The sequence below is a fragment of the Mycobacterium sp. IDUB_9 genome (assembly GCF_055419505.1).
In genome coordinates, this window is record NZ_JBVAXU010000003.1 from 711,592 (window position 1) to 754,371 (window position 42,780).

Below are 42,780 nucleotides of genomic sequence, written 5' to 3' on the forward strand. Positions count from 1 at the left end.
CGCCGCCCGCTGCTCGGGTGTGGGTTCGGGATTGAGCAGCAGTTGTGAGGCGGCCACGCTGTGGACCACCCGGAAGGCGGCCAGGTCCGCTTTCCTCGTCTCTGTCAGTGCGTCGTAGGCGGCATAGGTGTTGGCGAACTCGGTGTCGCCGCCGTCGTCGGCGACATCACGTGCGGTGAGCAACGTGGCCTTCTGGGGAACGTCGTCCATCAAACCGTCGGCGTGCCAGAAGATGGTGCTGCGCCGTAGGCCGGCCAAGTGGCTTTTGGCCGGATCCAGGCTCACCGGCGAGATCTCCGGATAGTCCGGGTGCGCACCGGCTTTGGCGATCACCACCTCGCCGAGCGCCCGGCTGAACGTCACCAGATCGGAGTCGGATATGTGCGCTTCGCGATAGACGACGACACCGTGGCGTTTCAGGAGTTCTCGGCACTGTTCGGTGATCTGTGGAGTGCGGAAGTCCTCGGTGGAGAGTCCGGATACCGCGACACCGATGGCGTCGGAGATCGGAGTGAAGCTGGTCATTGTCAGTCCTTGGTCGTGCCGGTGGCTGGGGTGAACTCGAGGTGGAGGTCGGTCAGGCCGCGGATGATGTAGGTCGGGTCGTAGTTGTAGCGGCGTTGCCCGGCGGCCCCGTGATGCTCCTCGGAAATCGTCAGGGTCGACGTGCGGTCCAGGAAGCGCTCCAGCGTCACTCGCCCTTCGGCTCGGGCCAGCGGACCACCGGGGCAGGAATGCGCGCCGCGCCCGAATGCGATGTGTTCGCGCACATTTGACCGATGGAGCTGGAGTTCGTCCGGTCGGGGAAACTTCCGCGGATCCCGGTTGGATGCCCCAGGGTGCAGCATGATCGTCGTGCCGGCGGGAACGGTGACGTCACCGAGTCGGGTGGTCTTCTGCGTCATGCGGAAGTCGCTCATCGTCGGACTCTCCAAACGAAGCACTTCCTCGATGAAGTCGCCGATTCTGCCGCGATCTGCGCGCAGTTCGGCTTGCAGATCCTGATCTTCGGCCAGGAATCGCAGAGCGGATGCCAGCAGTCGCGAGGAGGTGTCCTGGCCCGCGCCGAACAGGAACGTCGCCAAGCGGACGAGTGCCTGCACCTCGGGTAACGATCCGTCGGGATAGGTCGAGGTGGCAAGCGCGGTGAGCACGTCGTCGCGGGGCTGTTCGCGACGCTCCTCGATGTATCCACTGAAGGTGTCGTACATGTACTCCAACGGATTCTCGGGTAGCGGTGAATCACCGCCCACGGCGGCGACGTGTTGCCCCGTGAAGATCTTGCGGAAGTGGTCGCGGTCCTGCTGCGGGACTCCGAGCAGGTCGGCGATCACCATGGTGGTGAACGGCTTCCCGTATTCCGCAACGAGCTCGAAGCGTCCGTTGCCGATGAACGTATCAATGCACCGGTCTGCCATGCCAGCCATCTGGGACTCGTTGTCCTTCAATCGCTTCGGCGTCATCAACCTCCGCAGCAGACTGCGCTCGTCGTCGTGGGCCGCGCCGTCCTTCGTGACCATGAACTCGTTGAACACCCAGTGTTCACGGTTGTTCTGTACTGCGTCGGTGATGTCGTCGACACCCGGCTCGACAGGAAATGGCGGAAACGGGCCACCCATCGCGTTGCACGACGAGAAGGTTGCATCATCCCGATAGACCGTGACCGCTTCGTCGTAGCCGGTGACAGCCAGCACCCCGGGTTGTGCGATCAGGTGCACCGGGCACCGCTGCCTGAGGTCATCGAAGTACGCATAAGGATCGGTGATCACTTCCTGGTCGGTGAAGATATCCACCCCGGTGACGTGGTCGGTCATGGCAAATGCCCTCTCCTGGGTTGCGTCCCCGCCGGACTGACATGTTTTATTAGGCGATCGCCTAGTAAACTATTCAGGCATATGCCTAACACCTGGGCACGGCATGGGTCAAGGGATCATGGGAGATCGCCGCCATCTGGGCGGCGGGAACAGGACGACTGCGATGGCCGCATCACGCGGAACCGGCAAACGGGACACCGGCACCAGGGACAAGCTGGTTGATGCGACAGCCGAGATCATGCTCGAGGAGGGCTACGCTGCGGCGACATCGCGCCGCGTGGCCGAGAAAGTCGGCGTGCAACGGGCGGTGGTCTACTACTACTTCCCCACCATGGACGACCTGTACTTGGCTGTTCTGCACAGAGGCGCCCAGCGCAGTCTGGAGGCGCAGCGGGAAGCGCTGAACTCGGGCACACCGCTACATGCCTTGTGGGACATGACAATCGATCCGAGAGGGTCGCGCCTGACCATGGAATTCATGGCCTTGGGAAATCACCGCAAAGAGATTCGCGCGGAATTGGCCGCGGGAGCCGAGCGCTTCCGGGAGGCACAGGTCGCGGCTTTGACGGTCATCCTTCGCGATCACGCGTCGGCGGCACTGGACCCCGAGGTGGTGTCGGTTCTCCTCGCCAGCATCGGAAGCCTCATCACCATCGAGGCCAGACTGGGGATCACCACCGGGCATGAGCGGACCCTGCAACTCGTCAGCGACTACCTCGCCCGCGTCGAGGTTCCGGCTTCGGGGGCGACCGACTCGGTCGCGGAAAACCTATAGCGCCAATTTGACTAGGCGGTCGCCTAGTAAAATGGGGACCGGAATGCAGATCTAAAGCCGGTCGAGGTGATCGAGCCGCCGCCGAAATCGCACTCAGGGACAAGAATCGCGAGAAACTTGTCCCTGAGCGCAATTTCGACGAAAAGGAACGCTAAACCGCGTGCTGATCGGCGACCTCGAACGCCTTGTCGAGGATCGCCAGACCCTCGCGCACCTCTTCCGCCGTCACGTTGCACGGCGGCACGACGTGGATGCGGTTGTAGTTGGCGAACGGCAGCAGGCCGTTAGCCTTGCACGCGCCGACGACGGCGTTCATCGCCGGGCTGGAGCCGCCGTAGGGTGCCAACGGTTCCCGGGTCTGCTGGTCGGCGACGAGTTCGACGGCCCAGAACACACCGGCACCGCGAACCTCACCGATGCTGCGGTGCTTGGCGGCCAGCTCGGCCAGGCCGGGCCCGATGACCTCGGCGCCGATCTTGGCCGCGTTCTCGACCATGCCCTCGTCGGCCATCGCATTGATGGTCGCCACGGCGGCCGCGGTGGCCAGCGGGTGCCCGGAGTAGGTCAGCCCACCCGGGTAGGCGCGATGCGCGAACGTCTCGTAGATGGCCGGGCTGATGGCGACACCGCCGAGCGGCACGTATCCGGAGTTCACGCCCTTGGCGAAGGTGAGCAGATCGGGTACCACATCGAAATGCTCGATGGAGAACCACTTTCCGCTGCGCCCGAATCCCGCCATCACCTCGTCGGCGATGAACACGATGCCGTAGCGGTCGCAGATCTCCCGCACCCCGGCCATGTATCCGGGCGGGGGCACCATGATGCCCGCGGTGCCCGGGATGGACTCCAGGATGATCGCGGCGATGGTGGCCGGGCCCTCCATCTGGATCAGCTTGTCGAGGTACTCCAGCGCGCGCTGGGATTCCTGTTCCTCGGTCTCGGCGTAGAACGACGAGCGATAGAGAAACGGTCCATTGAAGTGCACGGTGCCGGCGTTGCCGTGGTCGTTGGACCAGCGGCGCGGGTCACCGGTGAGGTTGATCGCAGTGTCGGTGCCACCGTGATAGGAGCGGTAGCGCGAGAGCACCTTGTAGCGGCCGGTGTGCAGGCGGGCCATCCGGACCGCATGCTCGACCGCGTCGGCACCGCCGTTGGTGAAGAACACCTTGTTCAGCTCACCGGGGGTACGCTCGGCAACCAGCCGGGCCGCCTCCGAGCGTGCCGAGTTGGCGTACTGCGGGGCCACCGTGCACAGCTTGGCAGCCTGCTCGGCAATGGCGGCAACAACTTTCGGGTGCTGGTGACCGATATTGGTGTTGACCAACTGGCACGAGAAGTCCAGTAGGCGGTTGCCGTCGCCGTCCCACACATACGAGCCCTGGGCGGCGGTGATCGTCATCGGCGAGATCTCCTCCTGCGCCGACCAGGAATGGAACACGTGTGCGCGGTCGAGTTCATAGGCCCGCGCGGCCTCGGCCTTCGCCGCGTCGACGGTCAACCCGTTGGGCAGCGCGACGGAGGATTGAATCGCAGTCATGGGTGAAATTCTCTCACTTGTTCTCGGGGAACCCGAGGTTGATACCCCCGTGGCTGGGGTCCAGCCAGCGGGTGGTGATGGCCTTGGTACGGGTGAAGAAGTGCACGCCTTCTGCACCGTGCGCGTGGCTGTCACCGAACAGCGAAGCCTTCCAGCCGCCAAAGCTGAAGTAGGCCATCGGAACCGGGATCGGCACGTTGATGCCGACCATGCCGACCTCGACCTCGTTCTGGAAACGCCGAGCGGCACCACCGTCGTTGGTGAAGATCGCCGTCCCGTTGCCGTAGGGGTTGTTATTGATCAACGCAAGAGCCTCGTCGTAGGTCTCGACCCGCAACACCGACAGCACCGGGCCGAAGATCTCGTCGGTGTAGACGCTCATCTCGGGGGTGACGTTGTCGAGCAGGGTCGGGCCCAGCCAGAAGCCGCCCGAATCCCGTTGACCCGCCCCGTCCAGGACGGTACGACCGTCGACCACGACCTTTGCACCGTCGGCCTCGCCGGCATCGATGTAAGAGGCCACCTTGTCGCGGTGGACCTTGGTAACGAGCGGACCCATGTCCGAATCCTGGGTTCCGTCACCCGTCTTGATCGTGGCGGCGCGCTCGGCGATCTTGGCCACCAGATCGTCGGCGATCGGGCCGACGGCCACCGCGGCCGAGATTGCCATGCAGCGTTCACCAGCCGAACCGAAACCAGCGTTGACCATGGCGTCAGCGGCCAGATCCAGGTCAGCGTCGGGCAGGATCACGGCGTGGTTCTTGGCCCCGCCGAGAGCCTGCACGCGCTTGCCGGCCGCGGTGGCGGTGGCGTAGACGTACTGGGCGATCGGGGTGGAGCCGACGAAGGAGATCGCCTTGATCTTGGGGTTGGTCAGCAGCTCGTCGACCGCGGTCTTGTCACCCTGCAGCACGTTGAACACGCCTTCGGGCAGGCCGGCCTCGGCCCACAGGCGAGCCATCCACAGCGACGACGACGGATCCTTCTCCGACGGCTTGAGCACCACGGTGTTGCCCGCGGCGATGGCGATCGGGAAGAACCACATGGGCACCATGGCCGGGAAGTTGAACGGCGAGATGACGCCGACCGGCCCCAGCGGCTGCAGGACGGAGTGCACGTCCACGTTGGTCGAGGCGTTTTCGGTGAAACCGCCTTTGAGCAGGCTCGGGATGCCGCAGGCGAACTCGACGACCTCGAGCCCCCGGCTCACCTCACCGAGCGCATCGGAGAGCACCTTGCCGTGCTCGGCGGTGATGAGCGCGGCCAACTCCTCCTTGCGGGCGTTGAGCAGTTCCCGGAAGGCGAACAGGACCGAGGTGCGCTTGGCCAGCGACGTGTCACGCCAGGCCGGGAACGCCGCCGCCGCGGCCTCGATCACCGCACGCGCGTCATCCACACTGGCCAGCGCGACCTCACCGGTCACCGCGCCCGTCGCCGGATTGGTCACCGGGGCGGTGGCCGTCGACGTCCCGGCAAAGACCTTGCCGTCGCGCCAGTGCTGGATGACATTGCTCATGGGTCCGAACCTTCCTGTGGCATTAGGAGTACGGCTATAACTCTGAGCCAACAGCAGCAATCCGGGCGCTGTCATCTTGTAAGCTTGGTTGCCTAGTTCATTACACTTTGTAAATGATCCCGACCGTGCGTGACGTCGTCGAGCTCCCCGTGGTGCAGGCCGGTCAACCTGAGGTACTGAGCGCGCAACAACTGGACCGGGCGGTGCGCTGGGTCCACGTCAGCGACATGCCCGACCTCGCCGGACTGCTGCAGGGCGGCGAGCTGGTGCTCACCACCGGTTCTGCCCTGCGCGATGAACCGCGTGACTACTTGGACCGGATGCGGCGAGCCGGCGTCGTCGGCGTGGTGGTGGAACTGGGCACCCGCATCGAAACCCTTCCCGCCGGCGTCGGCGAGATCGCCCAAGCCCTCGGTCTGGCGCTCGTGGTGCTGCATCGGGAGACCAAGTTCGTCGAGGTCACCGAGGCGGTGCACCGGCTCATCGTGGCCGATCAGTACGAGGAACTCGAGTTCGCCCACCGCACCCACAAGACCTTCACCGAGTTGAGTATGAAGCGCCCGTCGATGGCGGACATCGTGCGCGCAGCGGCCGAGATGATCAACGAATCGGTGGTTCTCGAGGATCTGTCCCGCCAGGTGCTGGCGATCTCACCCCGCAACGAGCCGGCCACCGCGGTACTGGCCGACTGGCAACGCCGGTCCAGGGCGATGACCGAGGGGTGGGCCACCACCGCCGTCGGCCCGCGGGCCGAGGAATGGGGCCGGCTGATCGTCCCGCACGCCCCGGCTGCCCCGGCCAAAGCCAAGATGGTCCTGGAACGGGCGTCGCAAGCGCTAGCGCTGCACCGCATGGCCGAGCGCGGCCGGTCCGGCCTCGAACATCAGGCCCAGAGCGGGCTGATCGACGACGTCCTCGCCGAGCGGATCGCCGACGACCGCGACGCCGACGCCCGTGCCCTCGCCCTCGGCCTGCGGGCCACCGGGCCGTACCTGCCGGCTACGGTCCGCGTGGGTGCGCCACCGGACCGGCTCGACCCGGTCGGCACGCAACGCCGCAACATCCAGATCCTCGATGCGGTCGCCCACACCGTGAAAGCTCAAGGGCACAGCGCGATCTGCTCGATCAGACGCGATGGTGAGATCGGCCTGGTGCTGGCGTTGACCCCGCGGCGCGGCCTCAGCGCCGACGCCACGCTGAGCCGCCTGGCCGAAGGTTGGCGGGAGGCCATCGACCGTGGCGGCGACACGGACAAGGTCGTGGTCGCGCTCGGGGGCGACGCTGCGGCGTTCGCCGATGCCGTCCACGGGTTGAGGGAAGCGGCGCACGTGGCCGAAGTTGCCGCGTCGATGCCGGATCCGGCCCGTCCGTTCGTACGCGCCTCGGATGTCCGGCTGCGCGGATTGATCACGCTGCTGCTCGACGATCCGCGCGTCCAGACGTTCGCCGAAACCGAACTCAAGGCCGTGCTGATCCACGATGCCGCCCACGGCAGCGACGACATGGAAGTACTGCGCGGTTACCTGGAACTCGCGGGCAACAAGTCCGCACTGGCCAAACGGCTGCACATGAGCCGCCCGGCGCTCTACAGCCGGTTGGCCTCGATCGAACGACGGCTCGGCGTCAACCTCGACGACGGCGAATCGATGACCTCCTTGCACGTGGCGCTACTCGTGCTCGACGCGCAGCACACTGCGGCCCCGCTGCCACCACGCTGAGCCATCCGGGATCCATACTGAACCGATGGCTGACCGCAACGTGCTGGGCGGCGCGCTCGAAGAGTGCGGCACCGACCCGCTGACCGGCTTCTACCGCGACGGGTGCTGCTCGACCGGCGACGCCGACGAGGGCCGGCACACCATCTGCGCTGTCGTGACCACCGAATTCCTCGAACACCAGCGGTCGATCGGCAACGACCTCTCGACACCGGCACCTCAGTACCGGTTTCCGGGTCTGATGCCCGGGGACCGCTGGTGTGTCACCGCGCTCAACTGGCTGCGCGCTCATGATGACGGCAAGGCGGCCCCGGTGGTGCTGGCCGCTACCCACGAACGCACCCTGGACGTGGTGCCCCTCGACGTCCTTCAGCAGTACGCCGTCGACGTGCCCGACGACCTGGGCAGTCTGTGACGCTCCGTAGGCTCGAGATGTGAGCGTCGCATCCGACCCGACCGTCATCCTGGACAACCGCTTCGCCCGCGCGCTGCCCGAGATGGCCGTGGCCTGGCAGGCCGAACCCGCACCGGCACTGCGGTTGCTGGTGCTCAACGCGACGTTGGCGGCCGACCTCGGCCTCGACGCGTCCTGGCTGCGCAGCCCCGACGGCCTCGGCCTGTTGTCGGGCACCGTCGTTCCCGACGGCGCCACCCCGGTTGCGCAGGCCTATGCCGGGCATCAGTTCGGCGGGTACGTCCCGCGACTGGGCGATGGCCGCGCCCTGCTTCTGGGAGAGTTCGTCGACGCCGACGGCGTTCCCCGCGACCTGCATCTCAAAGGGTCGGGACGCACTCCGTTCGCCCGCGGGGGCGACGGACTGGCCGTCGTCGGACCCATGTTGCGGGAGTACATCGTGAGCGAGGCGATGCACGCCATGGGCATCCCCACGACCCGCGCCCTGGCCGTGGTGGCCACCGGACGGGACGTCCGGCGCGAAACCCTGCTGCCCGGGGCGGTGCTGGCCAGGATCGCCGGCAGCCACCTACGGGTCGGAAGCTTCCAGTACGCGAGCGCGCACGCGCAGGCCGTCGGCGACATCGCGTTGCTGCGCCGTCTGGCCGACCACGCCATCGCGCGGCACTATCCCGACGCGGCCGACGCCGAGAACCCCTACCTGGCGCTGTACGAGGCGGTCGTCTCGGCACAGGCCGCGCTGCTGGCCCAATGGATGCTCGTCGGCTTCGTCCACGGCGTCATGAACACCGACAACATGACCATCTCCGGCGAGACCATCGACTACGGTCCGTGCGCCTTCATGGAAACCTTCGATCCCGCAACGGTATTCAGCTCGATCGACCATGGCGGTCGGTACGCCTACGGCAATCAGCCGAACGCGGCCGCGTGGAACCTGGCCCGCTTCGCCGAGACCCTGCTGCCCCTGCTCGCCGACGAGGGCGACCAGGCCGTCGAGCTGGCCACCCGAGCACTGCACGAGTTCGGGCAGAAGTTCGACGCGGCATGGTCGGCCGGAATGCGCGCCAAGCTCGGACTGCCCGGCGATGTCTCCGACGAGGCGGCCCGCGCGCTGATCGATGACCTGCTTGTTCTGTTGCAGCAGAACCGAACTGACTACACGTCGTTCTTTCGCGATCTCAGCCGTGCTGCGCGCGCAGAGGCCCCCATCGACGGCGGATTCGACGAGTGGCTGGCACGGTGGACCGCCGTTCGCCCTGACACCGCCGCGATGGACCGCGTCAACCCCGTCTACATTCCCCGCAATCACCTGGTCGAGGAGGCGTTGACCGCGGCGACCGCCGATGATCTGCAACCCCTCCAGGACCTCATGGGTGCCCTCTCGGCGCCCTGCGATGAGCGCCCCGGGCTCGAGCGATATGCCGCACCAGCACCCGACGACTTCGGCGCCTACCGCACGTTCTGCGGAACTTGAGGATCAGCCGCTACCGTGGGTCGGGTGACGACGATCACCATGGACACCCCGGCCGGTCCGATCGACGCTCTGCTGAGTGTCCCCGGTGACGCAGGGCCGTGGCCCGGGGTGGTGATCATCCATGACGCGATCGGCTACGCCCCCGACAACGAGGCGATCTCCGAACGCATCGCCGCCGCCGGCTATCTTGCGCTCACACCGAATCTCTACGCACGCGGCGGTCGGGGCCGGTGCATCACCCGGGTGATGCGGGAACTGATGACCCAGCGCGGCCGGGCACTCGACGACATCCTGGCCGCCCGCGATCACCTGCGTGCGCAACCGGAGTGCACCGGAACTGTCGGTATCGCCGGCTTCTGCATGGGCGGGCAGTTCGCACTGATCCTGGGCCCCAAAGGATTTGGTGCCTCAGCACCGTTCTACGGCACCCCGCTGCCCCGGCGACTGGACCAGACGTTGGACGCCTCGTGCCCGGTGGTGGCCAGCTTCGGTCGCCGCGACCCCATGGGGATCGGCGCGCCCGCCCGTCTCCAGCGCATCGTCGACGACAAGAACATCCCGTCCGATATCAAGGTCTACCCCGATGCGGGTCACAGCTTCGCCAATCAGCTGCCCGGGCAGGCGATCCTGCGGATCACCGGCTTCGGCTACAACGAGGCCGCCACCGCCGACGCATGGTCGCGCGTGTTCGCGTTCTTCGGTGAGCACCTGAGCGCTAAAGCCAACTGAGCCCGGCCACCACCAGAGCCTGGGTCCCGGTGTCCAGGGTCGGCTGGAGTACCGGGGCAAACCGCGGCGAATGGTTCACCGGAATGTCCGCACTCACGCGATCGGCGGCTGCCGCCGTGCGGTAGGTCTGCGCGTCGATGCCGCCGACCGCCCAGTACGTGTACGGAGCACCCAACGCGGTGGGGATATCGCTGAAATCCTCACTGGCAGCCTGCGCACCCATCGTGGCGGCCCGGGAACCGAAGAACTCGGCGAACCCTGCATGCACCCGGTCGGTGACAGCGTCATCGTTGACCGTCAGCGGAAAGCTGGCGTACAGCTCGAATTCGGGTTCGCGCGGCGAGTCGGATGCCTGACATTCGGCAACGACGATGCGGCGGATCGCAGCGAGCACTGCAGCGCGCACCGACACGTCGTAGGTCCGCAGGTTGAGTTCCAGCACCGCGTGGTCGCCGATGACATTGCTCTTGGTCCCCGAGTGAATGCTGCCAACCGTTAGCACTACCGTCTCGGTAGGTGCCACCTCGCGCGAGACGATCGTCTGCAGCCGGATGACGATCATCGCCGCCAGGACCACCGGATCCACGGTCGCCTGTGGCATCGACCCGTGGCCGCCGCGTCCGTAGACGGTGATTCGCATGCTGTCCGCCGCCGCCAGTACCGGGCCGTTGCACACCGCGACGTGTCCGGCGGGCGCGGGCATGACGTGCTGAGCCAGCGCCACATCGACCGGACCGATCAGATCGGCCAGACCATCGTCGACCATCCCCGACGCGCCATCACCGACCTCCTCGGCCGGTTGGAAGAGGGCAATCACGGTGCCCTGCCAGTGATCTGTTGCCCGGGCGAATAATTCGGCCGCTCCCAGCAGGCAGGTCACGTGGACGTCGTGCCCGCAGGCATGCATGACTCCCTCGTGAGTGCTCGCGTACGGCAGCCCCGTCGCCTCAGTCACCGGCAGCGCGTCCATATCGGCGCGCATCAGCACCCGCGGGCCGTCGCCGTTACCCAGAACACCGACCACACCCGTCCCACCGACGCCTTCGTGGACGGTCAGGCCGGAATCCCGTAGCCGCGCAGCCACCACGCCGGCGGTACGCCGTTCCTGATGGGAGAGTTCGGGATTCTGGTGCAGGTCCCGGTAAAGGGGCTCCTGCCACGTGCGAACCTCGGGCAAGCGCGTCAGCACCGCGTCGGCGCGACGGCGAACATCGTCCCGGTTACTGATCGTCGCCACCGCCTGCTCCTCCGCCCGCTGCTACTCCGGCAACCGCAATTCGGGCTTTTCGACCTCTTCGATGTTCACGTCCTTGAACGTGATGACGCGCACCTGCTTGACGAATCGGGCCGGGCGATACATGTCCCATACCCAGGCATCGGCGAGCCTCAATTCGAAATAGACCTCGCCCTCGGAGTTACGCGGAATCAGCTCCACGCTGTTGGCGAGGTAGAACCGGCGCTCAGTCTCAACGACATAGCTGAACTGCCCGACGATGTCCTTGTATTCGCGGTAAAGCGAGAGCTCCATCTCGGTTTCATACTTCTCGAGATCCTCGGCGCTCATCTGGTGTGCTGTCCTTCTCGTTGTACTGATGCCCTGTCGACCATCTTTGCGTACGTCACTTCAGCATGCCGCATTGGTGCCACATCCCGTCGCGCGTCTGTCATCTCTGCGGCCCGCCGCACATCTGCCGTCTCTGCGGCCCGCCGCACATCTGCCGTCTCTGCGGCCCGCCGCACATCTGCCGTCTCTGCGGCCCGCCGCACGTTCACATACGAGTGGCGGTGCTCCGAACACGGCCCCAACTCCGTCAACGCCGCCGAGTGCGCCGGCGTGCTGTATCCCTTGTGCTCGGCGAACCCGTAGCCGGGATGATGCTGCTCCATCTCGACCATCAACCGATCCCGGCTGACTTTGGCGAGCACGCTGGCCGCCGCGATGCAGGCCGCCGCGGCATCTCCGCCGATCACCGGCAAGGACGGCACCGCCAGGCCCGGCACCCGAAACCCGTCGGACAGCACATACCCGGGCCGCAGGGACAACCCCGCCACCGCACGTCGCATGCCCTCGATATTGGCCACGTGAACACCGAGCCGGTCTACCTCATCGGACGGGATGAACACCACGTGATATGCCAGCGCATACCGGCGAATCAGAGGAAACAGCCGCTCCCGCTCCCGCTCAACCAACTTCTTGGAATCGTCGAGAGAGGCGAGGCTGTCCATCCGATTGGGTCCGAGCACACACGCCGCCACCACCAGAGGTCCCGCGCAGGCCCCGCGGCCCACCTCGTCCACTCCGGCGACCGGGCCGAGACCGTTGCGATACAACGCGGATTCCAGGGTGCGCAGACCAGATGATCTCCGGATCACCGTTCGCGGCGGCCACGACGCCTTCGCCACTGGAGGCACAGGGCAGCTCCTAGGAGTCGGTCTGTGGGTTCACGCCGTTGATACCGCCCCATCGGGACGGTGGCCAGGCGATGAACCGCGCCTTTCCGATCACATTCTCCACCGGAACGGTGCCGGCCATCGCATCGCCGGTACACAACAGGCCCTTTTGCCCGTCGGCGGGCAGATTGCTGCAGTGGAACCGTGAATCTGCCGAATGGGTCCGGTTGTCACCCATCACCCACAGTCGGTCCGGCGGGATGGTGACCGGACCGAACTCAGGGCCGAGGCACGGATAGATTCCCGGATCGGCCATCATGGTGGCCGGGTCCAGATAAGGCTCGTTCAGCTGTTTACCGTCGACGGTCAGACCGGAATCGGCACGGCACTGCACCGTTTGGCCACCCACCGCGATGACCCGCTTGACCAAGTCGTTCTCATCGGGCGGCACGAAGCCCACGAAAGAGAGGGCATTCTGCACCCACCGGATCGCAGTGTTGTCCGAACGGATCGACTTGTAGCCGATGTTCCACGACGGCGGGCCCTTGAACACCACCACATCGCCGGGCTCCGGCTTGGAGAACCGGAAGGTGACCTTGTCGACCATGATCCGGTCACCCACGCACCCGGCGCAGCCGTGCAGCGTGGGTTCCATGGATTCCGACGGGATCAGATACGGACGCGCGATGAACGTCAGCGTCACGTAATAGAGCACCAGGGCGATAGTCGCCAAAATGGCGATTTCGCGGGCCGTGGAGTGCTTGCCCTTGGTGGACTCGTCCTGCGACGCGTCCGAAGACTCCACTGAATCAGAATCGATGTCCGAATCGGACTCGATGCTGCCCTCCGGGCGCGCGTCGGCAGAGTCGGTGGGTCCGGTCACAGGCACCACAGTAGCGAGCGTTGTGACCGGTCCCGGGACGGGAGCATCGTCAGGCGGAGCAGCGCGCTCAGCGCTTTTCCTTGATCTTCGCCTTCTTGCCGCGCAGTTCGCGCAGGTAGTAGAGCTTGGCGCGACGCACGTCACCGCGGGTCACGACATCGAGGTGGTCGATGTTGGGCGAATGCACCGGGAAGGTGCGCTCGACGCCGACGCCGTAGCTCTCCTTACGCACGGTGAAGGTCTCGCGGATGCCGCCGCCCTGGCGACGGATCACGACACCCTTGAAGACCTGGATGCGCTCCTTCGAGCCCTCGATCACCTTCACGTGAACGTTCACGGTGTCGCCGGGGCTGAAGGTCGGGATGTCGTCGCGCAGCGACGCCTGATCGACGAAGTCCAGCGTGTTCATCGGTGACACTTCCTTGTTGTTCGCGGCTCCGGACGGGCGCGCACATGGCGCGCAGCCGAAGCTATTTTCGGGTGTATCGGGTTGCATCTCGCAGCGGAACGCGGACAAGCCGGCCCAGTCCTGCGCAGACAACTGCTCAATTGTGCCAGACGGGTCCCCATACCGTGAAATCCGGCGGGTCGGTCCACCCGTTCGGCCCAACTCCTGCACCATACTGCGAGCACTACTAACCACGCGGGCCGAGGGGCGAACCGTTAGGCTTCACCCACCGATGCGCCGGTCCTGCAGAGCCCATCGGGTTTCGTTGACGGTTCAAGGAGGACCATGCGACGGCGGCCGTCGAAGCCGATGCTGGCGAGCGCAGTCAGCATGACTGCAGTGGTCGCGATGGCGGTCGTGACGGTCGGCTGCGAAGCCCGGGTCTACGGAACGCCCCCGGCGCCGGCCGGGGCGCCGCAACTGACCGTCGTCGTCCCGCAGGGCAGCCTGGCTCCGCTCCCCGAGGCGCCGCCCGGAGAACCTGCCGCCGCCTTCATGGGCATCGAGGACCGCGCGCAACAGGCCACCCAGGACGCCGCCGACGCCGGCGCCGAGATCACACTGCTGGTGCTCGACCGCAACACCGGCCAACTGGTGTCCAACGGAAACGGGACCACCATCGCCATTGCGTCGGTGGTGAAGTTGTTCATCGCCGATGACCTGCTCCTGCAGGAGGCCAAGGGCCAGACCGTCCTGAGCCCGGAGGACCGCGAAAACCTCGACGTGATGCTGCGGTCGTCCGACGACAGCGCCGCCGAGGTCTTCTGGAACCGCAGCGGCGGCAGCGCGATCGTCAACCGGGTGGCTGCCCGCTACGGCTTGGGCTCGACGCGCCCACCGAGCGACGGGCGGTGGTGGAACACCATCAGCACCGCGGCCGACCTGGTGCGCTACTACGACATGATGATGAACGGCAGCGGCGGTCTGCCCGCCGAACAGGCCAACGTCATCCTTTCCAACCTGGCCCAGTCCACCCCGAACGCCATCGACGGCACGCAACCGGGTGGCATCTACCCTCAGCGATTCGGCATCCCCGAAGGCCTCTACGCCGAACCGGTCGCGGTCAAGCAGGGCTGGATGTGCTGCATCGGTTCGGACTGGATGCACCTGTCCACCGGAGTGATCGGCGCCGACCGACGCTTCATCATGGTGATCGGCTCGCTGCAGCCCACCAACGCCGCCACCGCGCGCGACACCATCACCGACGCCGTCAAGACGATGTTCCCCGGCGGTCGGATCTAGGATTCGTCGAGCAGATCGGGCCTGCGCTCCCGCGTGCGTTGCAACGACTGCTCCTGGCGCCACGCCGCGACCTTGGCGTGATCCCCCGACAGCAGCACCTCGGGCACATCCAGCCCACGCCAGCTCTGCGGACGGGTGTAGCTGGGCCCCTCAAGCAGGCCGTCGGAATGCGAATCCTGTTGGTGCGATGCGGGGTTACCCAAAACATCGGGCATCAACCGGACCACCGCCTCGATCATGACCAGCGCCGCCGACTCGCCCCCGTTGAGGACGTAGTCACCGATGGAAATCTCTTCGACCCGCATCCGGCGGGCGGCGTCGTCGACCACCCGCTGGTCGATCCCCTCGTACCGTCCGCACGCGAACACCAGGTGCGACTCCGCACTCCAGCGCTCGGCAACGGACTGGGTGAAGGGACGGCCCGCCGGCGTCGGCACAACCAAAAGTGTTTTCTCAGAACATATTTCGTCGAGCGCCTCGCCCCATACGGGGGCTTTCATGACCATCCCCGGGCCGCCGCCGTACGGCGAGTCATCCACCGACCGGTGCACGTCCCGCGTCCAGTTCCGCAGGTCATGCACGGCAATCGAGAGTATTCCGGCGTCAATCGCCTTGCCCGGCAACGACTGCCGGATCGGATCGAGATAGGCCGGGAAGATCGTGAGGACGTCGATGTGCACAGTGCGGCCCGTCAGACCAGGTCCAGATTCAGCAGACCGTCCGGAGGTTCGATGACGACAGTTCCGGTATCCCGGGACACCGACGTGACGATGGCGCTGACGAACGGCACGAGTATTTCGCGGCCATCGGCATCTGCCTTGACCGACAACAGCTCTCCGGCCGCGGTGTGCAGTACCTCACGGACCGCCCCCACCGCGGTGCCGTCGGCCGTGACGACCCGCAGTCCTTCGAGCTCGTGGTCGTAGAACTCGTCGGGGTCATCGATCGCGGGCAGGTCGGCGGTATCGACGATGAACACCGTGCCGCGCAACGCATCGGCCGCATTGCGGTCGGCGATACCGGCCAGACGAATCAGTAGCCGACCAGCATGATCCCGCACGGAATCGACCGAGAAAGTGCGCTCGGTGCCCCCCTTGGCGCGGCCCCGAAGGACCACGCCAGGGAAGAACCGGGCGTCCGGGTCGTCGGTGCGGACCTCGACGACGAGCTCGCCGGTAATGCCGTGAGCTTTGACAACCCGCCCGACAACCAGGTCCATGAATCCGACGCTACTGGTCGGTGTCCACCACGTCGACGCGAATACCGCGCCCACCGATGCCTGCGACCAGGGTCCGCAGCGCAGTGGCCGTGCGGCCGCCGCGCCCGATGACCTTGCCCAGGTCATCGGGGTGCACGTGCACCTCGACGGTCCGCCCACGGCGGCTGGTGACCATGTCGACACGTACGTCGTCGGGATTGTCCACGATGCCGCGGACCAGGTGCTCGACGGCGTCGACCACGACAGAACTCACTGCGATGCTCAGCTCTCGCTTGCGGCGTCGTCGGCAGCGGCCTCAGCAGCCGGCGCCGCAGCCTCGGCGGTTTCGGCTGCAGCCTCGTCCTGCTGATCCTTCTTGGCGGGAGCCTTCTTCTTCTTGGGCGTGACAGCAGCCGCACCGCCGCCGCTCTCGACCTCGGCCAGCGCCGCGTTGAACAGGTCCAGCTTGGACGGCTTGGGCTCCTTGACCTTCAGCGTGCCCTCGGCGCCCGGCAGGCCCTTGAACTTCTGCCAGTCACCGGTGATCTTCAGCAGGGCCAGAACCGGCTCGGTGGGCTGAGCACCGACGCCCAACCAGTACTGCGCGCGCTCCGAATCGATCTCGATCAGGCTCGGCTCTTCCTTCGGGTGGTAACGGCCGATGACCTCGATGGAGCGGCCTTCGCGGCGGGTGCGCGCGTCGGCGACAGCGATGCGGTACTGGGGGTTACGGATCTTGCCAAGCCGGGTGAGCTTGATCTTGACAGCCATGTGTAAGCACTTCTCCTTGAGTGTCACGCTGCAATTCGGCGATGCGGGCGGAATTGCCCGATCCGGTTTTGCCTTACGTGTGTGACCGCCGCGCAGCGCATTGAACGAGTCGCGCGGCAGACAGCGCCCAATTGTGCCAGAGCAGGCAGTACTGACCAAAATTGTGCGCGGTCAGACGACCTTGTCGAAACACTTGGTCTCGACGCGGCGGCTCATCCGCCAACCGTCGGCGGTCCGCACGAACTCGTCCTCGTACCAGAGCCCGCAGAACAACACCTGTTGCTCCAGCCCCGGCAGCACCATGGGGTTGAAGCAGATGGTGCGCGAAGATGCGGTGTCGCCGGCCGCGTCGTACTTGATGCGCACATCGAAGTTCCCGAGCATGTGGGCGTAGGCCGGAAAGTTCGGCAACACTTCGGCCAGCCAGGCCTTGACCTCCGGGTATCGGCCATCGATGCCGCCCATTGCCCGGTAGTCGATATAGGCATCGGAGGTGAACACCACATCGAGGTCATCGAACAGTCGGCGGTCTATCGCCGTGGAGTAGTCGATCAACAACTGCTGGATCTCAAGACGGTCCGAAATCTCTTCCAGGCTCAGCACCATTCGATTCAACACCACGTCACGTATGCGGTCCCTCCGAAGGCGGCCAATGCTCCCCTGGCGAGGCGTCACCCGGTTCGGTGAAATCGCCGCGGGACAGCGGCACCCACTGCTCGCTGGGCGCCGGCTGTTTCGAGGACGGGAAATCACGCAGCGCACCGGTCGGGCTGGAATCCCACGCCTCGAACGTCAACGGTGTCTGCAGCCAGGCATTCAGCAGAAGATAGGTGGCCTCCAACGAGTCCAGGTGAGTCCGTTCCCAGCCGTGGCTGCCGTCCAGACCGAAACCCACCAGCGCCGCCCGGGTACCTGCGCCCGCTTCGATGGCAGCCGCCGCGTCGGACCGGTAGTACCGGAACACGTCACGCGCGAACGGAATGCCCTGCCCCTTGGCCAGGCGGCAGAGCTTGCGGGTCAGGTGATAGTCGAACGGGCCGTGCAGATCGGCCATCGGGATCGTCACACCGTGCTCGATCGAGTGCTGTCCGGGGGCGCAGACCGCGTTGTCGACCGAGACCAGTTCGGCCACATCGGGCGGAAGCCCGTGACTTGCGCCGTGCCCCACCTCCTCGGTGATGGTCACCATCAGCGTCGCCCGGTGCGGCAGCACGATCTTCTGCTCGGCGATGGTCTTGGCCAGAGCCAACGCGACCGCCACCCCGGCTTTCCCGTCGAGGTGCCGGGACACCACGAAGCCATCCTCGGTGAGTTCGGGGCTGGCGATCAGCGCGACGAAGTCACCCACGTTCAGCCCCAGACGTTCCAGATCCGCACGGGTCGCCACGTTGCGGTCCACCCGGACCTCGACGTGCTCCCAGTCGGTGGGCTGGGTGTCGATCTCGTCTCCGTATGCGTGCCCGCTGGCCTTGAGCGGCATGATCGTGCCCGTGAAGAACTCGTCTGGGTCGTCGGAGAAGATCCGCACCCGGGCCCCCGCGGCGAACCGCGCGGAGAACGTACCGACCGGGACCAACTCGAGACGGCCGTTGTCCTTCAGATCCCGGACCATGCACCCGATGGTGTCGGAGTGCACCACCAGCGCCCGGTCGATGGTTGGCGACTCACCCGGCAGTTCGGCGGTCAACGCGCCGCGCCGGGTCAGGGTGAACGGCACGCCGAGGTCGTTGAGAATGTCGCCGATCAACTGCATCACGGCGTCGGTTCGTCCCGACGGGCTCGGGGTCTGCAGCAACGCCAGCAGAGTGTCGACCATCCACTTGCGTTCCGCCTCCGGCATGGTGGCAGGTTCGGCCACGGTGTCTCCCCTCGAATTCGTCGAATCTTCCTCGGGCACCTATGCGCGAGGTATGTACACGCTTTAGGGTCAGTGCACATGGTCAGGCTCGTCGGCGCAATCTCGCTCTGTCTCGCAGCACTCCTTCCCACAGTTGTAGTCGGCGCCGTGATCGGCTCCCCCGCCGCCTATGCAGATGCCGGCGTGCAGCAGGTCGGCGCGGCGCCCATCCCGGACGGACCCGCACCCGCCTGGATCGTCGCCGACATGGACACCGGCCAGATCCTGGCAGGTCGGGACCAGTACGTTCCGCACGCACCTGCCAGCACCATCAAGACACTGCTGGCGCTGGTAGCCCTCGACGAACTTCCGCTGGACGCCACCGTCGTCGCGGATGAGGCCGACCGTAAAGTCGAGTGCACCTGCGTCGGGATCAAAGCCGGACGCACCTACACCATGCAACAGCTGCTCGACGCCTTGCTGCTGGTCTCCGGCAACGACGCCGCCGACACCTTGGCGCACATGCTCGGCGGCAAGGATGCCGCCGTCGCCAAGATGAATGCCAAGGCCGTCGCGCTCGGCGCGAACGCGACCCATGCCGGGTCACCGTCCGGTCTGAACGGCCCCGGCATCGACGGGACCACCACGCCGCGGGACCTGGCGGTGATCTTCCGCGCCGCACTGGCCAATCCGGTGTTCGCCGCGATCACGTCGTCGCCGTCGGCCTCGTTCCCCGGTGCCACCGGCCCGGTCACGTTGGTCAACCAGGACGAGATGCTCGGCCGCTATCCGGGCATGCTCGGCGGTAAGACCGGTTTCACCGATGTGGCGCGCAAGACGTTCGTCGGCGCTGCGCAACGCGACGGCCGCCGGTTGGTGATCGCGATGATGTACGGGCTGGTCAAGGAAGGCGGGCCGACCTACTGGGACCAGGCCACCAGCCTGTTGGACTGGGGTTTCGCGCAAGACCGCTCGGCCGGCATCAGCACGTTGTAGCGGTGTCGGCAACGCACCACCTCGGCCATCGCAACCAATCGGAAACCTGATCGCGCGCTGAGCGAGTCCTGTGCTCCGTAGCGTCACCTTCCGTGCGAAGACTGTTCGCGGCGACCGCGCTCGCCCTCGGCGCGGTGCTCTCGGTCACGCCCGCCGCGAACGCGCAGCCAAGCGTTCAGCCCGCCGGCGCCCAGATTCCCGACGGGCCCGCCAAGGCCTGGCTGGTCGCCGACTTGGACACCGGCCAGGTGCTCGCGTCCAAGGATCCCAATGGCTCGTACGCCCCGGCCAGCACCATCAAGCCGCTCTTGGCGATGGTGGTGCTGGATCACCTTCGCCCCGACAACTTCGCGCGGGCCAACGAGTCCCACACCAAGGTCGAATGTTCGTGCGTCGGCCTCAAACCGGGACAGCCGTACACCACGCGCCAACTGCTGGAAGCGCTGCTCATGGTGTCGGGCAACGATGCGGCGAACATGCTCGCCGACATGCTGGGCGGCCGCCCCGCCACAGTCGCGGCGATGACCCGCAAGGCCGCCAGTGTCGGCGCCCGCAATACGCGGGCTTCGTCCCCGTCGGGCCTCGACGGTCCCGGATGGGAGACCGTCACCACTCCGCACGATCTGGCGGTGATCCTGCGGGCGGCGCTGAGATATCCGTTGATCGCGCAGATCATGCGCCAGCCCTCGGCCCAGTTCCCCGGCAAGACCCTGACCAACCAGAACGAACTGCTTGCACGCTATCCCGGTGACATCGCCGGAAAAACCGGATACACGGACCTGGCCCGCAAGACGTATGTCGGTGCCGCCCAACGGGGTAACCGGCGGCTGGTCGTGGTCCAGATGTACGGCACCGGGGATCTCTACGGGCAGGCGATCAACCTGTTCGACTACGGTTTCTCGCACTGACCATCGACGGTAAAAGGTAGGGTCCCACCGGGACTCGCGCCCAACTAAGGTAACCCTAAATTCGCGTGGAGTGCCCGCGCGCGATGAGGGGAGCCGATGTGTCCGACCGTGAATTCTCGTTGGTGGTCGCCTATGGCACCGACATGGGCAACGCCGAAGACGCTGCCATGTCCTTCGCCGAGGCCGCCACCGCCGCCGGAATTCCTGCCGAGGCCGTCGAACTCAACCAGGTGGAGCTCGGCCAACTCGGTACCGCAACGCATTTCATCGCTGTCACCTCAACCTTCGGCGACGGCGAATTCCCCGACACCGCCACGTTGTTCTGGGAGGCGATCAGCGGCTCGACCGAACGGCTGGAGCATCTGAGTTTCGCGGTGCTGGCGCTCGGGGACACGTCCTACGAATTGTTCTGCAACGCAGGCATACTCCTCGACGCACGGCTGGAGGAGCTGGGTGCCACCCGGCTGGTCGACCGGGTCGACGTCGACGGGTACTACCAGGAACCTGCCGCGGCCTGGACCAACGACCTCGTCAAACAGCTCACCACCGTCCAGGCTGGATCCCTCGCGCCCACCACCGTCGTGGAATCCGCACCGGCTGATCCCCCGCTCCGCAACCAGGACCGCAACCGCACCTTCGATGCCGCCCTGACAGTCAACCGACTGCTGACCGCGGCGGAATCCGACAAGGAAGTCCGCCACTACGAGCTCGACCTCTCCGGTTGCGGAATCACTTATCAGGCCGGCGATTCACTGGCTGTCCACGCGACCAACGATCCCGATCTGGTCGCGGCAATCCTTGCCGAATTCAAGGTGGGCCCCGACCACCGGGTCGCCGACTCGGAGGAGACCTTGGGGGTCTTGCTCACCGAGCGCCTGGAAATCCGGACGCCTTCGCGAGCGCTGCAGGACCTGACCGGTGCCGCCGCCTACGGAGAAGATGTCCTCGATCTCATCCGGCGCGCCGGCCTGACGGTCGATGAGGTCGTAGATACGTTGCGCCCGTTGCAGTTCCGCGATTACTCGATCGCCTCCAGCCCGCTGGTACATCCCGATCACGTCCATCTGACCGTGGCCACGGTGCGCTACCCCGCCGCCGACCGCCAACACGGCGGCGTGGCCTCGACCTATCTGGCCGAGCGCACGCAGACGGTAAGGGTGCACCTGCGCCCCAACCATCACTTCCGGCTGCCCGCCGGCGATGTGCCGATCATCATGATCGGACCGGGTACCGGGATCGCGCCGTTCCGGGCATTCCTGCAGGAGCGGCAGGCCGCCGCCGCGACGGGCCGGTCCTGGCTGTTCTTCGGCGACCGGCGCCGGGCCACGGATTTCCTCTACGGCGACGAACTGACAGCATTCGTCGAGTCGGGCACGCTCACCCGGCTGGACATGGCCTTCTCCCGCGATCAGGACGCGAAAGTGTATGTGCAACAACGCATGCGGGAGAACTCAGCCGAGTTGTTCGCCTGGCTGCAGGACGGTGCATACCTCTACGTGTGCGGTGACGCCGACCGCATGGCCAAGGATGTCGATGCCGCCCTGCATGAGATCGTCGCCGACAGCGGCGGCATGGATGCCGACGCCGCGCACGCCTACGTCAACAACCTGATCAAGACCCACCGCTACCTACGCGACGTGTACTGAGGTTCTGCTCGCGGTGGGCCGCTGACACTGCGGTGACGGCGCTCCCTACTCGCACTTGTGCGCCATCGGCGCAGGCTCAACGCCACACGCGACCGCGCAGGATCACCAGATCCGGGTGGCTGACCCCACCATCACGCGGATCGTCGGTGTAACACACCAGGTCCGCGGACGCTCCGTGCTCCAGTGTGGGTCGGCCGAGCCAGGCCCGGGCATCCCAACTGGCCGCCCCCAGGGCGGCGGTGGGGCTCATCCCGATGCCCTTGAGCGCCTCGATCTCGTCGGCGATGCGGCCGTGCGCGATCATGCCGCCGGCGTCGGTACCCGCAAAAATCGGCACCCCGGCCTCGTAGGCGGCGCCGACCCGGGTGCGACAGGAGGCATACAGGTCACGCATGTGCTTCGCGTACGCGGGGTACTTGCCCGCCGCATCGGCGATGCCGGGGAAATTGTCGATGTTGATCAGGGTCGGCACCAGTGCTGTGCCGTGTTGGAGCATCAATTCGATGGTGTCATCGGTGATTCCGGTGCCATGCTCGATGCAGTCGATTCCGGCCTTGATGAGGCCGGGCAGCGCATCCTCACCGAATACGTGCGCGGTGACCCGCGCCCCTTCGGTGTGGGCGGCGTCGATCGCAGCTTTGAGGATCTCGTCGGACCACAGCGGTGCCAGGTCCCCGACTCCCCGGTCGATCCAATCGCCGACCAGCTTGACCCAGCCGTCGCCCCACCGGGCCTGCTCGGCCACGGCGGCAGGCAGTTGCGCCTCGTCCTCGATGTCGATCGGCAACCCCGGCGAATACCGCTTAGGCCGGGCCAGATGCCTTCCGGCCCGGATGATCCGCGGCAGGTCCTCGCGGTCGTCGAAGCTCCGGGTGTCCACCGGCGATCCGGCGTCACGCAGCAGCAGCGCACCGGCATCGCGTTCGGTTTCGGCCTGGGTGACGGCCTCGTCGAGCGACACCGCGCCGCCGGGCCCCAGGCCGACATGACAGTGCGCGTCGACCAGGCCGGGAATGATCCAGCCTCCGTCAAAGACGGTGTCGGCGTTGGCAATCGGCTCCGCTGACAGCGTGCCCCCGGCCACCCACCACTCGACGGGCTCGCCGTCGGGTAGGCCGCGGCCGCGGACGTGGAGCACTGCGCTACTTCTGGCCGGGGAACTTCAGTTTCGACAGGTCGAAATCGGCCAAGCCGGGCGGCAATTCGTCGAGGCCCTTGGGCATGTTCGACAAGTCCGGGAAACCGGCCGGCATCGCTCCGGGTGCGCCAAACGGGTTCTTCGGCTGTGTCGGGCCGCGCCCCTTGCCCTTGCCTTTACCCTTGCCGGCCTGCTTGTTCTTGCCCTTGGCGGCCTTGCGCGGCGAGTTCTTGCGGCCGAAGGGCATGCCCATCTGGCCGGCCATCGACGACATCATCTTGCGGGCATCGAAGAACCGGTCGACGAGCTGATTGACCTCCGACACCGCGACACCGGAGCCGTTGGCGATCCGCATCCGGCGCGAGGCGTTGATGATCTTGGGATCGGCCCGCTCGGCCGGCGTCATACCGCGGATGATCGCCTGAACCCGGTCCAACTGCTTGTCGTCGACCGCGGCCAACGCATCCTTCATCTGACCGGCCCCGGGCAGCATGCCCAGCAGGTTGCCGATCGGGCCCATCTTGCGGATCGCCAGCATCTGCTCGAGAAAATCCTCCAGCGTCAGCTCACCGGAGCCGATCTTGGCCGCGGCCTCCTCGGCCTTCTGCTGATCGAAGACCTGCTCTGCCTGCTCGATGAGGGTGAGCACATCGCCCATGCCCAGGATGCGGCTGGCCATCCGGTCGGGGTGGAAGACGTCGAAGTCTTCGAGCTTCTCCCCCGCTGAGGCAAACAGGATCGGCACACCGGTGATCTCGCGGACCGACAAGGCCGCACCACCACGGGCGTCGCCGTCGAGCTTGGTCAGCACGACACCGGTGAAGCCGACACCCTCGCGGAACGCCTCGGCGGTGGCGACGGCGTCCTGACCGATCATGGCGTCGAGGACGAACAGGGTCTCGTCGGGGCGCACGGCGTCGCGGATCGCGGCGGCCTGACTCATCAGTTCGTCGTCGATGCCCAGCCGCCCCGCGGTATCGACGAGGACGACGTCGAAGTGCTTGGCCCGGGCTTCGGCCAGGCCGGCCGCGGCCACCGCCACCGGGTCCCCTGCGCCGTCGGATTCGTGCGCGCCGGGCGCGGTGCCCGGGTGGGGGGCGAAGGAAGCCACGCCCGCGCGCTCGGCCACGATCTGCAGCTGGTTGACGGCACCGGGCCGCTGCAGGTCACACGCCACGAGCAACGGGGTGTGGCCGAGTCCCTTCAGCCATTTCGCCAGCTTGCCGGCCAGCGTGGTCTTACCGGCACCTTGCAGACCGGCGAGCATGATCACCGTCGGTGGGTTTTTCGCGAAAGCCAGCTGACGGGTCTCGCCGCCGAGGATGCCGATCAGCTCCTCGTTGACGATCTTGACCACCTGCTGCGCAGGATTCAGCGCGGCCGAGACCTCTGCACCCTTGGCGCGATCCTTGATCCGCGCGACGAAGGCACGCACCACAGGCAGCGAGACGTCGGCCTCCAGCAGGGCCAACCGGATCTCGCGCGCCGTGGCATCGATATCGGCGTCGGTCAACCGCCCCTTGCCACGTAGGCCTTGCAGGGCTCCGGTCAACCGGTCAGACAGGCTCTCAAACACGTGGTAAGCCTAGCGGCCCGGGATTTGAGGCGTGGTCGGCCGCCGCGAGCCGGAACCTATCGCGTCCAGCGCCCAGCAGATCAGTGTGGATCAACTGGCGTGCTCGGCCGGTTTCGCCTGCTTTGCCGGTGGCGGCGCGGGCAGGATCGCGAACATGTCGCGCTCCAGTTCCTCGCGGACCGCCGCCCGTCGTGCTTCGTCACCGGCCAGTGCCGGTGCGGTGATGCAGAAGACGTCGATCACCGACGATCCCAGCGTGGTCACCTTCGCCCAGGCGACATCCACCCCGTCGCGCTCGAACACCGCCGTCAGCCGGGACAACAGGCCCGACCGGTCGATCGTGCGGATCTGGACGATCAGGTCTTCGGGAGCCGTACCCGGCGACCACAGGATGCGGGGCGCGGCGGGCACGTGGTTGGCCGGCACCGAGGCCAGGATCTCACCGGCCCGGGTCGTCGGATGCTGGGCGGCCTCATGGTCGCGGCGTTCCAGCGCACCGATCACGTCCAGTTCACCGTCGAGCGCGAGGATGAACTGCTGGCGTAGCAGTTCCACGGCTGGTGGCGCACCGAAGTGCGGAGACACCGCGAAGGTGTTGATCGCCGAACCCTCGTGGCTGTTGACCGATGCCGAGTGCACCCGCAGGGAATTCAACGCCAGCACGCCGGCGGCCTTGGACAGCAGACCGCGCCGGTCCGCGGCGATCATCGTGACGTTGTAGATGTGCGGACCATCCCCCGGCGTGAGTTCCACGTGGACGCCGGCCTCACCGGCCAACGCCATGAAGCGCGGCTCGATCGGGTCGGGCTGCGGCAGCGATTCACCGGCCATCACCAGGCGGCACCGTCGCACCAGGTCACCGATCAGCGACGCCTTCCAATCGCCCCATACTCCCGGTCCGGTGGCCAGCGAATCGGCCTCGGCCAGGACATGGAGCAGCTCCAGCAGCACCGTGTCCCCACCGAGAGCGTCGGCCACCGCGTCAATGGTCTTGGGGTCCTGCAGATCTCGTCGCGTCGCGGTGTCGGGCAGCAGTAGGTGGTACCGGACGACCTTCGAGAGCACTTCGATGTCCGACGGCCACAGACCCAGCCGGGTGCCGATCTGGGTGGCCAACTCCGCGCCGATCACGCTGTGGTCCCCGCCGCGACCCTTGCCGATGTCGTGGCACAGCGCACCCAGCAGCAGCAGATCCGGACGCGACACCCGGGTGGTGAAAGCACTTGCCCGCGAGACAGTTTCGACCAAGTGCCGGTCGACTGTCCAGGTGTGCACGACATCCCGCGGCGGCAGGTCCCGCACCGCACCCCACTCCGGGAACAGCCGGCCCCAGAGGCCGGTGCGGTCGAGTGCCTCGATGGTGGCGACCGCTGCGGGGCCCGACGCGAGCAAAACCAGCAGATCTTTGAGGGCTGGACGCGGCCACGGTGTACGCAGTTCGGGTGCGGTCTCGGCCAGCCTGCTCAGCGTGGACACCGCCATCGGCAGCCCGGTACCCGCCGACGCCGCCGCGACCCGCAGGATCAGACCCGGATCACGTTCCGGCCGCGCGTCGCGGGCCAGGATCACCTCTCCGGCGTATTCGATCACTCCCTCGTCGAGCGGGCGGCGCACCGGGCGGCGAAGCGCGGCGAAACCGCGGCGAGGTAAGGCATTCGCGGCTGTCCGGATACCGGAGTCGACGTAGTAGCTCACGGTCCGGGCCGCGTCGGACAGGGTGCGGGCGAGGTCGAATCGATCCCCGATCCGCAAAGCAGCACCGATCTCATCGGCATGCTGGGCCAACAGCAGTTCCCGACCACGGCCGGAGGCACGGTGTAGTTCAGTACGCACATTCAGCAACGACAGGTGGGCACCGCCGAGCGTTCCGGTCGGCGAAGCCAGCGCCCGGCTCGGATACACGTCGGCCAGTTGCGCTATCGCGAGCGCGTTGAGCAGCTGTACGTCCCGCAGACCGCCTCGGCCCGATTTGAGGTCAGGCTCGGCGCGGTGCGCGATCTGGCCGCTGCGCTGCCAGCGCGCCTGCGCGTGTTCGACGAGTTCGTCGAACCGCGAGGCGATTCCGATGCGCCACTGCCGGCGCGCCCCGCCGACGAGTAACGCCGACAGATCGGCGTCACCGGCCATATGGCGGGCATCGAGCATCGCCAGACCCACCGCGATGTCCTCACCGGCGACCTTGAGGGCTTCGGGCACGGTGCGCACACTGTGATCGATACGAATATTGGCGTCCCACAAGGGATACCAGAGCTTTTCGGCCACCTCAGAGACCAGCTCGACGGGCATGTTGTCATGCAGCAACATGAGATCGAGGTCGGAGTACGGCAACATCTCGCCGCGGCCCAGACCACCGGTGGCCACGATGGCGAATCCGCTGGTGGCCGTGATGCCGATCTCGGCAGCCTTTGTGGTGAGCCAGAATTCGTGCAGATCGAGTAACGCGTCCCGCAGACCGGACGCATCCAGTTGACGGGATCCGCCGGTGAGCAACTGCTGGGTGGCCGCTACCAGATCATTGGCCGGCCGAGACAAACCCGCCGAAGCCTCCTGGGGAGAGGCTCCGGCGCCCGACTGCTCCTCGCGCAAGCGCTCGTCGGTGGATTCTGGTTTGTCTTCTGTCATTTCGACTCCTCCCCCGGCCGATTCCGGGTTGTGCTCACGCGATTCCTGGCCGGGAGAAGACGTCTCGACGGACGCTCGGCTACAGGGCGTCAGCTCCTCGCTCACCGGTGCGGACGCGGACAACGGTGTCGACCGGGCTGACCCAGACCTTCCCGTCGCCGATCTTCCCGGTGCGGGCGGCCTGCACGATGACGTCCACGACCTTGTCGACCGCGGAATCGTCGACGACCACCTCCACCCGGACCTTCGGCACGAAGTCCACCGAATACTCGGCACCGCGGTAGACCTCGGTGTGGCCCTTCTGCCGGCCGTAGCCCTGTACCTCGCTGACCGTCATCCCCAGGATGCCCGTCTGCTCCAGGCCGGTCTTGACATCCTCCAGCGTGAACGGCTTGACGATCGCAGTGATCAGCTTCATATTCCCTTATTCCTCCCCGCCGTGACGACCAAGAACAGAACCGGTTCCGACAGCGACGAAGTCGTAAGCGCTCTCAGCGTGCTCGGACTCGTCGATACCGGATGCCTCCTCTTCTTTGTCCAGGCGCAGGCCCACGGTGTATTTGACAATCAACGCCAAGATAGCGGTACCCACCGCCGAATAGAGCAGAACAGCACCGGCCCCGACCGCCTGTCGCCACAGCTGATCGAACCCGCCACCGTAGAACAGACCGGCAACCGCGGCAGGTGCTTCCTTGGTCGCCACCAGGCCGACCAGCAACGTGCCGACGATGCCACCCACCAGGTGGACACCCACGACGTCGAGCGAATCGTCGAAACCGAACTTGAACTTCAAGCCCACCGCCAGAGCGCACAGCACACCTGCGGTAACACCGATCACCAGTGCGCCCACCACATTCACCGACGAGCAGGACGGCGTGATCGCCACCAGCCCGGCAACGATGCCCGATGCCGCACCCAGGGAGGTGGCATGCCCGTCACGGATGCGCTCGGTGAGCAGCCAGGCCAGCATGGCTGCTGCGGTCGCCACCGTGGTTGTGACGAAGGTCGAACCTGCAACTCCGTTGGCCGACACCGCAGAACCGGCGTTGAATCCGTACCAGCCGAACCACAGCAGGCCGGCGCCGAGCATCACGAACGGGAGGTTGTGCGGGCGCATCGGCGTACCGGGCCAACCGAGCCGCTTACCGAGGATGATTGCCAGGACCAGGCCCGCGGTACCGGCGTTGATGTGCACCGCGGTGCCACCGGCGAAGTCAATTGCCTTGAGCTGGTTGGCGATCCATCCGCCGTGGTGGATTACGGTCTCACCGTCGGATCCCTTGACGTCGAAGTCGAATACCCAGTGCGCGACCGGGAAGTAGACAAAGGTCGCCCACAGCGCAGCGAACAGCAGCCAGCCCCCGAACTTGATGCGATCGGCGACAGCACCGGAGATCAGGGCGACCGTGATGATCGCGAACATCAGCTGGAATCCCACGAACACGGTGGCCGGGATCGTGCCGACCAACGCGATGGGCGCATCGGCTGAGCCGTTCGCTCCGATCAGACCCTTGAGGCCGAAGAACTGCCCGGGGTCACCGATCACGCCTGCGGTGTCGTTACCGAATGCCACCGAGTAGCCGTACAACGCCCACAGGACCGTGACGACACCCATCGCGCTGACGCTCATCATGATCATGTTGAGCACGCCCTTGGCACGCACCATGCCGCCGTAGAAGAAGGCCAGACCCGGCGTCATCAACAGCACAAGTGCGGCGGCGGCCAGCATCCATGCCGTGTCACCGGTATCCGGTGCACCCAATATCGGGAATTGCTCCACTCGCAGTTTCCTCCTTCACCACACCACGGCCGCAAGGGTTTGCAGCCATTGACCTGGTCAAGACAATGCTGAGTGGATGTTTCAACTACGACGCCGCCGCGTTTCGCTCGTGTGAACGGATGGGCAGGCTGCGTTTCGCCGGTGTTACACCGTGCGATTCCCTGGGTTTTCTAGCCCAGCAGGGCGTCGACGAACGCCGCAGGCTCGAACGGTGCGAGGTCGTCGGGCCCTTCACCGAGTCCGACGAGCTTGACCGGTACACCGAGTTCCTGTTGAACCCGGAACACGATGCCGCCCTTGGCGGTGCCGTCGAGCTTGGTCAGAACCACGCCGGTGATGTCCACGACCTCGGCGAACACCTTGGCCTGCGGCAGGCTGTTCTGGCCGATGGTGGCGTCGAGCACCAACAGCACCTCGTCGACAGTGGCGCGCTTCTCCACCACCCGCTTGACCTTGCCGAGTTCGTCCATCAGGCCGGTCTTGGTGTGCAGGCGACCAGCGGTGTCGACGACGACAACGTCAGCACCGACCTTGACTCCCTCGTCGACCGCGTCGAACGCCACCGATGCCGGATCCGCACCTTCGGGTCCCCGCACCACGTCGGCCCCGACGCGCGCGGCCCAGGTCTGCAATTGGTCGGCGGCCGCAGCGCGGAAGGTGTCGGCCGCGCCGAGCACGACGCGGCGGCCATCGGCGACCAGCACCCGGGCCAGCTTGCCCACGGTGGTGGTCTTCCCGGTGCCGTTCACTCCGACCACCAACAGCACCGACGGCTTGTCGGCGTGCGGCAGCGCCTTGATGGAACGGTCCAACTCCGGCCGCAACTCCGATATCAGCACCTCGCGCAACACCGCGCGCGCGTCGGCCTCGCTGCGCACGCCCTTGCTGGCCATCCGCTCACGCAACGCCGCCACAACGGACTCGGTGACCACCGGACCGAGGTCGGCGATCAGCAGGGTGTCCTCGACGGCCTCCCATGAGTCCTCGTCGAGATCACCGCCGCCGAGCAGCCCGAGCATGCTGCGGCCCAACGCGTTCTGGGACTTGGCGAGGCGGCCCCGCAACCGGTCCATGCGGCCTTCGGCCGGGGCGATGTCCTCCACGGCAGCGGCCACGGCGTCGGGAGCCTCGGCGGCCACTTCCGGCGCGCCCGGCTCATCGGGGATTACCGGGGCGGGGGCCGAGTCTGCGGGTCCCTCGGGCGCCGGCGGCGCTTCTGGTGCGACTGTCTCGACCGGCGGCTCCGGCAGTTGAACATCGGCGATGGTGCGCTTGGGAGCATCCCGCGGAATGGTGGCGTCATCACCGACCGCAGGCAGTCCGCTGGTGTCGATGCGCTCTAGCGTCGGCGTATCCGACTTGCTGAACGTGATGCCCGAGGACGCCGTATAGCCGCCGGAGCGGTCGATCGGTTTCGACTCGTCTCGTTCCGACAGGCTGATCCGCCGCCGCCGGTAACGCACCACCCCCACCGTGAGGGCGACGACGATCAGTACAGCGACGACCGCAATGGCGATCCACAGACCCAACAACGCACCTTCTGTCACACCGCCATTGTCTCAGGGCGGCCGCCCGCGAACGACCGGCCCCGTTCAGCGTCTCGGCTCGGGCACGTGGCCCGCCTACGAGTGCGCCGGAAAATCGGCGCATGCGATTGCCGAAAATCGTGGTACATGAACGTACCGAGAAGGTATATTCCGTTCACCACACAACCTCAGGAACATGCCCACGCAAGCCGTAGAATTCACCTACGGCTTAGCTGCTGTGATGGTCGAAACTATTTTCTATCCCCAGTCACCTCTGAATTCATATTTTTTCTGCCTTTTATTTGAATTAGCTGACAGCGAGGCTAGGAATAGTTCACGATCCAGATGGGTCGGGAATGGCTTCAGCGTCTGGTCAGCATGTCGTCTTCCCATGGGATGTTTCGAAAGGGAGGACGAGAATGCGCATTCGTGTGCTTCGGGGGGTAGCACTGACGCTGGTCGCTCTGATCGGCACCGTCGGGCTGGTCGTGACGGCGACCATGTCCACGCTGGTTCAGCTGGCGGCGACCGCACTCATCATGGGTGGAACCGGGATGAAGGTGCTGGGAGATCCGCACCAGTGGGGTGCCGGTACGTACCTGGACCAGGTCAACAACACTTATCTGTCTGACCGGAACCTCGATGAAGACGACTTGAAATGGGTGTCGACGCCAGAGCAGTTCTGGCCCGCGACCAGCCTGACCGACATCACCTTCGACACCTCCGTCGCCCGCGGGGTCCTGAACCTCAACAACGCCGTGCTGACCACCTCAGGGGAAAAGGTCGTCGTCGGCTATTCACAGAGCGCCAACATCGCCACCCGGGAGAAGCGCAACCTCGCCGAGCTTCGCGCGCAGGGCGCCGCCGTCCCTTCGGCTGACGAGCTGTCCTTCGTGTTCGTGGCCAACCCCAACCGGCCCAACGGTGGAATCCTCGCCCGTTTCGAAGGCCTCTATATCCCGATCCTCGGGGTCAGCTTCGACGGCGCCACCCCGGACGACGAATACCAGACGATCGACGTAGCCCGTCAGTACGACCTGATCGCCGACTTCCCCAAATATCCACTCAACGTGCTGGCCGATCTCAATGCCCTGATGGGCTACGTCTACCTACATCCGAACTACGGGTCATCCGTGGTCAACCTGAACGACCCGAGCACATACGACTCCTACACCTCCGGCAACACCACCTACTACCTGGTGCACACCGAGCACCTTCCGCTGCTGCAGCCGTTCCGAGACATAGGGATCCCGGCGCCGGTAATCGACCTGGTCGAGCCCACCCTGCGCGTGTTGATCGAGCTCGCCTATGACCGCACGCCGGCCAACATGGGTGTCCCCACCCGCGCCGGGCTGATACCCCACATCGATCTCGACAAGTTGGCATCGGATCTGAGAGCCGCGGCCGAGGAGGGCGTGCGCAATGCCCTCACCGGCCTGGGGATCAACACCGCCGACACCGCCGATCGCCACACAGAAACCGTTGCCGGACTGGATAATTCGGCGCTCCAGAAGGTGGCACCCCGCGTTTCGACGCCGGAGGGGCCTCAGCCCGGACTGACCCGTCCGCACGTGCCCCGCACATATCCCACAACGGACAACGACATCCTCGCCGTAGCCGACACCGACATCCCGAAATCCGATCCGGAGACGAAGGATCCTGAGGCCGACACCGCCGTCGACACGGCCGTGGGCACGGCTGTCAAAGCCGAGGGCGACATCAAGACCGAGGTCAAGGCCGAGACGCCACCGAAGCCGAGATCGGCGGCCGAGCGAATCAGGCAGTCAGTGCGGCAGGCACTCTCGCCCAAGGCGTCCGACGGCGTCAAGGTCGACGAATCGGGCGCCGACCCACGTCCGACCCGCAAGAGCCGTCGCACCGAGGAAAGCGGTTCGGCCCAACCCAAATCCGGAATTGCGGAGGCGAAAGACAAGGGTGCACAAGATAAGCCACGCCGTAGCCACCGCGCCGCACACTCCGACGCGGCATAGGGGCGCTCGGCACCTGATCAGCCCGGGCTGGCGGCCAGTTCCTGGCCCCGCATCCGCTGCGAGATCACGGTGGTGATGCCGTCACCGCGCATGCTCACACCGTAGAGCGCGTCGGCGACCTCCATGGTGGCCTTCTGGTGGGTGATCACGATCAGCTGGGACTTCTCCCGCAGCTGCTCGAACAGGCTGATCAGCCTGCGCAGGTTCACATCGTCGAGCGCGGCCTCGACCTCGTCCATCACGTAGAACGGGGAGGGGCGGGCCCGGAAGATCGCCACCAGCATGGCCACCGCGGTCAACGACTTCTCGCCACCCGACAACAGCGAGAGTCTCTTGATCTTCTTGCCCGGCGGCCTGGCCTCGACTTCGATTCCCGTGGTGAGCATGTCGGCCGGATTGGTGAGAAGGAGGCGTCCCTCGCCGCCGGGGAACAGAGTGGAGAACACCTGCTCGAATTCGCGCTCCACGTCGACATAGGCCTCGGTGAACACCTGCAGAATCCGGGTATCGACGTCGGCGATCACGTCCAGCAGATCGGTCCGCGCCGCCTTGACGTCCTCAAGTTGTGTCGACAGGAAGTTGTACCGTTCTTCCAGCGCCGCAAACTCTTCCAATGCAAGCGGATTCACCCGGCCCAACTCTGAAAGCTCGCGTTCGGCCTTCTTGGCCCGGCGCTCCTGGGTCGGCCGGTCGAACGGCATCGGCGCCGGCGCCGTGACCTGCTCACCCCGCTCACGCGCCTGCTCGTATTCCGCCATCTCCAAGTCGCTGGGCGGCAACGCAATCTGCGGGCCGTACTCGGCGATCAGGTCGGCCGCGGGCATACCGAACTGCTCCAGCACCTGCGCCTCGAGCTGCTCGATACGAAGCGACGCTTGCGCTTTGGCCATCTCGTCACGGTGCAGAGAATCGGTGAGCGCGGTGATCCTCGCGTTGAGTTCGGTGACCACCTCGCGCACCTGGGACAGAGCCGTGCCGCGCAGTTGACGCTCGGTGGCCAGCTCGTCGCGCATCCGCGACGCCACCGCCACCACCGCGCTCAACCGTTGGGCCACAATGCGTCCCGACTCAGACACCGCGGCTGCCACCTGGGCCGCATGTGCGCGGGCCTCCCGGGCCCGTTGCGCACGCACCCGGGCCTCGCGCTCGGCGGCCGCGGCCCGGCGCAGTGAATCGGCACGTCCGCGAACCGCATTCGCACGCTCCTCGGCAGTGCGCACCGACAGACGGGCCTCCACCTCGACCGAGCGCGCCGCCTCGGCGGCAGCCATCGACGTCTGCCGATCCACCGGTTCGGCCTCGAACATCGGAAGCTGTTCGGCGTTGTGCAGCCGGGTCTCGAGTTCGGTGAGTTCCTCGACCGTCTTGGTGCGCCCGGCCTCGAGCTCGTCGCGTTGCCGGATCAACCGCTGCCACTCGTCACCGGCGCTGCGGGCATCCTGTCCCAGACGGCCCAACTGCTCATAGATCGCCGCGATCGCCGCGTCGGATTCGTTGAGCGCAGCCATCGCCTCTTCGGCCGCCTCCCGGCGGGCCGCCTGCTCGGCCAGCGCACCCGACAATGCGGCCGCCAATTCACCGGTCTGCCGCTCTGTGGTCTCCAGTCCCTGGCGGGCCTTGTCGATCTCGGAGCTGATCTCGAGCGTGGAGGGCTTGCGGTCGGAGCCACCGCTGATCCAGCCGGCACCGATCAGATCACCATCCGCGGTCACCGCACGCAGGTCCGGGCGCGCCGAGACCAGTTGCACCCCGGCAGGCAGATCGGTCACGACCGCCACCCCGGCCAGCATCGCGGTGATCGCCCCCCGCAGGCGGTCCGGGACCGTGACCAGGTCGTTGGCCCAGATCGCACCGTCGGGAAGCACGCCCGACGGTGCCGAGCCGTTGACCTTCCAGTCCCCCAGCAGCAGGGCGGCCCGGCCGCCGTCGGATTCCTTGAGCGCGGCGACGGCGGCAGCGGCGACACCGAAATCCTCGGCGGCCAACGCGTCGGCGGCCGCACCCAGGACCGTGGCGACCGCCACCTCATGCCCCGGCTGCACCTTCAGATATTCCCCGATGGTGCCGAAAAGCCCTGTGCCACTGTGATTCTTCTGCAGCCAGGCGGCACCGTCGCGCCGGTCCAGGCTGACCGAGAGGGCCTCGATCCGGGCTCGCAGCGAGGCGACCTGCCGTTCGGCGGCACGCTCGGCGGACTGCAGTTCGGCCACACGCTCGTCGGCCAGCCTCAGCGCCGCCACCGACCGGTCATGCTGCTCGTCCAAGCCCGTCTCACCGGCATCCAGTTCGCTGACGCGGCTCTGAACGGTCTCGAATTCCGCCTGCGTCTGTTGAGCTTTGGTGGCGGCTTCCTCGATATTGACCGACAGCCGCATGACGCCGTCATCGATCGACTCGACGCGGATACGCATCGTGTCGACCTGACCGGCCAACCGGGCCAGCCCTTCACGACGGTCGGCCTCCGCGCGTGCCGCGTCGCGTGCCGCCCGTTCGGTCTCAGCGGCGATTCGCTCACGTTCGGCCAGCTCAGCGCGAGCGGTTTCCAAGACGATGCGCGACTCCTCGAGCTCGCCGAGCAACTCCATCTCGAGCTCGGCAACCTCATCGGCTTCGGCTTCCAGCGCCTCGGGGTCCTGACCGGTGGACGACTCGGACTCAGCCTCGAATAACTGGGCCCGATCTGTCGCGATCCGTACGGTGGCGCTCACCCGTTCGGCCAACGCCGAGGCCCGGAACCAGGTCTGCTGGGCGGCCTCGGCGCGGCGGGTCAGCTCCGCCACCGCGGCCTCGTGTGCCTGCAGCTCGACAGTCGAGGCTTCCAGCCGGACGGTCGCCTCGTCATGCTCGCGGCGCAGCATGGTCTCGGCCTGGTTGGTGTTGTGGAACTCGACCTGCCTTCTGACCAGGTCATCGGCCGCCAAGCGCAGCCGCGCGTCACGCAGATCGGCCTGAATCGTCGCCGCACGGCGCGCCATCTCCGCCTGGCGGCCCAGCGGCTTGAGCTGGCGACGCAACTCGGTGGTCAGATCGTTCAGGCGGGCCAGGTTCGCGGCCATCGAGTCGAGCTTGCGGACCGCTTTTTCCTTGCGTTTGCGGTGCTTGAGAACCCCGGCGGCCTCCTCGATGAAGGCGCGGCGATCCTCGGGACGCGATTCCAGGATCTCCGCGAGCTTGCCCTGCCCGACGATGACGTGCATCTCACGGCCGATGCCGGAGTCACTGAGCAGCTCCTGCACGTCCATCAACCGGCAGCTGCTGCCATTGATCTCGTATTCGCCGGCGCCGTCACGGAACACCCGCCGGGTGATCGACACCTCGGAGTACTCGATCGGCAACGCGTTGTCGGAGTTGTCGATGGTCAGCGTCACCTCGGCGCGGCCCAGCGGCGCCCGCGAGGACGTGCCGGCGAAGATGACGTCCTCCATCTTGCCGCCGCGCAGAGTCTTGGCGCCCTGCTCGCCCATCACCCAGGTCAGGGCATCGACCACGTTCGACTTGCCCGATCCATTCGGGCCGACGACACAGGTGATCCCGGGTTCGAAACGCAGAGTCGTCGGCGAGGCGAAGGACTTGAAGCCCTTCAGCGTCAGACTCTTGAGGTGCACGGCGATTTACCCTACCGCCGACTCGGCTACCGTTCGGTGAACCCCGCCATCGGGGCGTCGGCATCCGCCCAATCTGCGACGACGTGATCCACGGACCCCGGGGTTTTCCCGCTCTGGAGCAGCTCAAGCAATCGCTGACATTTCCCGCGCGGCCCCTGGGCCACCACATGGACCCGCCCATCGGGCCGATTCGAAGCAAACCCGGTCAAACCGAGCTCCAGCGCGCGAGATCGGGTCCACCACCGGAACCCCACGCCTTGCACATGACCGTGCACCCAGGCGCTCAACCGCACCTCGGTATCGGGCCCGGCGGGAAGTTCCGGTCCGGTCATCGAGGGGCGACCTCGAACTTCACCTCGGTGCCGGATTTGAGGGTGCGGCCCACCGTGCAGACCTGGTCGATCGCGCGCTCGACGACGGTCAGCACCCGGGCCACCTCGGCCTCCGAAAGGCCCGAGACGTCGATTTCGAGTTTCTCCTCCAGCAGCGGATAGCGCTCCTGCTCCCGGTCCGCCGGCCCGGACACCCGGATGGTCGCCGGATAGTCGTCGCCCAATCGCCGCCGCAACGGCTGATCGCTGGACATTCCGCTGCACGCCGCGAGTGCGATCTTCATCAGCTCACCGGGGGTGAACACGCCCTCGACGTCCTCACTGCCCACCAGCACCTCTGCACCGCGCGAACTCCGTCCGACATACCTGCGGACTCCGGTGCGGTCAACCCAAAGTTCGGTCATGCGGTATTTCTACACGCCGCGACACGCGGTTATTCCAGGGGTAATCGCCGGCCGGATCGGTCAACGGCCCCCGTCGGACACGGCGGTGACCCAGGCAGCGACGATAGACTCGGCAGACCGACTTCGCCGAGGAGCACTGTGACGTACCCGCCGAGCAATCCGCCCACCCCGCCATCGGGGTCTCCCGAGCCGTGGCAGCAGCCATATCAGCCGGGCGGACCTCAGGGATATCCGAACACCGGCGCCAACCCTGAGCAGCCCTATGGCTCCCCCTATGGAGCACCTCAGCAGCCGCAACAGCCCTACGGCTCGCCGTATGGAGCGCCCCAGCAGCCCCAGCCTCCGTACGGAGCGCCCTACGGTGCACCACCTCAGGACCCCCAGGCTCCGTACGGCTCGCCCTACGGAGCGCCCCAGCAGCCGTACGGCTCCCCATATGGGGCCCAGCCCTACGGTGCGCCGCAGCAGCCGTACGGCTATCCCGCTCCCCAGCCGCCCAAGAGCGGCAACGGTAAGTGGCTGGCGATTGGCCTCGCCGTACTGGCTGTGGTGATCCTGGTCGGCGGCGTCGCGATCTTCGCGCTGAACAGCGGTTCGGATTCGGGGAGCCGCAACAGCGCGGGCTCGTCACAGTCCTCCGGCTCCAGCGACGCCGAGAAGGAGGTGCGCGATTTCCTCGACGAGGTGATGTCGAGTTCCAGTGACCTCAACGAGGCGCTGCCCTACTTCTGCCAGGCGGATCGCGATCTGTTCGACAAGATCGGCGGCCTGGATGCCATCGACATTCCGAAGACCACCGATTCCAGCGGTACGGCGGAGATCACCAAGATCACGGTGAACGGCAGCAAAGCGGTCGTCGACATCTCGAGCAGCGCGGGCCCCGGCAAGTTGTACCTGCGCAAGGAAAGCGGATCGTGGAAGATCTGCATGTCCGACATGCCGGGCATGCCCAGCATGCCTTGATCCGGTTCGGGTGAGGCGCGCGTCAGCTCCGGGGGCGGGGCTGACACCTCGGGCAGTAGAACGATGACCGGTTCATGAACTTGTCGCGGCGCATCACCGCGCCGCACCGCCGGCACGGTTCACCTTCGCGGCCGTAGGCATCCAAAGACCGTTCGAAGTAACCGGATTCGCCGTTGACGTTCACATACAGCGAATCGAATGACGTCCCGCCCTGACTCAGTGCGTCGGCCATCACCTCGGCGGCGGCGTCGAGCACATCGGCCAGCCGGCGACGCGGCAGCAGCGCAGCGGTTCTGGCGCCGTTGATCTTGGTCCGCCACAGCGCCTCGTCGGCGTAGATGTTGCCGATACCGGACACCACGGTCTGATCGAGCAGCTGACGCTTGATCTCGGAATGCTTGCGCCGCAACACCGTAACCACGTGGTCGCGGTCGAACAGCGGGTCGAGCGGATCGCGGGCGACGTGTGCCACCGGTTGCGGCACGGCGGTGCCGTCCACCGTCACCAACTCGGCCAATTGCCAGCCACCAAACGTACGTTGGTCGACGAAACTCAGGGCCGTGCCGTCGTCGAGCACCGCGGCGATCCGCAGATGCCGGTCGTCGCGGATGGGGCCCAGCAGCATCTGACCACTCATCCCCAGATGCACCACCAACGCTTCGGTCTCGTCGTCGCCGCCATCCTCGCCCAACGTGAGCCAGAGGTACTTGCCGCGGCGGCCGGTTCCGGTGATGCGGGCCCCCAACAGGCGGGCGGTCAGGTCCCCGGGGCCGGCCTCGTGACGGCGTACCGCACGCGGATGATGCACGCGTACCGCCGAAATCGACTTGCCCGCAACATGTTCCTGCAGCCCGCGACGGACTACCTCTACCTCGGGTAGTTCGGGCATGGGTGCTCACGCATTGTCGAGTGCGGTCCAGGCCGCGGCCGCAGCTTTCAGCTCGGCCTCTTTCTTGTTGCGCCCCACACCGCTGCCGTATTCGACGTCGGCCACCACCACGGTCGCGGAGAATTCCTTGTCGTGATCCGGGCCGGTGGAGGTCACCACATAGCTGGGAGCACCGAGCCCACGTGAGGCGGTCAGCTCCTGCAGGCTGCTCTTCCAGTCCAACCCGGCTCCCAGCGTCGGCGCGGTGTCCAGCAGTTCACCGAACAACCGCAGGATGACCTCACGGGCCGTGGTCAGTCCGTGCTCCAGATAGATTGCACCGAGCAGGGATTCGACGCCGTCGGCCAGAATGCTGGACTTGTCGGCGCCACCGGAGTTCTCTTCGCCCTTGCCGAGAAACAGATGGCTGCCGAGTCCGCCCTCGGTGAGCCCACGTCCGACGTCGGCCAGCGCCTGGGTGTTGACGATGCTGGCGCGAAGCTTGGCCAGATCGCCCTCAGAGCGTTCGGGGTGGCGGTGGTAGAGCTCCTCGGTGATCGTCAACCCCAGCACGGCATCACCGAGGAACTCCAACCGCTCGTTGGTGGGCAGGCCGCCGTTCTCGTAGGAGTAGCTGCGATGCGTCAACGCCATGGTGAGAAGTTCGGCGGGAAGGTCGACGCCGAGCGCCTCCAGCAGCGCCGCGTGCGAATCGGTCACTCGTCGCCCCCGGGCCGCTCGTCGTCGGGCAGCATCGCGGCCAGCTTGGCCCAGCGGGGGTCGATCTTGTCGTGGTGATGTCCCGGTTCTGCGGTGCCAAGTGCGACACCGCATTCAGGGCAGAGGCCCGGACAGTCCGGACGGCACAACGGGGAGAACGGCAACGCCAACCCGACGGCATCGATGATCGGCTGTTCGAGGTCGACGGTGTCGGCCTGACCAGAGGCACCCACCCGGCCCATCTCGTCGGCCTCGGTGGTCTCGTCGGTGGTGCTGTCCGGGTACGCATACAACTCGGTGAGCTCGATCTCGACGTCGCCGGTGAGTGCAGTCAGGCAGCGCGCACATTCACCGGCGGTGGGAGCCGATACGGTCCCGCTGACCAGCACACCCTCCGACACCGACTGCAACTGCAGGTCGAGTTCGAGTGGTGCGCCCTTCTCGATGGCGACCAGCTCGGCGCCGATACGCACCGGGCTGGGCACCGTCTCCTGATGGGCCAGAAACGAACCCGGCCGTCTGCCCAGCCGGGAGACATCGATCACCAGCGGTGATCGGGAACCCCTGCGCCTTTCAGGCCCGCCTCGCCCAGCTGATCTCGCATGCGTCGCCATGCATCGATCCTACGGCGGCGTCACACCAGACCACGACGCAGTGCGCCCACCGTCAACACGGCGGTCAACGGGTGGCGTAGTCGTGCGTTCCCGCCGTCGTGCGTAGCTGGTGACGTCCGCGTCCGACGGAGCGCAGCGTGCCGTTGAGGAAGTCCTCGAACTCGGCCAGTTTGCTGTCGACATAGATGTCGCACTCACCGCGCAACCGGTCGGCTTCGGCATGTGCCGCATCGATGAGCCGGGTGGCCTCGGCGGTCGCCGTCGAGACGATCTCGGTCTGCGACACCAGACGCTGCTGCTCCTTGATGCCCTCCTGCACGGCCTTCTCGTAGGACAGGTTGCCGTTCTCGGTCAGGCGATCGGCCTCGGCCTTGGCCCGGCCGGTGCTCGCCTCGTACTCCCGCTTGGCCGCCGCCGCGAGCCGCGCCGCCTCTTCGCGCGCCTCCCCGACCATGCGCTCGCTGTGCTGCCGGGCTTCGACGACCATCCGGTCCGCCTGCGCCTTCGCGTCGGCCAGCAGCCGGTCGGCCTCGGCCCTGGCGTGATTGAGCATGCCGTCGGCATCGGCGTTCGACTTGCCCATCACCGACTCGCAGTGCTCCTTGGCTTCGCGCAACAGCGAATCACGCGCATCCAGCACGTCCTGTGCGTCGTCGAGCTCACCGGGGATCGCGTCCTTGATGTCATCGATCAGCTCGAGGACATCACCGCGGGGTACCACGCAGCCGGCCGTCATCGGCACACCGCGCGCTTCTTCGACGATCGCGCCGAGCTCGTCGAGCGCTTCAAAAACTCGGTACACGGCAAAACCCTCCAGGTCGTCGTTGTCAGTGACTAGTGTGCCTGGTGTTACGCCTGTGACTGGGGAGCACAATCGGTGTGTCGCCGACGGGCTTGTTCGCCGGTTTTGCTGCAGCTGACCGCCCGACGTCGCTCATGTGCTGGATCCCGCCGGGCAAACTCCCGCTCAACCCGACATCCGACGCAGGCTAGCTCTTCAGCTTCTCCTGCAACCGACGGTTGACCGGCTCGGGAAGCAACGCCGAGACATCGCCACCGAGGGAGGCGACCTCCTTGGCCAAAGACGACGAGACGAACGAGTACTGCGGTGTCGTGGCCACGAAGAAGGTGTCGACACCGGCCACATGCTTGTTCATCTGAGCCATCTGCAGCTCGTATTCGAAGTCGGTGCCGGTACGCAGGCCCTTGACGATCGCGGTCAGACCGCGCGTCTTCACGAAGTCGACGACAAGACCCTGGCCGGACTCGACACGGAGATTGGGCAGATGCGTGGTCGATTCGGCGATCATCGCCATCCGCTCATCGAGATCGAACATGCCCTTTTTGTTGGGATTCACCAGGATCGCCACCACGACCTCATCGAACTGCGCCGCCGCCCGCTCGAAGATGTCGATATGGCCAAGGGTCACCGGGTCGAAGGAGCCGGGACATACCGCGCCACTCATGGGTGACGACGCTACAGGCCACCCCGGACGGCTATCCGCTAACCCACTTCGGCGAGTTCGACCCGGGTGTCACCGTAGCGCCGGGCGCTCAGCGCATCCCAGCCTTCCGGCCAGCTCACCGGTCGACTCGACGACCGCCGCTCCACCAGGACGAGGGAGCCCGCGGTCACCCAGCCGGCAGCCGCCAACACCGTCAGCATCGCATCGACCGCGGCGTCGCCGAGATCGTACGGCGGGTCGGCGAACACCAGGTCGACCGGCCGCGTGGCACCTCCAGACAACACCGAGTCCACACTGCCGCGACGGACTGCGGCGTTGCGGACGCCCAGCGCGGTGATGTTCTCGGCGATGACCGCGGCCGCACGCGCATCCGACTCGACGAAGGTGGCCGAGGCGGCACCGCGCGAAAGCGCTTCCAGGCCAAGCGCTCCCGAACCAGCGAAGAGATCCAGCACCGACAATCCGGTGAAATCCAGCCGCGCCGCCAAGGCGTTGAACACTGCCTCCCTGACCCGGTCGGAGGTGGGGCGAGTACCCAGGCCGGACCGGTGCTGGGGCACTCGTAGCCGGCGCCCACCGAGTTCCCCCGCGATGATGCGGGTCAGGTCGATCCCCCGGTCGTTTCGCTCCGTCCCGCCGAACCGGTCACCACGACCAGCAGATCGCCACCTTCGACCTGTGCCGTGGCAGCCACGGCGACACGTTCGACAGTGCCGGACTTGGGCGCGGTGATGGCTGCTTCCATCTTCATCGCCTCGATGGTGGCGATCGTCGCGCCGGCTTCCACGGTGTCCCCGGCTGCCACACCGACGGTGACCACACCGGCGAACGGTGCCGCGACATGATCCGGGTTGTTGCGGTCGGCCTTCTCCGCGGCCGG

At 66.5% G+C, this 42,780-nt stretch carries 42 protein-coding genes (1 of these 42 only partly in view); 11 read left to right on the forward strand and 31 right to left on the reverse strand.

Annotation, left to right across the window (positions count from 1 at the left end; translation table 11 throughout):
• Window positions 1-525, reverse strand: the 5' portion of a protein-coding gene (locus ACZY08_RS17840; RefSeq protein ID WP_463745352.1) for a TauD/TfdA dioxygenase family protein. It extends 306 nt beyond the left edge of the window; only the first 525 of its 831 coding nucleotides appear in the window; the start codon lies at window positions 523-525; the stop codon falls past the left edge of the window.
• 2 nt (window positions 526-527) lie between these two features.
• The gene (locus ACZY08_RS17845; RefSeq protein WP_463745351.1) at window positions 528-1,814 is read right to left on the reverse strand and encodes a cytochrome P450; all 1,287 of its coding nucleotides are present in this window, start codon (window positions 1,812-1,814) and stop codon (window positions 528-530) included.
• Between the two features lie 163 nt (window positions 1,815-1,977).
• On the opposite strand from ACZY08_RS17845, the gene ACZY08_RS17850 reads away from it, so the two are divergent.
• On the forward strand, window positions 1,978-2,589 hold the full coding sequence (locus ACZY08_RS17850) for a TetR/AcrR family transcriptional regulator (protein ID WP_463745350.1): 612 nt from the start codon (window positions 1,978-1,980) through the stop codon (window positions 2,587-2,589).
• A gap of 151 nt (window positions 2,590-2,740) precedes the next feature.
• Here ACZY08_RS17850 and ACZY08_RS17855 read toward each other — a convergent pair whose 3' ends face one another.
• Both ACZY08_RS17855 and ACZY08_RS17860 read right to left on the reverse strand, forming a co-directional pair.
• Window positions 2,741-4,126 (reverse strand): aminotransferase class III-fold pyridoxal phosphate-dependent enzyme, encoded by a 1,386-nt coding sequence (locus ACZY08_RS17855; RefSeq protein ID WP_463745349.1) that lies wholly within the window; start codon window positions 4,124-4,126, stop codon window positions 2,741-2,743.
• A gap of 13 nt (window positions 4,127-4,139) precedes the next feature.
• Window positions 4,140-5,642, reverse strand: a complete 1,503-nt coding sequence (locus ACZY08_RS17860) for a CoA-acylating methylmalonate-semialdehyde dehydrogenase (RefSeq protein WP_463745348.1) — start codon at window positions 5,640-5,642, stop codon at window positions 4,140-4,142.
• Between the two features lie 113 nt (window positions 5,643-5,755).
• Here ACZY08_RS17860 and ACZY08_RS17865 point away from each other — a divergent pair, with 113 nt between their 5' ends.
• Genes ACZY08_RS17865 through ACZY08_RS17880 form a run of 4 tightly spaced genes read left to right on the forward strand, consistent with a single transcriptional unit; the run spans window position 5,756 to window position 9,975 of the window.
• Window positions 5,756-7,360 (forward strand): PucR family transcriptional regulator, encoded by a 1,605-nt coding sequence (locus tag ACZY08_RS17865; RefSeq protein ID WP_463745347.1) that lies wholly within the window; start codon window positions 5,756-5,758, stop codon window positions 7,358-7,360.
• A 25-nt stretch (window positions 7,361-7,385) separates the two neighbouring features.
• Window positions 7,386-7,772 (forward strand): DUF2237 family protein, encoded by a 387-nt coding sequence (locus ACZY08_RS17870; protein WP_463745346.1) that lies wholly within the window; start codon window positions 7,386-7,388, stop codon window positions 7,770-7,772.
• Window positions 7,773-7,791: 19 nt separating this feature from the next.
• On the forward strand, window positions 7,792-9,246 hold the full coding sequence (locus tag ACZY08_RS17875) for a protein adenylyltransferase SelO (protein ID WP_463745345.1): 1,455 nt from the start codon (window positions 7,792-7,794) through the stop codon (window positions 9,244-9,246).
• 24 nt (window positions 9,247-9,270) lie between these two features.
• Entirely contained in the window at window positions 9,271-9,975 is a 705-nt protein-coding gene (locus tag ACZY08_RS17880) for a dienelactone hydrolase family protein (RefSeq protein ID WP_463745344.1), read from the forward strand.
• Here ACZY08_RS17880 and ACZY08_RS17885 read toward each other — a convergent pair.
• The 5 genes from ACZY08_RS17885 to rplS form a co-directional block, all read right to left on the reverse strand.
• Window positions 9,962-11,164 carry an amidohydrolase gene (locus tag ACZY08_RS17885; protein ID WP_463745957.1) on the reverse strand — a complete coding sequence of 401 codons (1,203 nt, stop codon included), beginning with the start codon at window positions 11,162-11,164 and terminating at the stop codon, window positions 9,962-9,964. The genes ACZY08_RS17880 and ACZY08_RS17885 overlap by 14 nt on opposite strands.
• 69 nt (window positions 11,165-11,233) lie before the next feature.
• Window positions 11,234-11,539: a DUF2469 domain-containing protein gene (locus ACZY08_RS17890; protein ID WP_003881082.1), complete on the reverse strand. Its 306-nt coding sequence runs from the start codon at window positions 11,537-11,539 to the stop codon at window positions 11,234-11,236.
• On the reverse strand, window positions 11,536-12,378 hold the full coding sequence (locus tag ACZY08_RS17895) for a ribonuclease HII (protein ID WP_463745956.1): 843 nt from the start codon (window positions 12,376-12,378) through the stop codon (window positions 11,536-11,538). The genes ACZY08_RS17890 and ACZY08_RS17895 overlap by 4 nt, the downstream gene beginning before the upstream one ends.
• A gap of 19 nt (window positions 12,379-12,397) precedes the next feature.
• On the reverse strand, window positions 12,398-13,249 hold the full coding sequence (gene lepB / locus ACZY08_RS17900; RefSeq protein ID WP_463745343.1) for a signal peptidase I: 852 nt from the start codon (window positions 13,247-13,249) through the stop codon (window positions 12,398-12,400).
• 67 nt (window positions 13,250-13,316) lie between these two features.
• On the reverse strand, window positions 13,317-13,658 hold the full coding sequence (gene rplS, locus ACZY08_RS17905) for a 50S ribosomal protein L19 (RefSeq protein ID WP_029111328.1): 342 nt from the start codon (window positions 13,656-13,658) through the stop codon (window positions 13,317-13,319).
• A 324-nt stretch (window positions 13,659-13,982) separates the two neighbouring features.
• On the opposite strand from rplS, the gene ACZY08_RS17910 reads away from it, so the two are divergent.
• Entirely contained in the window at window positions 13,983-14,939 is a 957-nt protein-coding gene (locus ACZY08_RS17910; protein ID WP_463745342.1) for a serine hydrolase, read from the forward strand.
• Here ACZY08_RS17910 and trmD read toward each other — a convergent pair.
• The 6 genes from trmD to ACZY08_RS17940 all read right to left on the reverse strand — a co-directional run bounded on the left by trmD (window position 14,936) and on the right by ACZY08_RS17940 (window position 18,748).
• Window positions 14,936-15,619 (reverse strand): tRNA (guanosine(37)-N1)-methyltransferase TrmD, encoded by a 684-nt coding sequence (gene trmD, locus ACZY08_RS17915; RefSeq protein ID WP_463745341.1) that lies wholly within the window; start codon window positions 15,617-15,619, stop codon window positions 14,936-14,938. The genes ACZY08_RS17910 and trmD overlap by 4 nt on opposite strands.
• Before the next feature lie 11 nt (window positions 15,620-15,630).
• Window positions 15,631-16,158, reverse strand: a complete 528-nt coding sequence (gene rimM / locus ACZY08_RS17920; protein ID WP_463745340.1) for a ribosome maturation factor RimM — start codon at window positions 16,156-16,158, stop codon at window positions 15,631-15,633.
• Window positions 16,159-16,168: 10 nt separating this feature from the next.
• Window positions 16,169-16,411 (reverse strand): RNA-binding protein, encoded by a 243-nt coding sequence (locus ACZY08_RS17925; RefSeq protein WP_003881089.1) that lies wholly within the window; start codon window positions 16,409-16,411, stop codon window positions 16,169-16,171.
• Window positions 16,412-16,419: 8 nt separating this feature from the next.
• Window positions 16,420-16,908 carry a 30S ribosomal protein S16 gene (gene rpsP, locus ACZY08_RS17930; protein ID WP_463745339.1) on the reverse strand — a complete coding sequence of 163 codons (489 nt, stop codon included), beginning with the start codon at window positions 16,906-16,908 and terminating at the stop codon, window positions 16,420-16,422.
• A gap of 171 nt (window positions 16,909-17,079) precedes the next feature.
• On the reverse strand, window positions 17,080-17,511 hold the full coding sequence (locus ACZY08_RS17935) for a nuclear transport factor 2 family protein (protein WP_463745955.1): 432 nt from the start codon (window positions 17,509-17,511) through the stop codon (window positions 17,080-17,082).
• A 19-nt stretch (window positions 17,512-17,530) separates the two neighbouring features.
• Window positions 17,531-18,748 (reverse strand): osmoprotectant NAGGN system M42 family peptidase, encoded by a 1,218-nt coding sequence (locus ACZY08_RS17940; RefSeq protein ID WP_463745954.1) that lies wholly within the window; start codon window positions 18,746-18,748, stop codon window positions 17,531-17,533.
• Window positions 18,749-18,844: 96 nt separating this feature from the next.
• Here ACZY08_RS17940 and ACZY08_RS17945 point away from each other — a divergent pair, with 96 nt between their 5' ends.
• The 3 genes from ACZY08_RS17945 (at window position 18,845) to ACZY08_RS17955 (ending at window position 22,295) form a co-directional block, all read left to right on the forward strand.
• On the forward strand, window positions 18,845-19,741 hold the full coding sequence (locus ACZY08_RS17945) for a D-alanyl-D-alanine carboxypeptidase family protein (protein ID WP_463745338.1): 897 nt from the start codon (window positions 18,845-18,847) through the stop codon (window positions 19,739-19,741).
• A 92-nt stretch (window positions 19,742-19,833) separates the two neighbouring features.
• Window positions 19,834-20,649 carry a D-alanyl-D-alanine carboxypeptidase gene (locus ACZY08_RS17950; RefSeq protein ID WP_463745337.1) on the forward strand — a complete coding sequence of 272 codons (816 nt, stop codon included), beginning with the start codon at window positions 19,834-19,836 and terminating at the stop codon, window positions 20,647-20,649.
• Between the two features lie 83 nt (window positions 20,650-20,732).
• Entirely contained in the window at window positions 20,733-22,295 is a 1,563-nt protein-coding gene (locus tag ACZY08_RS17955; protein WP_463745336.1) for a diflavin oxidoreductase, read from the forward strand.
• A 76-nt stretch (window positions 22,296-22,371) separates the two neighbouring features.
• Here ACZY08_RS17955 and ACZY08_RS17960 read toward each other — a convergent pair whose 3' ends face one another.
• The 6 genes from ACZY08_RS17960 to ftsY all read right to left on the reverse strand — a co-directional run bounded on the left by ACZY08_RS17960 (window position 22,372) and on the right by ftsY (window position 30,958).
• Window positions 22,372-23,433: a metal-dependent hydrolase family protein gene (locus ACZY08_RS17960; protein WP_463745335.1), complete on the reverse strand. Its 1,062-nt coding sequence runs from the start codon at window positions 23,431-23,433 to the stop codon at window positions 22,372-22,374.
• A gap of 4 nt (window positions 23,434-23,437) precedes the next feature.
• The gene (gene ffh / locus ACZY08_RS17965) at window positions 23,438-25,009 is read right to left on the reverse strand and encodes a signal recognition particle protein (protein WP_463745334.1); all 1,572 of its coding nucleotides are present in this window, start codon (window positions 25,007-25,009) and stop codon (window positions 23,438-23,440) included.
• 90 nt (window positions 25,010-25,099) lie between these two features.
• The gene (locus ACZY08_RS17970; protein WP_463745333.1) at window positions 25,100-27,631 is read right to left on the reverse strand and encodes a [protein-PII] uridylyltransferase; all 2,532 of its coding nucleotides are present in this window, start codon (window positions 27,629-27,631) and stop codon (window positions 25,100-25,102) included.
• 79 nt (window positions 27,632-27,710) lie between these two features.
• Entirely contained in the window at window positions 27,711-28,049 is a 339-nt protein-coding gene (locus ACZY08_RS17975; RefSeq protein WP_003881099.1) for a P-II family nitrogen regulator, read from the reverse strand.
• A 6-nt stretch (window positions 28,050-28,055) separates the two neighbouring features.
• Entirely contained in the window at window positions 28,056-29,411 is a 1,356-nt protein-coding gene (locus tag ACZY08_RS17980; protein WP_463745332.1) for an ammonium transporter, read from the reverse strand.
• Between the two features lie 170 nt (window positions 29,412-29,581).
• Complete coding sequence (gene ftsY / locus ACZY08_RS17985) at window positions 29,582-30,958, reverse strand: signal recognition particle-docking protein FtsY (protein WP_463745331.1); 1,377 nt, start codon at window positions 30,956-30,958, stop codon at window positions 29,582-29,584.
• Between the two features lie 398 nt (window positions 30,959-31,356).
• Between ftsY and ACZY08_RS17990 the strand changes: the two genes are divergently transcribed.
• Window positions 31,357-32,928: a PE-PPE domain-containing protein gene (locus ACZY08_RS17990; RefSeq protein WP_463745330.1), complete on the forward strand. Its 1,572-nt coding sequence runs from the start codon at window positions 31,357-31,359 to the stop codon at window positions 32,926-32,928.
• 17 nt (window positions 32,929-32,945) lie between these two features.
• Here ACZY08_RS17990 and smc read toward each other — a convergent pair whose 3' ends face one another.
• From smc to ACZY08_RS18005, 3 genes are read right to left on the reverse strand one after another with little or no spacing between them, the layout of a single operon-like run.
• A complete protein-coding gene (gene smc, locus ACZY08_RS17995; RefSeq protein ID WP_463745329.1) occupies window positions 32,946-36,533 on the reverse strand; it encodes a chromosome segregation protein SMC in 3,588 nt (1,195 codons plus the stop codon).
• Between the two features lie 26 nt (window positions 36,534-36,559).
• On the reverse strand, window positions 36,560-36,865 hold the full coding sequence (locus tag ACZY08_RS18000) for an acylphosphatase (RefSeq protein WP_463745328.1): 306 nt from the start codon (window positions 36,863-36,865) through the stop codon (window positions 36,560-36,562).
• Window positions 36,862-37,269, reverse strand: coding sequence for an OsmC family protein (locus ACZY08_RS18005; protein ID WP_463745327.1), 408 nt, complete (start codon window positions 37,267-37,269; stop codon window positions 36,862-36,864). The genes ACZY08_RS18000 and ACZY08_RS18005 overlap by 4 nt, the downstream gene beginning before the upstream one ends.
• A 138-nt stretch (window positions 37,270-37,407) precedes the next feature.
• Between ACZY08_RS18005 and ACZY08_RS18010 the strand changes: the two genes are divergently transcribed.
• Window positions 37,408-38,232, forward strand: coding sequence for an Rv0361 family membrane protein (locus tag ACZY08_RS18010; RefSeq protein WP_463745326.1), 825 nt, complete (start codon window positions 37,408-37,410; stop codon window positions 38,230-38,232).
• 22 nt (window positions 38,233-38,254) lie between these two features.
• Here the strand turns inward: ACZY08_RS18010 and mutM are convergent, their stop codons facing one another.
• From mutM to ACZY08_RS18045, 7 genes are all read right to left on the reverse strand, one after another.
• Entirely contained in the window at window positions 38,255-39,121 is an 867-nt protein-coding gene (gene mutM, locus ACZY08_RS18015; protein WP_463745325.1) for a bifunctional DNA-formamidopyrimidine glycosylase/DNA-(apurinic or apyrimidinic site) lyase, read from the reverse strand.
• A 6-nt stretch (window positions 39,122-39,127) separates the two neighbouring features.
• Entirely contained in the window at window positions 39,128-39,820 is a 693-nt protein-coding gene (gene rnc / locus ACZY08_RS18020; protein WP_463745324.1) for a ribonuclease III, read from the reverse strand.
• Window positions 39,817-40,434, reverse strand: a complete 618-nt coding sequence (locus ACZY08_RS18025) for a YceD family protein (RefSeq protein ID WP_463745323.1) — start codon at window positions 40,432-40,434, stop codon at window positions 39,817-39,819. Before ACZY08_RS18025 ends, rnc begins: the two co-directional genes overlap by 4 nt.
• A gap of 64 nt (window positions 40,435-40,498) precedes the next feature.
• Window positions 40,499-41,236 carry a cell division protein SepIVA gene (gene sepIVA / locus ACZY08_RS18030; protein WP_463745322.1) on the reverse strand — a complete coding sequence of 246 codons (738 nt, stop codon included), beginning with the start codon at window positions 41,234-41,236 and terminating at the stop codon, window positions 40,499-40,501.
• Window positions 41,237-41,423: 187 nt separating this feature from the next.
• Window positions 41,424-41,900 carry a pantetheine-phosphate adenylyltransferase gene (gene coaD, locus ACZY08_RS18035; protein WP_463745321.1) on the reverse strand — a complete coding sequence of 159 codons (477 nt, stop codon included), beginning with the start codon at window positions 41,898-41,900 and terminating at the stop codon, window positions 41,424-41,426.
• A 38-nt stretch (window positions 41,901-41,938) separates the two neighbouring features.
• Window positions 41,939-42,505 (reverse strand): 16S rRNA (guanine(966)-N(2))-methyltransferase RsmD, encoded by a 567-nt coding sequence (gene rsmD / locus ACZY08_RS18040; RefSeq protein WP_463745953.1) that lies wholly within the window; start codon window positions 42,503-42,505, stop codon window positions 41,939-41,941.
• A partial coding sequence (locus ACZY08_RS18045) for a biotin/lipoyl-containing protein (protein WP_463745320.1) occupies window positions 42,502-42,780 on the reverse strand: 279 nt, incomplete at its 5' end. The genes rsmD and ACZY08_RS18045, both read right to left, overlap by 4 nt.

Bases quoted from the DNA above. Each gene is read 5' to 3' on its own strand.
- ACZY08_RS17845 (WP_463745351.1), bottom strand. From the start codon at position 1,814: ATGACCGACCACGTCACCGGGGTGGATATCTTCACCGACCAGGAAGTG.
- ACZY08_RS17850 (WP_463745350.1), top strand. From the start codon at position 1,978: ATGGCCGCATCACGCGGAACCGGCAAACGGGACACCGGCACCAGGGAC.
- ACZY08_RS17855 (WP_463745349.1), bottom strand. From the start codon at position 4,126: ATGACTGCGATTCAATCCTCCGTCGCGCTGCCCAACGGGTTGACCGTC.
- ACZY08_RS17860 (WP_463745348.1), bottom strand. From the start codon at position 5,642: ATGAGCAATGTCATCCAGCACTGGCGCGACGGCAAGGTCTTTGCCGGG.
- ACZY08_RS17865 (WP_463745347.1), top strand. From the start codon at position 5,756: ATGATCCCGACCGTGCGTGACGTCGTCGAGCTCCCCGTGGTGCAGGCC.
- ACZY08_RS17870 (WP_463745346.1), top strand. From the start codon at position 7,386: ATGGCTGACCGCAACGTGCTGGGCGGCGCGCTCGAAGAGTGCGGCACC.
- ACZY08_RS17890 (WP_003881082.1), bottom strand. From the start codon at position 11,539: ATGAGCGCCGAGGATCTCGAGAAGTATGAAACCGAGATGGAGCTCTCG.
- rplS (WP_029111328.1), bottom strand. From the start codon at position 13,658: ATGAACACGCTGGACTTCGTCGATCAGGCGTCGCTGCGCGACGACATC.
- ACZY08_RS17910 (WP_463745342.1), top strand. From the start codon at position 13,983: ATGCGACGGCGGCCGTCGAAGCCGATGCTGGCGAGCGCAGTCAGCATG.
- rimM (WP_463745340.1), bottom strand. From the start codon at position 16,158: ATGGACCTGGTTGTCGGGCGGGTTGTCAAAGCTCACGGCATTACCGGC.
- rpsP (WP_463745339.1), bottom strand. From the start codon at position 16,908: ATGGCTGTCAAGATCAAGCTCACCCGGCTTGGCAAGATCCGTAACCCC.
- ACZY08_RS17940 (WP_463745954.1), bottom strand. From the start codon at position 18,748: ATGCCGGAGGCGGAACGCAAGTGGATGGTCGACACTCTGCTGGCGTTG.
- ACZY08_RS17945 (WP_463745338.1), top strand. From the start codon at position 18,845: ATGGTCAGGCTCGTCGGCGCAATCTCGCTCTGTCTCGCAGCACTCCTT.
- ACZY08_RS17955 (WP_463745336.1), top strand. From the start codon at position 20,733: ATGAGGGGAGCCGATGTGTCCGACCGTGAATTCTCGTTGGTGGTCGCC.
- ACZY08_RS17970 (WP_463745333.1), bottom strand. From the start codon at position 27,631: ATGACAGAAGACAAACCAGAATCCACCGACGAGCGCTTGCGCGAGGAG.
- ACZY08_RS17975 (WP_003881099.1), bottom strand. From the start codon at position 28,049: ATGAAGCTGATCACTGCGATCGTCAAGCCGTTCACGCTGGAGGATGTC.
- ACZY08_RS17990 (WP_463745330.1), top strand. From the start codon at position 31,357: ATGCGCATTCGTGTGCTTCGGGGGGTAGCACTGACGCTGGTCGCTCTG.
- ACZY08_RS18000 (WP_463745328.1), bottom strand. From the start codon at position 36,865: ATGACCGGACCGGAACTTCCCGCCGGGCCCGATACCGAGGTGCGGTTG.
- ACZY08_RS18005 (WP_463745327.1), bottom strand. From the start codon at position 37,269: ATGACCGAACTTTGGGTTGACCGCACCGGAGTCCGCAGGTATGTCGGA.
- mutM (WP_463745325.1), bottom strand. From the start codon at position 39,121: ATGCCCGAACTACCCGAGGTAGAGGTAGTCCGTCGCGGGCTGCAGGAA.
- ACZY08_RS18025 (WP_463745323.1), bottom strand. From the start codon at position 40,434: ATGGCGACGCATGCGAGATCAGCTGGGCGAGGCGGGCCTGAAAGGCGC.
- coaD (WP_463745321.1), bottom strand. From the start codon at position 41,900: ATGAGTGGCGCGGTATGTCCCGGCTCCTTCGACCCGGTGACCCTTGGC.